Genomic DNA, 56,379 nt, shown 5'->3' on the forward strand with positions numbered 1-56,379 from the left:
GTTGAACCCGAAATTTATCAACAAGCAACTAGTCTAGAAGCTTTAATTGGCTACCTATATCTCACCGATTTCCAGCGCTTAACCGAACTATTGCAAAAACTCAATTTAGAGAAATAGTGAGCAAAGAATCTCACGAACGCAAAATTCAGTAAAGTCAGCTCGGTAAATTGTGGGATCGGTATGTCTACCAATAAATTATACCAAACACTCATATGTCTGATAAACCAAGAAAAATCAAAACCGCTGGTGAGCCAAATCGTGGGCAACCAGTGAAAGTGAAAACCAAGCGTGTTCTTGCTAATCCTATTCGCAATCCCCGGCCAGCTAGAGATGGAAAGCCTATATCTGGTGGGCCACGCCAAGACCGCAACTTCACCCCGCCATCCCCATCTATCAAACCTTCAACAGAAGATAGCGACTTGATCTACGGCCGTCATCCAGTATTAAGTGCTTTAGAAAATCGGCGTGGTCTCAACCGCATTTGGATTACTGCTCGTTTACGCTACGATCCCCGCTTTCATCATTTGATTCTACAAGCTAAGGAAAATGGCACAGTAATTGATGAAGTAGAACCAAAGCGCTTAGACCAAATTACTGATCAAGCAAATCACCAAGGTATAGCGGCGCAAATTGCTCCCTATGCCTACATTGAATTGCCAGATTTAATTGCCCAGGCAAAATCTGTCACCGATCCAGTAATTGTCGTGGCTGATGGGATCACTGATCCCCACAACTTAGGCGCTATTATTCGCACCGCAGAAGCAATAGGCGCTCAAGGATTAGTTATCCCTCAACGCCGGGCATCTGGAATCACTTCTACCGTGGTAAAAGTGGCAGCAGGAGCTTTAGAAAACTTTCCCGTTGCGCGAGTCGTCAATCTCAGCCGCTCTTTGGAAGAACTTAAAGAGGCTGGCTTTTGGATTTATGGAACCGCAGCCACCGGTAGCGAACCCTTACATACGGTGAGTTTCAGTGGCCCGATTGTTTTAGTGATTGGCTCTGAAGGCGAAGGACTAAGTATGTTAACACAACGCTCTTGCGATGTCTTGGTGTCAATACCCCTACAAGGCAAGACCCCTAGCCTCAATGCCTCGGTAGCAGCGGGTATGGCACTTTATGAAATTTATCGTCAGCGGGCATTAAACACACGTTTTCTCGATAAATTACAAAAACCTCTTTGAAAAATAAGAGCGAAAGAGTATAAAGAAATGTAAAGCAAAAAAAACAGCAAAATACCGTTTAATAACCAGTACCTCATTCATAAATCGGCAACTACCATGAAAACCATTTGGGATACTCTCAAGGAAACGTTGATTAGTACAATCAACAACTTCGGCTTGGCTTGGTGGGTAGAGATTGTGACACATAGCCCCCGTTGTACATACTACTTTGGCCCATTTCTGAATTCTTCAGATGCCAAAGTGGCCCTCAAAGGCTATGTGGAAGATTTGGAGATGGAAGGCGCACAGGGCATTGTCGTAAATATAAAGCGTTGTAAACCAGATTCTTTGACCATTGCCGAAGACTTGGGGGAAAGGATTGACCGCAAAGTAAAGCCTGCCTTTAGCGGTCAAATGTAATCAAATTCTCAAGGCAATCATGGTTCTTCAGCTTAGTCAGGGAACGATGGCAAAATTTGGAACTTCAAAATCTGACCACTTGCGGATGCTCGTCGAGCCAGCAGTCAATGTCGCTCAGTACCTGTTGGGTAATTTCCCACGGAAAAAGATGAGCGGCATTAGAGTAACATCGCCACTGAGAATTTTTGAGGTGTCGAGCAGTTTCTAAGCTGGAATCAGCTGTGATATGACGGTCTTGTTCACCAGCAAGTACCAGGCTTGGGCATTCAATTTGCCACAAATCTGTAAGTCTGTTGTAACCAGATCGAATTGCAGTATATAGGGCACGAGTAGCCGCACGGGACGTTTGCCAATAGGCTGGTACAGCGTCCTGAGCGATATAACTGTATGCCATAGGTGTATGTTGTTGAATTAGGTAGCGAAAGAGCGATCGCTTACCAAAAGCCTCAATATTCCACTGCCAACTTGGTTTGATACAGTTTAATAGCGCCGCAACACCAGTGTAAAGGTTATCCTGCCAAGAAATTGGGGGATGATTTCCACGAGGTCTTGCTGCTGTGGCCACCAAAATTAGCCCAGTGACGCGCTGTGGCAGGCGTAATGCCAATTCCATCCCTAGAATGCCACCTAGTGACCAACCTAAAACTAGGCATTTCTCAATCTGAAAGCGGTCTAACAGGGCTTCTAGGTCATTTAGATGGTCTTGCATATCAAAATTGCTGTTAACGCGACTTTTGCCATATCCCCGCAAATCAGGGGCAAAAGTTTGATACCGTCGTGATAAGTGATTTGTAAAAACAGAAAGACTCCGACCAGAACCAGGATGACCGTGTAAAGCTAAAATAGGGAATCCTTGACCTTGGACGTAGACGTTCAGAGTTGCAGCACCAGCAGTGGGATAACTATGGCTGCCCATAACTTACTGTTCTCCTGTCTACTGAAAAATTGTTCTTTCAATTGTGTCATATAGCTAGAAGCGAAGAATTATAACGACTTCTCTTGATATCCTCCAGCATAGGTAATCACACACATCTGCCTATAGGTAGCGTGAATACCAAAAGCAACACCTGTAACTTTAAAAGCAGAGTTAAAGATATTTTCTCGATGACCGCGTGACGGCACACCATCATCAATAATTAACTGCATAATGATATCTTGAGGTGTATAAAAACCATAGCTGATGTTTTCGGCTGCGGTGATTTGCCAACTTCCATATCGGTCGATGCGAGTAAAAGGATCACTATCATCGCTACCATAGTGACCTGTCGTACCTTTAGGGCCTTGGTCTTGAACATGATCCCTAGCGCCCAAAGATATTCCTTGAGATACATTTAACACTTTCACAGGATGGACTGATTTGAGGAATGCGATCGCCTCATTAACTGCTTTTACTCCTTCTTGAGTTTGTAAATAAACCTGCTCATAAATTCTGACTTGGTTACCTTGAAAGCGCTGTTTCCAGGTTTCTAAAATTTGCAGATATGCAGTTGGATTTGTCCGCACTTTGTTCATTTCCACTATCACTTGTTTTTCCAAAGGTGATAGTGATAAGGTATTTCTCTGTTCTAATCCATAAGCATTTATTTGCAGCATTTCTGGAACGTCCCCAATCGCGTCCTATCGAGCAATTACCTCACAATTTAGGAGGAACTAGCCATAAAATTTTGGATTTTAGAGTACCTAAAATCTTCAAAACAGTAAAATTTTGCATTATACATATAGCTTCAAGAAACCAGCACAATTTTTCGGAATAAATCGGAAATTTTTGATTAAATTTATTTTTCTCGATATCCTCCGGCATAATTAATTACGCATATTGTTCTGTATAATTTGTGAGTTCCATAAGCAACACCCGCAACTTTGAAAGCGCTGTTAAAGATATTTTTTCTATGACCGCGATCGCGTACTCCATCATCAATAATTAACTGCATGACGATCTCTTGGGGGGTGCTAGGGCCATAACTAATGTTTTCCCCTGCGGTGGTTAGCCATTTACCATAGCGATTGATCCGAATAGCAGGGTTGCTACCATCGCTACCTTGGTGACCTATTGCACCTTTGGGGCCCTGATCCTTGACATGATCTCTAGCACCCAAAGACATACCTTGAGATGCACCCAACACTCCTATAGGACGAGCTGACTTGAGAAAAGCGATCGCTTCATCAACTGCTTTTACCCCTTCTTGAGTCAGCAAATAAGTATTATTAGAGATTTTGACTCGGTTACCTTGGAAGCGCTTTCTATAGTTTTCCAAAATAGGCAAATATGACTTAGGATTTGACCTTACTTTGTTAGTTTCATCAATTACCTGTTGTTCTAATAGTGAGAGGTAACTTGCCTTGGTTAACAAAGTCGGACTGGCTGTTTGAACTAAAGGTGGAGTAGGTTTGGCTGCCAAAAGTTTAGATGAAAGCATTTGGTCAGAGTAATTCGTTATCAGGGCAAAGGGCAAAAATACGCAAAATCTAATCAGGCAACGCATTCATTACCTCACATTTTTTCTGTAATGTTGACTTTTATTTAGTTAAATACAATGCAGGCTAGTAAATTTTATTAATTGGAAGCACAAAATTTAATGTGTAAAAACGCAGATTAACACAACAGGTTAACAAATAAATCTTTGCTCTTCAGTGTTAAAACTCTGAATTTTACAATTTTCATTCAATAATCTGCTGTAGCTTTTTCTACAATAAAATGTAAAGAGCAATGTTTGGTTCAGCCGTACTATTCAAAAGCCAGTGTGAATGATGCTGATCTAACGTGAAAAAGTGCTTTAGCTATTTATACTCAAGGCTTACCTTGAAATGGCGAGTTGCTAGCTGTATCATCATAACGATGAAACTTACCAAATTAACAATTGTCAATAGCTCCGGTATCTCTCCACTAAAAATGCCAAGAGAAAGGACTGGTTGGCTAGTTAGCACTATTTGTCTAACAGTTTTGAGTTTACTTCACTGTAGTTTACCTGTGCTGGGACAAGTACATAACTCAAACCAGCCAACACCAGGTCAACCCAACCCAAGGGATAACAGTAAAAACCAGAATGGAGATGTGAAAGTCAATATTCCTGACCGGGGTCTACCAGGACGTCGGGAAGTTGGGGGTACACGTGGGCCAAATACTTGTATTTCTAGTTCTAGCGAGATACCAACTTTAACTTTACTACTACCGCCAACTAATTTGGGATTGACAACTGCTGCCTATCCCCGTTTTTTCTGGTATACACCCACAAATAAGGCTCACCGGGTAAAGTTTTCTCTATATCAGGTAAATGAGCAAACGCAACAGGATACTCTGGTATATGATACAACTTTCATTCCTAACAGGGCAGCTGGGATCTCAAGCCTCACCCTACCTAGTAATTCAAATGTTCCGCCTTTAGCAATCAATCAACTTTACCAATGGTCTGTATCGATCATCTGTAATCCCCAGGATACTTCGCCTCGGTCTATGATGACTGTAGATGGTTGGGTTCAACGAGTTGCAATTAATCCAAATGTGGCTAATAAATTACAGCAAATAAGTCAGCGCGATCGCATTTTGGTCTATGCCGAACAAGGTTTGTGGTTTGATTTGCTTTCAACTGTAGCTGATTTACGTACTGCTCAACCTTCTGATACTACTCTATTAAATACTTGGGTAAGCTTACTCACACAAGTAAATTTAGAGACTATTGCCCAACAGCCACTGCTGCAAAACTATCTTCAGCTAAAATCAGTTCCTATCTCACCATCGAGATAGATGAAATACACAAAAATAAATTATATTTTTGGCGCGAGGTGTGAATAGCAATCATATTTAACTGTTAAAACTTGACACATAACAGTCGAGTGTGAATCACGGTCTTTACATACTATTTATGATTGCTATAAAAATTTCTAATTGAAATAAATAAAAAGTCTCTATAGCGTAACTTTTTATCGTTAAAAGTTACTGGAAAATAATTAATTTTTAGGAAAAATGCTATAATTTATCTAATTTTTTTAATAGCAAGTTTGCAATACTTAACTACTTTTTAATGAACAAAAGTTAATATAGATTAAAAATAATAACTAATATCATAATTCATTAAGTTTATCAGGCTAAATTGAGAGTATGCTTAATCATCGAAGCCTAGTTGAAAACTTAAGTAACTAAATGCAAGTAAACATCACAACTTCAAGGGAAAGTTTATATTTCAATGTCATAAATAAATATGATGTTGATTATTAACTGTTGATTTTACTTGTGCAAATAACTTACTAGGTTGTTCAGCAAGGTGGTACAAATCCTGGCTGAACTAATCACTAAGAGCAAAAACCAAAGCAACCTTAACAACAAGACGTAAGATGATAGAGAAAATTCTGCTGGCTGTCTCTGGATTGGGACATGCGGAAGAAATGCTCAAAACGTTGAAAGAAATGCCATCAATTCAAAGTGCAAAAGTTACCGTTTTGCACGTGGTTCCTGGGCAATCTACAGCTGCTGCTATGACAGCTAAGTGGGAAGAAGGTGGCAAGATACTAGCTAATGCTATTCAGTCTTTGAATTTAGATCCGAGCCAGGTGTCTTCGATTCTGCGGCAAGGAGATCCTAAAGATGTTGTTTGTCAGGTAGCTGACGAAATTGATGCTGACTTAATTATCATGGGTTCACGCGGACTCAAGCGACTGCAATCAATTTTATCGAACTCAGTTAGTCAGTATGTTTTCCAATTGTCTTCTCGCCCCATGTTGTTGGTAAAAGATGACATTTATGTCAAAAGAATTAACCGCGTTATGGTAGCGATGGATAACTCTGATGCCGCAAAACATTGCTTGAACTTGGCTTTGTTCTTGCTGCAAGGTATTCCAGGTGGTCAGTTACTTCTGGCAAATATTACTACAGATTTGCGTGGCAAATCATCTGAAGTTAACGAAGTTATCCCTGACAAAAATTCAGTTTTAGCAAAAGCAGTTGCAGAAGCTGAAAAATTAGGGGTGCGAGCTCGTTGTTTTACCAGCAGTGGCAAACCAGGCGAAGAAATTTGTCGCTTGGCAGAGGAGTTGAACGCAGATTTATTATTGCTGGGATCTCCAGATCGACGTCCATCGGTAGCTAAGAGTTTTGTAGATATAGATCGGCTAGTCGGCGCTTCTTTATCCGACTACGTTCGAGTCAATGCTAGTTGTCCTGTGTTGTTGGCACGAACTGTTGCTTAAAGTCACAATAGATTTAGCGGTTGATAAATAAAAACCCCTGCACCACAGGTGTAGGGGTTCTTTATTTTATAGACAACGTATTAACTATCTTTTTTACCTTCGCGGCTGGCAGTTTGGATGTACAGAATTATCAAAAATACAGAGGGAACTAGTACGAACAGAATGCTCGCTACGAACCCCAGCTCATTAACTTGCATGGCAAGAAAGCCTCTCTTAAATTTCCAGTCAACAACATTAGAATAGCATCATCGATGACAGAGTTTGCCCAAATTTTTTGCTGCAAATGTTGACCACGCGAGGAATTGTCTAAAAAGCTAAGGCTTAGTGATGACGCTTACTGGCCCATTTACTAAAGCTTGACAGGCAAGACGGTAATTTTCGGGCTTTTTCTTCAATTTCTGGTTTTCTACATCTGTGCGGGGAGATAGATTCTCTATGCCTTCAACTATCTCGACTATGCAAGTACCACACTGACCATAGCCGCCGCAATTAGTCATTTTGCCGAACAATGTATAGATATCAATGCCATTTTGCATTGCTTTCAGCCGGAGATTCGCACCATCTGCTGCTACTATTTCTTTTTTTTCTTTAACGAAGTTGATATTACCCATAGCTGATACCTTTAGTAATTTTAAGCGTAGTTTTTGGCTCTTTGCTAACCGAGCTTGATATACTAACTTAGCTTATATTAATTTATTGCAAAACATTAAGAAATATCAAAAATTAGAAAGAAGATATGCAAAAAAATAGGACAGGTAAAATACCTGTCCCAGAAAAGTAAAGATTAAAAAATTAGATGAATAATACCTTCGCTAAAAGCCCACAACCTAGAAAAGGATGGGGCTACACAAAAAAAGCTTGTTTAGACAGACTATAAGCCTGTGGAGCATTTCATGAGATGGCAAAGGTCTTTATTAACTTACCTAAATCCAACTGCCGCTTGCCAAACGAAAGCAAGTAACAAGAAGAAAACGGGTATTACTGGGAGAACATCTACCAAAGGGTCAAAAATTTGGTAAGCTTCAGGCAATTTAGCTAACAACAGTGCTGCTTCCATATTCCTTTAAATCCACCTATCCAACACAGCTTTTATAATTGAGATGTATCGTGAAGTACCCACAACCAACGCTTTGCGTATGGTAGGAGCTTCCTGTCTCATTCGCCGTTGCTCTGTTAGGTACACTACAAGAGTGTTCGTCACTTAAGACGATCCCGATCTGAGTCTTACACAGCGTCTCTGGTCTTTAGACCTTGATCTAGTCAGACTAGAACCCAGGCAGCCGCCCTGCTTCCCAAGGCAGAAATATTGAGTTTGACGCTTGGTTTTGGCGTTCGGGACTGTAATTACAGCCGATAATTTATTTTACAAGAAAATGGTGACTGCTTAAACACTCCTCTATCTCATCTCCCTCAGTCTTCATCTTTCAGTTGAGCCAGTGAGCAAATTCTGTGGCAAAGCGATCGCTCAAGATTGCTTCTCGGATACGTTGGGTAAAGCGGATTAGTTCTGTAATGTTGTGAATGCTCAACAATGTGTAAGCTAAAATTTCTTGCGATCGCACTAGATGAGATATGTAGGCGCGGCTGAAGTTTTGACAAGCGTAGCAAGGGCAAGTTTCATCTAACGGCGCAAAATCTTCACGGAATTTAGCATTTTTTAAATTCCAGCGTTCGCCTTGCACCATTGCTGTACCGTGTCTAGCCCAACGGGTGGGAATCACACAATCAAATAAATCTACACCAGAGGCGATCGCAATTGCCATCTCTCGATAAGTACCTACGCCCATCAAGTAACGAGGCTTATGGTGTGGTAACAGTGGTGCGGTTGTTTGCACAATCTCAGCCATTAATTCCACTGGTTCTCCCACACTCACACCACCAATAGCATACCCAGGCAGATCGAACTCAGCTAGAGCTAAAGCGGCTTGGCAGCGCAAATCTAAATGCACGCCTCCTTGCACAATGCCAAACAGTGCCTGATCGTTGCGTTTATGCGCTACAATGCAGCGCTCTAACCAACGGTAAGTACGTGCAGTTGCAGCTTCCACTTCTTGGCGTGTAGCTGGGTAAGGCGGGCACTCATCGAAAGCCATAATCACATCTGCCCCCAGAGTATTCTGAATTTCTATGGAGCGTTCTGGCGTTAATTTAATAATTTGTCCATCATGGGGTGAGCGGAAAGTTACGCCTTCTTCTGTAATCTTTCGCATCTCGCTCAAACTGAAGACCTGAAACCCACCAGAATCGGTAAGCATTGGCCCATCCCAACCCATAAATTTATGCAGCCCACCACCTCCAGCCACAATTGCTTCTCCTGGTTGGAGGTGGAGATGGTAAGTATTAGATAGTACCATCTGCGCCCCAGTATCCCTGAGTTGGGCTGGCGTTACAGTTTTGACATTTGCCAGCGTTCCTACTGGCATAAATCTTGGGGTTTCCACAGGGCCATGAGGGGTGAAAAAGACCCCCGCCCTAGCTTTTGTCTGGCTACAGCGAGCAAGACATTGAAAAGAAAAATTGGCACTCAAGGCAAACGTAGTGTTATTTAGCTAAATTTTAGACTCACATCAAGAATGGTAACGGGTATTGGTAATTGGTGTGTCATGCCATCACCAATTACTCATTACCTATTACCAATTTCCTCAAAATTATTTGATTTAGTTGCTAATTAGAACGAATCAGAAGTGTCGTCATCAATTTCTGCATCCCATTTAGCTGAAAGTACTTGCTCCATCATCGCTTCTATTGCACTGACATTCAAATTCCGCTCTCTGCGCTCTTGCAAGGGAGTTGAGAGGGGAATTAACCGCAAACACATCCCTTCTTGCATCAAATCAAAGTAGGTTTCTTGTTGCAGAGACTGTTTCAGTTCCAGGTAATCAAAACTATGGACATTGAGATAAAGCGCATGATTAGCAACTAAAGTAGACCGTTGCGGATTGGCAAACACTTCCATCACATCCCCATCACCCTCGCTCTGTAGCTGACCTTCGTGGGTGTAGATGTAGTGGACTCGACCTAAATCAGCCAGCAATCGCCGCATATCGAGCTTATTCACAATTATCCCCGTGTTAATAATGCACGGAGCTGGTATCCTGGTGTCGGGTAGATGATGACTCATAAGGAAATAGGGAATGAGCGAGGGTGATGTGCAACAGAGCTAAACAGTTAAGTTAACCAGCCATGAACTCCCTACATTTAATAAAAAATATCAACTTTGTAGGGCGATCGTCCAATAACCTAAATTAAGTTATTAGTTCAAGAATACAAAACAAAACTGTCTTTGATAACATTTTGTCTTTTTTAAATTAATTAAACGTTTGTATAAAATAATTATAAAATTTACAAATTTTACTGAAGGTACCATAACAAATTTTTTTGGATGAATCTCGACACTGAATAAATCTTATCTAAAGCTTTAATATTTGCTTCTGCATTTTGTGTAAGAAAAGTAAACTTCATTGTACAAATGGTTTTTGAAAAAATAAATAATATGACGCATCAGCATCAGTCTCAGCGTTGGAAAAAACTGCTGCTCAACTTTGCGGCATCTGTAGTATTTTATACTAGCATTCCTTTGCCTGATGTGAAAGGGTTGGAATTTTCGGGGGTGGCTCGTCTTGCCCCGCTGGTAGGGTTAATGATTGGAGGAATCTTAGGACTATTTGATATAGGTATCCATGATCTGGGTATACCAATATTAACTCGTAGTGCATTATTAGTAAGCCTTTGGATTGGCATTACTGGAGGACTGCATTTAGACGGAACAATGGATACTGCTGATGGTTTGGCAGTAGGTGATCCAGAGCGACGTCTGGAGGTGATGGCAGATAGTGCAACAGGCGCATTTGGCGCTATGGCAGCGATCGCCTTATTGCTTCTAAAAACAACTGCCTTAACCGATATCGAAGAAAACCGTTGGCTGATATTGATGGCTGCTTGCGGATGGGGACGTTGGGGACAGCAGTTGGCGATCGCTTGCTATCCTTACCTCAAACCTACTGGCAAAGGTGCGCTTCACAAACAAGCCATAAGTTCTTACAAAGATTTATTACCGGGATTGCTGTTGTTGATTTGTTTAAGTGGATTATTTTTGGTGCTAGATAGCAAACGTCTACTTTTAGCACTAGGAATGGTAATCGCTGGAAGTGCGATCGCTACTGTAACTGGTGCGTGGTTCAATTATAAATTAGGGGGACACACAGGTGACACTTACGGCGCAGTCGTTGAGTGGACTGAAGCCCTATTTCTCTGTGTGCTGACCGTTCTTTAGAAGAGAGGAGATCAGGGAAGAAGACCAATGATTAATGATTACTTTATTTCATTGGTTGCAGCTTTGTCACCTTGAGTTTGAAATTCCCAACACCAGTTTCTCCAAAAGATCGGACGCGAATAATATAGATGCCTGTCTCTGCTATGCGGGTAAACAATAAGGAATTGCTAGTGCCATCAGGGCCATCATCATTTTCTGCTAATGTCGCGCCATTAGGCCCCAGCAGTGTGATAATGCTGTCAAAATTGTCAGATGCCAAATCAACTGCTAAATTATCGCCCTTATTCAACTTCACCGTATAATCACGGGCAAATCCGCCCTGACCTGTGGGGATGTCTTTCTCTGAGAGCGTATCGGAAAATTCAGCACTACTAGTAGTTAAAGGAATTGGACTGTACAGCTTATTTTGAGCAAAAGCTGCGCTTGTGCTGATGCCAATTGCTATTAAGGTCGCAGGAATGATCATTAATTGTTTCAAACCCGCCGCAAAAGCTTTACTGATCATTTCAAGCAATGTTCCCACAAAATCAGGGTGATCTGGTCAATTATAAAGTTCTCTGGGATAGCTGACCCATGAATTGTTTGGCTATGTGTTTTTGATAGTAGTAGCGAGTGCTACTAATCCTAAGACTGTAATTCCACACTGACGAAGTGTTTGTGCCGCTGCTGCGGCAGTAGCACCAGTAGTGTAAATATCGTCTACTAACAATACAGAGGCATCTTGATGCTGATGACGAAATCCTTGCCCAACAGTAAAAGCTGCTGCCAAGTTTTTTTCTCGCTCAGATGCTGATAAACCAAACTGTGCCTTAGTCTCTCTTACTCTTTCTATACCATTTAATTTAACTTTTAAGCCAGTAGTGTTGCAAAAGCTTCTTGCTATGAGTGCAGCTTGGTTGTAGCCACGTTGTTTTTGCTTGCTGGCATGAAGTGGAATCGGAACAACTACAAGCCGTTTTGTATCTACAGGCCTAGGCGAATTTAATAACCAAGCTTCTCCTAACCATTGACCTAAAGGGCGGGCAATTTGAGGTTTGTTTTCATATTTCATCACTGCGATCGCGCGTTTAAGAGAACCGCCATAAATCCCCCAGCTAAACACTGGTAGAGGTTCTTGCCATTGCGAACTAGGATCTGAAATGTGACATTTTCGTAACTGTCGCTCACAGTTTTGGCAAAGTTCACTCGGTGTACTTCGTTGGCACAAAGGGCAATGAGATTGGAGAAAAATATTCAGTAATTCTGTGAGATTTTTAGTCCAAATTGGCATTCCGGGCTATTTGAGGAATTTAACATAGACGCGATCGCATCGTGTTGTTTCTATCCCTGTTGCTGGTTTGTATCCTTTGCTTTCATACAGTTTGACTGCTTCCACTAAGATACTGGCGGTTTCAATCCAAATTTCCTGAAAACCACGGGAGGCGATCGCTGCTTCTAGCTGTTGTAACAAATATTTCCCCAGTCCTAAACCCCTAATACTCGGCAACAAATACATTTTGCGGATTTCTACAGCTTTTTGCCCACGATTTACAGGGTAGTATGCCCCTGTACCTACTATTTGGCTTTGGTGTTCAATTACCCAAAATTCGCCTCCAGATGCTAAGTAAAATTCTTCGACTTGCAATACATCTCGGTCAGCGCCGTTTGGTTCCCAACTCAAACCGTACTCTGATAATACATAACTTATTATTTGGGCAACGCTTGTGCGATCGCTCTTCTCCCAGTTACGAATCAAAAAATCTTGGTAATATTCTCTCATCGTAGTAAAATTTTGAATAATTTTTAATCAGAGTGAAAGTCAAGTTTGCACAGAAAATTTTTGTGCATCTTTATCCCAATTTATCCACCGAATAGCAACTCTTGCAGAGTTGATCTGTGGCGGTACTCTCAAGACGTGAATTTTGCCAGTGCTAGGGCAAGTCATTTTTAATAAATGAATCGGTTCGACATCGACCTCAGTATCAATGCATAGTAGGGTGTATTCTTGCCAGGGGTCGAGGACTTGTGCTTGTAACTCCTTACAGATGCGATCGTAGCCTATTCCTTCAATTAAAACACGCCGCAATTCGGCGTTTTCTTCTTCTAGATAAGCACGACTACACAGTTCGGTATAACTTGCAAGTACCCGCTCTGCTTCATAGCAATCAGAAGTGCCAGCTTTCTCCAACAGCACTTCAACTGTATGCCTTGCTTCAGGCGTAAGATTATCTTTGTGCAAACACCAGTCAGCAAAGCGGTTAAAGGTCAGGGTCTGGTTTGGCTGTGGTTCAGACATCGGGTATTTGCTGGCGGTAAAATTTTAATTGAGGATACCTAGATTGGTGTAGATTTCGATTAGATTACCATCGGGATCGCGGAAATGGGCTGTGCGGATTCCCCAGTTTGGACGGTCTGAAGGTGGAGCCACAAGCAAGACATTGTGGCCTTTGAGCCGCTGATATACTTCATCTACATTATCGACTGCAAAAATCAAGGGCGTTTTGTCTTGGCTAGCAGAAGATGAGAGCTGATTGGTGCTTGGGATTATATCAGCCATGAACTCCTTCTTTAACACAGCCAGTTGAATAGAGCCAGTATTAAACTCAGCATAACCAGTATTTTCATCACCCCAATCCACATCCAATCCCAGTATATCCCGGTAGAACAAAAAAGCATCTTTATAGTTGGAAACAAGCAGTCTTAGGTGTGTTAACTGAAGCTTCATATTCTATGTGTATTAATCTACTAACTATGAATTCTAGGCTCTGAGTGCAAAGTTGCTAGCAACTGACTTTCAATAATTGCCAATTCATCAAGCCGATTTATGACAGTTTCACGGTCAAAATAAGTATCAGCTAAAACCCAATAAGTACCGAAATGTCGTGCTTCTGATGCCATCAAACCATGATAAAATCTAGCTAATTCTGGCTCAGGACAGTGTGTAGCTAATAATCCTAGACGTTCGTGACTACGAGCTTCAATTAGACCTGTAACGAGTAAAGAATCTAAAAATCTTTCAGGTTCTTGGGGGCGAACTTGGGCTTTTAAACCTGCACCATAAGGAGGCGGGGGTAGAGGCGCAAGGGGGATATTGCGGCGTTCTAGCCACTGATTGACTAGTTCAAAATGCTCTAGTTCTTCGCGGGCGATCGCAGTTAACTCCCTGACCATTTTGGTATTGGAAGGGTAACGAAACATAAAATTTAACGCCACGCCAGCTGCTTTGCGTTCGCAATGTGAATGGTCGAGTAAAATAATATCTAAGTTGGCGATCGCCTGTTCCACCCAAGCAGAACTAGTTGGCTGTTTGAGGGTGTTGATGGTTGTTAACGCAGAAGTAACCACAGGGTAAAAAAACTCCAAATATTTTAACTTAGCTGAGTATCCCAGCAAATTGATTTTAATAGCGGATGGGGCGATCGAGCATTCACTATAGAAATGAAATTTCTTAATAATTAAAAATGTATAAAAAAAAGGGGCGACAGGATGAAAATGTCTTTCATCTTTACCCCTAAACACCTACGCTCATTTTCAAATCAATCACGGGTATCGCGCCCCCAAGGAGGGTATAAAAATCTTTCCTCTTCTGCTGCCCTCTGCCTTATTTTCAAGATAGGTTTAATTAACACTCAAGCAAGCAGTAACTAAATTAATTACTTGAGCGCGTACTCTAAGTTATATTCAACCAACTCAATTTCGTTGCCATCTGGATCATTGACATAAATTCTATGCTTCGTTTCAGGTGCTGCCATTGTGTAATATTCAATGCCTTTGGCATCAAGCAGTTCTTTCATAGCTTCTCCGTCTTTAATCACAAAGCCAACGTGATTAATACCGATACTTTCATAGGCTTGATGTACTCTTTCTTGTTCAGAATCATCATTCAGAGCGAGATAAAATTGGTTATCGCCAAAATGCATCCAGCGGCTACCATTGAATACACCTTCAGCGCGCACATACCAATCAGGAAAAAGAATTTGGTAAAAGTGTTTAGTTGCGTCAATATCTTTACAAGAAACGTTAATATGTTCAAAGCGTATAAAGTTCATACTTTTCTCCTTTGAGTTAAAAAACTAAATTTATTGTTATTTTTAGGGCTGCGAATACTAAGACTTATTCGGTAAGTTTTATTTTGTAATTCGTAATTATAAAGCTCAGATTTAATTTGGTTGTTTAAATTTAAATTTGTGAGCAAATTTGAGAGAATTGGTATAAGGCTATGCATCAATCGGTTCATCGGGCAAAAAAACTTATAAATCAGGGCTTATCCTAAAGCAATATCTAAAAACATCATGATGACAAAGCCAATCATCACACCGATGGTTCCTTCTTGTTCTAAGCCTTTGCGATGAGATTCAGGAATAATTTCATCACTAATCACAAACAACATTGCTCCTGCTGCAAATGCCATTGCCCAAGGCAAAATAAAATTAGCTATACTCACCACACCTAAACCAATCAAACCGCCAATTGGTTCGACTAAACCTGTAAGCAGCGAAATCCACAAAGCATAACCTGCTGAATATTTTTCAGATACTAAAGATAAGGCAACTACTAAGCCTTCTGGGATATTTTGTAAACCAATTCCTAAAGCAACGGGTATCCCGTCAGCGATGTTGTCATTGCCAAAATTAACTCCTACAGCTAATCCTTCAGGAAAGTTATGAATAGTAATTGCAGCAATAAATAACCAAATTCGCTTGAGGTTATTGTAGCGAACATTTTCTTGTCCTTTAAAGAAGTGTTCATGGGGCAAAAGCTGATGTGCTAGTTGCAGAAATAGTCCGCCTAGCAATATTCCCACAACAATAATTAAAGCTGCATTTGCTTTGGATTGACCTTGAGCTATTGCTGCCTCTGTTGCAGGCATAATTAATGAGAAGGATGTCGCTGCTAACATTACTCCTCCTCCAAACCCCAACATAATTCCTTGTACGCGCTGCGTCAGATTTATTGGGAGTAAAACTGGTAAAGCTCCGATGACTGTGGCAAGTCCTGCTCCTAAACTAGCAATCGCACCGATGACAAGGCTTTCCATAGCTGGGGTTATTGATTTGATTTGTCTTATTAAATCATAGTCGAAATGATTATGACTTGCAACTTAACGAAGTAAAAATCGCAGACGTTTTTTGCCTGCGACCTAAAAGTTATGCCTTATGAAAGATGAATAATCTACTTGCTTTGCGTGGCTATTTTTCACACACGGCGTATAATCTTAATTTGATAATCATCCTTGAGCTTCTTCAGGGGAAACTGCACAAACTTTGGCTCGTCTGTTGCCTCCCAGTCAAACGCCTGTAGCACATGAGATGCGAATACTTTTGTAACCACCATCGCCATCTGCGCTCCTAGACAAGCGTGTACGCCGCCGCCAAAGGGGATAAATTCGTACATTTTACCCTCTCCTCGTTCTGGGAGAAAACGTTCTGGAGCAAATACTTCTGGCTGCTGAAAGTGTTCTTGTATGATGTGTGCAAGCCGTGGTTCTGCGATGAGGACACAACCTTTTTTGTAAAGTACACCATCCAAAACTACAGATTTGGTCAGCTGGCGACTGGCTGTAGAACTAGGAGGTAGGATACGTAGCGTCTCCTTGATTGTCGCCTCTAAAAATACCATTTGCTTTAAATTTTCAGGTGAGAACATATTCACATTACTGTTTTCACCTAGCACAGTTGCTTGCTCCTCCCGCAGTTGCTGTATCACCTGTGGATATTGGGCAAGTTGGTACATAAGTGAAGATACCAGCCCAGAAATTTCATAATGTGAAGCCCATAACTGTAGCAAGCACTGATTTTCAATTAGCTCATCGCTAAACACCCCATCAGGATTTTCTTGCTGGCTTGCTAGCATCATCGAGAGAAAATCCGCACTAGGGTTAATTTTGCCTTCTGTGCGACGGCGATGCACTACAGCACGCATAAATTCTATAAGCTTGGCGCGTGCTAAAAGTCCCCGCCCATATTTTGTAAAACGGGACTTCCATTTAGATAAACCATAGAAGCCATCGAAGTATGTCTTGTACAAAGCTTTTAGCTCTGCCTTGGAGGTAACAGGTAGCTCCTTGAAAGTGGCAGAATCAGAGTCATCTAAGTTAATTCCCAACAGTAGAGGGGTAAGTATATCAAAGCAGATTTTCTCTACTGCTGGGTACAATGACAGTCTACTTGGAGTAGCCCAATCCTGAATACCACGCACAATCACATCATTGATGTGGGGTGTATAGCCATCAAGTACACGACCAGTAAGACCAGGAGCCAGTGCATTTTTGCGCTGACGGTGCAAATCAGGGCGCTGAAACAGGCTGTACTCACCGAACATATCCATTGTGGTTGCTGGCAGTGCAATCTCTGTATATTTTAAATCCCCGTTAAATGCCATTTGAATAGCTTTAGCGGAGCCTACAAAGATGGTGGTGCGGCCAAAGACTCTTGTATTGAAAATGGGGCCATACTCTTGGAGATTTTGGCGGCAGAACTGATCGGGATTGGCAATGTACTTAAATGTGTCATTCCACTTGGGCTGGCGTGGTGGAATGGTAGTCCCGGTAGGTGGCGTTTGTCCATCTTCCAGTACAAGTACTTCTTCCGCATTGGTAGTGTTCTGCATTGCTTTACGCAGCTCAACTTCGTTGTAATGTCCTCATTTTAACTGCGCCGATTCACCAGAGTGGCACTAGCTTGATCGACAGGCATTAGCACAACTTCATTGATATTGACATGAGGCGATCGCGTGACGCAGAAAAATATAACATCAGCTACATCTTCTGGGGTAAGAGGGGTTAGCCCTTGGTAAACTTTTTTGGCACGTTCGTTATCACCATGAAAGCGGACTTCGCTAAATTCCGTTTCTACCATCCCCGGATCAACGGAAGTTACTCTTACAGGAGTTCCAAGTAAATCTTGTTTTAAGCCTTCAGAAATAGCCCTGACTGCGGCTTTTGTACCACAATAAACATTACCATTGGGATAGGTTTGATGCCCCGCAATTGAACCAATATTTACCACATGACCACGATCGCGGCTGACCATTCCCGGAACAACATAGCGGGTAAGGTAAAGTAAACCTTTAATATTGGTATCAATCATTTCTTCCCAGTTTTCAAAGTTACCTTCATGCAACTTGTCTAAACCACGACTGAGGCCAGCATTGTTAATTAGAATATCGATGTTAGACCAAAAGGGGGGTAGGGTAGAGATAGCAGATTCGACAGCAGAGCGATCGCGCACGTCTAGCTGTAATAAATGAACCTCAGTCGCAAACTCTTTATTGAGTAAATCTGCTAGCTGCTGTAAACGTTCTAAGCGTCGCGCCGCCAGAATCAGTTTTGCACCCGCACCAGCAAAGATTTTGGCACAAGCAGTACCAATACCACTACTTGCGCCAGTGATCAGAACGATTTGATTTTGCAGGGAAATCATTGTTACTTGAAGTCAAGAGTCCAGTGTTAATTGTCCAACAATTCGGAACTAATGACTAAGGTTGGGATTGGGGATTGGGGATTGGGGATTGGGGATTGGGGATTGGGGAATTAATATTTTTATGCTCTGTAGTAAATTTGATTAGTTTCTCCCTGCTTCCTGCCCCTTGTCCCCAGTCCCCAGCCTCCAGTTATTTCACTACTTGCAAGCGCTGTGTTACCATTGTCATTCCATTTCCGCGGAGGATGACAGCAGAAATCCAATGGCTACCAGGGGTAGATGGTGCACGTCCGACTTTAAAAATTCCGCCAGACGTAAGTAATTTTAAATCTACAGGTGTGGGGTTAAGATATTTGTCTGCTTGGATAGGCTCTTCGAGGGCTGTTCCTAGTATAAAATCATCACCTAGTGGCTCTTGAACGATCGCATCAAAATTATACTGCTGGCCAACTTTCACCTGCTGTGGTAACTTGACATCAACTTGGGGTGGCTTGCTACCAGAAGTTAGTAGGGTACGTTCCGATAAAATATCTTGACGGACAATTTTTCCACCTGTAACGCGCTGGCGAGATTTAATTGTGGCATTGAGAGCAAGATTATTACTGTTAGAAGAAGGTAACCCAGTTATATTAGTGACTGTTTCGGCGATAATGCCATTGCCTTCAGATTTCCAAGATTGAAGTTGTGTGGTGTATTTTAATTGAGGATGTCGCTTCCAAAGTTCAATCAAGGCTTTTTCTAGAGTCTGGCGATTTAATCCATCTCCATGTGTAAAATTAGGACTGTAAAATTCGATTACCTTTTTGACATCGCCAATGCTTGCTGCTGCATCAATTTGCGTCAACAAATTTTTCAGCTCGGGGGGTGCATTTTGGGGGGCACTTTGTTGAGCAGTTTTCCCAGTTTGGGGACGCGCAGAAGCAGGCTGCTCGAAGGGTAGCAAGTTCTGCGGTGTAATAGCTTGAGCGTATTGCAAACCACTTGTGAAGCCAACTGTCAACAGAAATAAAATTAGCCAGATTCTGTTGGGGAACCTGCGTTGGTTTCTCAGTAATAAAGTGATAATGTTAGCCATTGGTAAGAGTTTACTGATTTCAGTAGAGAAGGTGAGGAAATTGTTTTATCTTAGTGAAGCTAGGCGCTAAACGGTAGAGGTTTGATGGTAACAGCACCGATCAGATTACTAATTGCTGCCAGTGGGACTGGTGGACACTTGTTTCCAGCGATCGCACTGGCACAGAAATTGCCAGAATATGAAATTGAATGGTTGGGTGTCCCCAATCGGTTAGAAACTCAGCTTGTCCCCAAACAATATCACTTGAATACTATTGCAGTCGAAGGGTTTCAGCAAGGTTTTAGCATATCGTCTCTACGTATCTTGGGAAAACTCATCGGTTCCATTTTTGAAGTGAGGCGACTGCTAAAACAGAGGAAATTTCAAGGAGTTTTAACCACTGGGGGTTATATTGCTGGCCCAGCAGTGATTGCGGCGCGTTCTTTAGGTATACCTGTAGTTTTTCACGAATCCAACGCTTTACCAGGTAAAGTCACTCGCTTTTTTGGGCCTTGGTGTAGTGCGGTGGCGTTAGGATTTGAAGTAGCTGCTAAGTATTTGCCTCGTGCTAAAAATGTCTATGTGGGTACTCCGGTGCGATCGCAATTTTTAGATGAAGGAATTGATGCATCGCTGGATTTACCTATTCCCAATGGAGTTCCCTTAATTATTGTATTTGGTGGTAGTCAAGGGGCGGTTGGTATTAATAAATTAGTCCGCCAGTCTGCTCAAGCTTGGTTTGATACTGGTGCTTATGTAGTGCATTTGACTGGGGATAAAGATCCAGAAGCAGATAGTGTGAAGCATCCGCAATACATAGTCTTGCCGTTTTACGACAATATGGCAGCATTGTTGCGACGAGCAAATTTAGCGATTAGTCGTTCGGGTGCTGGTAGCTTAACCGAACTTGCTGTGTGTGGCACACCAGCAATTTTAATTCCTTACCCCTTTGCCGCTGAAGACCATCAAACTTACAATGCAGAAGTTTTTACGAAAGCTGGTGCAGCGTTAGCATTTAAACAATCAGAGTTAACAGCAGAAATTTTGCAAAATCAAGTTTTAAATTTGTTGCGCTCACCCGAAGATTTAGCAAAAATGGGAGAGAAAGCAAAAGCGATCGCTATTCCTGATAGTGCTGATAAATTGGCGCAATTAGTGCGTGAGTTAATGGAGAACTAGGAACAAACTAGAAGAGCAGGAAAGACAAGAGGACAAGGGAAAAACAACTGCTCAGTTAGAATTAAGTATCAATCAAAGACATTGATCATGCACTATGATTAGCGCAGAAAAATGTCTAAATTGCCGTTTTTACGGGAACAAATATAGGGGCTGCTGTGTCTTCTTTAAAGAAGGACTAATGGCTAGAGCAGGAGATTGTAATACTAATTTTCTAACTTATAGCTATAATAATTGTTCTTTTATCCTGAAAATGCTGGACTTTACAAAAAGTAGACAAAATGCTTACGAGTAGCTTCATGAAACGATTGGTCTATAGTTCTCTAATTGCTTCATTTTTTATAGTGCTAGCAGGACATAGAACTATTGCTCAGAGTCCTACAAATCGTTTTCAGACGGGGCTAAATTCTGCAAAAATATTTACTGTATTGGGCGAAACTACTACTATAAAAGTTTCTCAGGCTACAAGCAAGCTGGATGAAGAAGCAGCTTTCAACTTAGTCTGGAAATTGCCCATAGTGCAACGTAAAGCGCGAGAAATTGCCCGACTTTCTAAAGGAACTATACGTGTTGCAGCGACTGTTGATAGTTCACCTACTCCCGAAGAACCTTACTACACAGTTCGAGTATTTGAAAATCATGTAGACCACATTGATACAATTTATTGGTTTCGTGTTTTAAGTCCTAGCGGTGAAATACAGGTTTTAGATTTGGTGCTTAACGAATACATATCCTTAAAAGAATGGAAGCCCAATTAATACCAAACAATACTAAACAAAATTTATCATTTTCCTACGGTGCTGCTTTTAAGCTTACACTTGTTAAAGGATAATTGATAAATTTGCTCGTTAAAACCAATGTCAGAACAAAAACCTATAAATCCTTGGAAGTACAAACCTTGGTGGTGTCAACCTTGGTCTATACTACTCACGGGTGTTACGGTAATTGGTGGTAGCTGGTTACTATTTAAAATTATCTGGCTAACAATTATTGTTTCTATACCTATATTGATGTGGATGGGGTTTTTCTTGTTAATGTGGCCGCAACTAATTATCCGCAGCGGAATTTTGGAGTCGTATCATCAAAACTTAGAAAATTGACGATTCTACTTTGAAGCCAATACTTTATTGTAACTTTGGTTACGATAAAATACGAAACCCTTAGTTTTCAAAGCTTTGACTCATTCTTAAGCCTATGAAATTGAGGGTTACTTTTATTTTTTCAAGCTAATATAGTACTTTTACAGGTTCTACCCATTAGTATCCATGTTTCCTGAACCTATGTGATTATTAAAATCAATCAAAAGATAGATTTTTAAAATCTAAGATTTAAGATTATTCATTACTTTAGTTAGAAGCTTATTAAATTATTAATAATTAATCTGTTTAATGTACAGTCAATTTGAAATTTAATTCTAGTAATAACAGAATTATTCTTTGATTGTGCTGTATACCAGGTACGAAGAAATTCCTGGTTTATTCAGAAAATATAAGCGTTCAGCTTAAATTATTAACTTGTTCTACAAGGTACTCTATGCAGAAAACAAACGACCAAAAAGGCTATTTTCTAAGGTATCTTTCTCTAGCGCCAGTTCTTGCCGTTGTTGCGGTATCAGTTGCTTTCTCTACCTGGGCTATATTTAACAGATTTTTCCCCGACTTACTTTTCCATCCCATGCCATAGAGGGATAGAAGTATAACTAATAAGAGGCGATCGCTCGGACAAAGCTGCTAACAAAAGGCTGAAGTCAAGGGCGATCGCTTCTGCATATCCTGTATATTTAAGTAAATAGCGATCGCCAATATTTAGCTATTACTATTTAATTTCCTGCATACTTTTCACAATCTTAGTTACCAAATTTCTAGGTGTAAATCTGACAACTTCAGCAAGTATTTTATTTTTCAATCCAGGAATAACAACAGTTTTACCTTCTATTAAGGCATGATAGCCAATTTTGGCTACTGTTTCCGCATCCATCATTTTATTATCCTTCACTTGTTTAGCACCTGCCACACCTGTTCTTTCATGAAAAGCAGATTCTGTTGGCCCTGGACAAAGTACAGTTACTGTAACGCCTGTACCTTCTAATTCACTAGCAAGTGCTTGTGAAAAGGATAAAATATAGGCTTTAGTAGCAAAATAAACTGCCATTAAAGGGCCTGGTTGAAAAGCAGCAGCTGAGGAAACATTTAATATTTTTCCCTCACCTTGCTTAACCATGTCCTTAAGGAATAACTTTGTTAAATGGGTAAGACATACTAAATTTACTTGTAACATTTCCAATTCAGCATTCAGGCTGGTTTCGTTAAATAATCCATAGATACCAAATCCTGCATTATTTACTAAGACATCAACCTTGAGATTTTCTTGTTGCAACTCTGTAAAAATTTCTTCAGGTGATGTTTTTATAGATAAATCTTTGACAATAGTTTTGACTAAAATGCCACATTCCTGCTGTATTTTATCGGCAGCATTAGTGAGTTTTTGTGCCATTTTGTCTACTAGTACCAAATTATAATTATTAAGAGCGAAAATATATGCTAACTGATAGCCGATTCCGCTAGCAGCTCCGGTAATCAGAGCAGTTTGTTTGTACTGAACTTGAAGTGTTGTGTTCATATGAGAAAATTTGTGAAATCTACTTGATGGATCTGTCCTACATTTATGGCGGTTCTCTATTGCCTAAAATCCAACTAACCCTCTAATAAAGGTGGATTTGGGAGAATCTCTAACGCTAACTGAACTGTATCGGACTAAAATCCAGTAAGTATAATCTCTGAACCAACCATAAATGTTCTGAATAGTTACCCTTTTAAACCCTAGTTAAATGATTTAGCCAAGAGTTTAATAAGTCTCTACACAAATATTTTGATACGTACATCGTACATATTGTAAAAAGTCGACTTTACTGAACAGAGGCATAAAGTTTAACTAAATCGCAATCTTGTTGTTCAATCGGGTTCAGTTAAGCCTGGATACTCTTCATCTTCTTGAAAAAGTTGGCAAATATATTCTTATTTCCTAGTAGGCTAGGGAATCTTCAACGTATCAACATCACTAACTGAACTAATTGGCTTTTAGTTAAAGTATTATATTGTTAATGACAAAAGCCAGTAGTTAAGCCAGCCTATTTCGACTATAGTTTGCTGAAGTATGAGGTTGTTGTATCTATCAAAACAAACTGGAATTTTGATAAAGTTATGGCCTGTTAACAAAAGCCTATTTTAATGCCAATATTTTTCACTAAAAACAAGTAAGGTGAAGAGAAGATTCAAATTATTTTAGATTAAATATGAATATAATATATTAAATACTATATTTTTAAAATATTTGCGGTTTTTAGTTAAACTATAACATTTACAAAATCTATCAATCTAATAATTAAAGTTTAATACTATGCATAAAATGGGTAATTTATATGTTGAATTCTTAAAGTATAAAATTTATTATTGTCAGATAAGCTTTTCCCTGCCCCCTTTAAACAAGTGACAATTTTTATTTATTTATCGCCTTGAATAAAAGGGGAGAGATTTAATTATGAATTTGCTAATTTACTACTTGGTTACCATGACTGCGGGGGTCATCTTGACTAGTTGTTGGGGTAACTGGTGCTGAAAATTTAGAAATTTGTCCGTTAGCTTGGGCATAGGGAAGAGATGAACCAGTAACCAAAGCTTCTAAGTTGCTAGCCATCACTGTACGGGGTTGATCGCCAATTGCTTGCGCTATAGTCTCCCCATCCTTACCTAAAAAAACAAAATGGGGGATTCCATCTACTCGATATTTCAGCATTTCTGGCAGCCATTTGGTGTTATCCACATTCAGCATGACAAAATTCAGCTTTTCAGCATATTGCTGTTCTAGCTGGGCGATATCTGGAGCCATTTTCTGGCAGACAGTACACCAATCAGCGTAAAATTCCACTAGCGAAGGCTTACCGTTGCTAATAGCTACTTCTAGGGGTATGGAAGCCTCATCCAATTTGGTAAGGGAAGCCGAAGTTGTTTCGCTACGCAGTCCCAAAAACAGGGCAACGCTGAGGGCAATTGCTACTATTGCAATTAAGAAATTTCTCACACGCGCCCCAAGTTTGGATTCAGGTTTAACAGGTGAATCAACAGGTGAATCCGTAGCCATAACAGAATTATTAAAACTTATTAAGCATTATCATCTTTAGTCTAACTGACGCTAACCCTAACCTACCTTTAGGGTTCTGTTTTGCAAGATAGCGAACATTTAGCGACGTTGCTATGCAGGGTATTAAAACTCCCAGTACCCTAGAAAGTAGAACCACCTCTGCGAAATCAGTGAAAAAACGAGTTACCCTCACCTTTCCCAAACGTGCTATACAAATGCCAGTTACCTACCGACTGGCAAAAGAGTTCAATGTAGCCGCCAATATTATCCGTGCCCAGGTGGCCCCGAACCAAATTGGCAAGCTGGTAGTAGAACTAGCGGGGGATATTGATCAGTTGAATGCAGCAATTGAGTGGATGCGATCGCAGAATATTAATGTTTCTCATAGCTTAGGTGAAATCGTCATTGATGAAGATGTCTGTGTTGACTGTGGTTTGTGTACTGGGGTTTGTCCCACCGAAGCCCTTACCCTTAATCCTGACACATACAAATTGACATTCACGCGATCGCGCTGCATTGTCTGTGAACAGTGTATACCCACGTGTCCTGTGCAGGCTATTTCCACTAATCTTTAAACTCACATTCCGCAGGTTAGTTAAGAAAGAAGATAATATTTTCGACAAGGAGCACCAAAAAACAGGAGAATCCATTGCCTTTCATGGGTTAAATTAGCAATTTGCTTTATTTGGGCGACAGTAACCAAATGAATGGACATAAAACATTGGAACACCCAACGTAAGGTTGGAGTAGAAGTTGGTTTACCCAACTGATTATCAATAGTTTTTTTGGCTCGTTCTAAGGCTTGACGTAAAGCTTTTTGACCCATACTATACACAAGCAGACACAAACCCATAACCATTGCTAGTGCAGCAACTCGCTCAGTAGAATTGAGGAATACACTGGAAGTAAAAAATAAAGGATCTCAGCATCCTTTCTTGCTTGGCTTTCAACGACGAACCAGCGCTGTTGTACACCTGCGTACTCACTACAACTTAGCGCAATCCGATACCCAGACCTTACACTTTGATTAAATGCTTCTTGAGGCATGTTATCTAACAGCATTTTTGCCGCAGTCAGGGTAACTGGTACTCTCGATACCCAGCGCAAATGTTTCATTTGTTGCAAATTTTCTTCAGTCTAAAGTGCGGCATCTGCAACAAATAAAGCATCTATTTGCCATTATCATAAAGGGCAATTAACACTTATTTATTAAGATGTTGATTCCTCCTTAAAAATTTCTGGCACTTCTTCAACAGCAATAGCATTTTTGGAATAACCGGATATTGAAACAAACCCATCTGCTATATCTTTGATAAAAGCAGCTAAAGGTACAGCAATTAACAACCCTAATACGCCGCCAATATAGGTTCCTACTAACAAAGAAATTATAACCCATATAGGCCTAATTCCTGTAAAACGACCCAACAGACGAGGTGCGATCGCCTGGTCAATTAACTGATCAATAACAAAAGCTACAGCAAAAATCTTCACTGCTAACCAAAAGTCATGTGACGCTATTATTAAAGTAATTAAAACTAGGCTAACAACATCTCCAAAGGGAATTAAGCTTAAAGTTCCAACTCCCAACCCAAAGAGTAAAGCAAACTGAATTTGGAAACCTAAAAACATTAACGTTTCAGAAACGCCCATCAAAAAAGCTAGGCTCACTTGACCAATTAGGTAATTTTGAAAATTCTGTTGAAGAGACTGTCTGATTTTCTGACTAAAGCTCCAAGGTAATTTTTGAAATATTGAATCCCAAATTCTTGGCCCATCCAATAGCAAATAAAAAGTCAATACCACTGTTACTATTGCCTCGGAGACGCTATCAATTGTGTCTCTAATAATACTTAAAATTCTGTCTGCAAGGTATTCTAATTCGTTAGGCAAATGCTCAGTTATTTGAGCTAACATTTGACTAAAATTAATTTTTACATTTTGGCTTAACACAAAATCATTGATATTTTTAATTTTCTCTTCACTAGAGTCAATCCATTGGGGAAGAAGTTTAACTATCTCATGAAATTGCTCTAAAACAATAGGTAGCAATGTAATACCCACAGCAATTAAAATTACCAAAGTTAATGTAAAAACTATTCCTACTGCGTAGCTACGTTTAAGCCCTCTTTCTTGGAGAACCGAAACAGGGTAGTTTAAAATGAAAGCTAGCAAAGTCGATAAAACAAAAATTGTCACTATTGGTTGAAAGTATTCAAAAAATCTAAATGCCAGCCAGCCATTGAGAAAAACTAAAGGAAATAACAGCGCCAATATTAACCATTTAATTAGTTGATTGAGTGTAAAATCCATAATCAATATAAAATTTTTTCCTAAGCAACCTTTTAAATTTTTGCATAGTTACGTCTATCCACGCTTACCTCTTATAGCGACAACTGTGCCCTAGAAATAAAATTGTTCTGATTAGTCAACACAGCTGACACAAAAACTAAATACTTATAGCAGTTAATACTAAGATAGGGTATAGAAATTTTCACATAAGCAAAAAGAATTTATCCTTGACTTGATGCTTTCCCTTTCCTCCAACTCCTAAGTTGTATTGCACTCCCCAATTTACACACAAACTTTGTCTGCCACAACTGGGTGTAAGGGCTTAAGGATTTTGCTCCCCTACAACCCAAACCCTTGATTTTTAGTTTTCATCCGTAAGTTTTATAGACAAGCGATCGCTCTAACTTTTCAGCAGTAAAATATATAGCCAAAATCGCATGATCAGGCAAAGTAGGGCAATTAAGTTACTCAGTTACACCCAAAAACTAGGAAAAGAACACTAAATTGTATGAATGGATACTATTTGCAGGCAAAAGTCAAGGTAAGTTTATACGGTGCAATGGAGTGTCAAGGGTGCATTTACTAAACATTTGGCTTGTTATAACCGTTATAGAGCCACTGTGCCAATTTGGGAAAGTTTTCAGCTGTTGCCTTCATTCTTCAACGTTAATTCAATGTGCGAACGCTCAAGTTGTTTGAGTTAAAACGCAACTTCGTCGTTCTATCCCCACAGACAAACTTTGTGATGGAGTAGTAGTGAGGAGTAAGTCGGGGTCGATTAAACCTGATATCCTCCAGTAAGTATGTAAACGCACTGCTGATTGATCTACGCTAGCAAAGCTTTCAAAGAGCTTGCTCTACCCTCTAGCACTGCTGACTTATCTATGGATTCCAATATGGCCAAATCTAGGCATGGTAGCTCTGCTCATGGGCGGGTTAGAGGAGTCATCCTATCGCCTCAAGGGTGACAGCGATTTCAAGCAGCAAAACAGCGAGCAGAATCTGAGGAAACCTGGGGTAAAAACTTTAGGGATCACTCAATACCCTTGCCCGCATTAGTAAGCGCGAACTGGGGGTTAATCGCCAACCGTTAGAATATCTCTTCCGGGCGTTTGGGCTGGAATTAATTAAGGCAGATTTTGTATCCCCCGTTTTGTCAGGTGAAGAGCAAGCAAGCTGACGAGCAAATCCTCAACAGGATTAGGACAATGCTGTAGATACATCAGCGTTCTACGGTCGCAAGACAGCACTGGCGCAACTGTGACAGTAGATCGTTTCTGAGCGATGTCGCGTTGTCGAGTTACTGGGAACCGCGGACATTGGCTAAAGATTTAGTTTTATTTAGCTTACAAAACTTTATCCATTTGATTGGGAACCATTAATGGGTCAATCAAAACATTTTTGCAATTTCAGCAGTTCCATTTACCTTAATTATCGTTCTACACAATAAAAATGATGCTAGCGCTTCCTGGCTATGTTCCTACTGAAACCTTGTATGAAGGCATTTATAGCGTTATATATCGCGCTATTAAACAGATAGATGCAACTTCAGTCATCGTTAAAGTTCTTAAAGCCGAATATCCTACCTTAGAAGAGTTAACTCAACTCAGACATGAATATAAGGTACTTAAAAGCTTGATAGAGGTTGAAGGAGTTATCAAAGCTTTAGGGTTAGAAAATCATCAAAATGGGTTAGCCCTTATTTTAGAAGATTTAAATGCTACATCTTTGAAAAATTTTATTGATAAAAATAAATTATCATTAAAAAGTTTTCTTGAAATTGCTATACAACTAGCCTTTTCTTTAGCAAATATTCACGGCAAACAAGTTATTCATAAAGATATTAAGCCAGACAATATTGTTATTAACACAAACAATTTAACTGTTAAAATTATAGATTTTAGCATTTCATCACATTTATTTAGGGAAAACCAAACTATTAGCAGTCCCGAATTACTAGAAGGCACTCTCGCCTATATGTCTCCTGAGCAAACTGGCAGAATGAATCGGTCACTTGATTATCGCACCGACTTTTACTCTCTAGGAGTTACATTTTATCAAATGTTGACTGGTTTGCTACCTTTTGATGCTAGTGATCCTCTAGAAATAATTCACTCCCACATTGCCAAAATTCCATCTTTGCCTCACAAAGTTAATTCAGAAGTTCCGTTGGTAGTTTCTAAAATTGTTATGAAACTATTAGCTAAATCCGCTGAAGATAGATATCAAAATGCGCTGGGTCTAAAAGCAGATTTAGAACAGTGCCTCCAGCAACTAAAAAACAATGGTGAAATTGCTAATTTTCCAATTGGTCAATTAGATTTATCCGGCCAATTTATCATTCCCCAAAAACTTTATGGTCGAGAGCAAGAAGTAACTACATTACTAAATGCATTTGAGCAAATCAGTAATGGTAAAACTGAAATTATGCTGGTTTCAGGTTACTCTGGAATTGGCAAATCTTCTTTGATAAATGAAATTCATAAACCAATTTTGCGCCAGAGGGGGTATTTTATCTCTGGTAAATTCGATCAATTTAAACGCAATATTCCTTATGCTTCTTTAATTCAAGCTTTTCAAGAATTAATGCGGCAACTGTTAACAGAAAATGCAGAATCTTTATCAGAGTGGAAATTTGAGCTTTTAGCAGCCCTTGGTACTAATGGTCAAGTAATTATAGATGTAATTCCCGAAATTGAACAAATTATCGGTTCTCAACCTATGGTTCCGCAATTAGGCGCATCGGAATCTCAAAATCGGTTTAATCGGGTATTTCATCAGTTTATTCACGTATTTACTAAACCTGAACATCCTCTAGTTATATTTCTGGATGACTTACAGTGGGCAGACTCAGCTTCTTTGAAACTGATCGAGTTAATTATGACCGAGCCAGACAGCAAATATTTATTGTTAATTGGAGCTTATCGAGATAATGAAGTCAGTGCTACTCATCCTTTACTCAATACTTTAGAGAAGATTCAACGGGCTGGAACTATTATCAATAATATTGTTCTGCAACCTCTGGATATTAACTGTGTTGATCAATTAGTTGCTGATACTCTACGCAGCATTCCTTCAAAAATTAAACCATTAGCTGAATTAGTTTTCGGTAGAACTCAAGGAAATCCATTTTTCCTAACTCAATTGCTCAAATTTATATATCAAGAGAATTTATTAGTATTTAATTTTGTTGAAGGTATTTGGCAATGGAATATTGAGTGCTTACAAGGTATTAATATAACTGCCAATGTTGTTGAATTAATGGTCAGTCAGGTTCAAAGGCTATCACCAATAACAATCAATATTTTAAAATTAGCTGCCTGTATTGGAGACAAATTTACTTTAGAATTTTTAGCAATTGTTAACGAGAAATCTCAAACAGAAACTGCCAACGAATTATGGGAAGCTCTGCAAGCAGGATTAGTTTTACCCTTAAGCAATTCCTATAAAATTCCTCTTGCATTTGATGCTGAAGTCGCCTCCCAGCAGCCAACCGAACAATTAAAAGTTGCCTATAGGTTTTTGCACGATCGCGTGCAGCAGGCATCTTATTCTCTAATCCCAGATGGTCAAAAACAACAAACTCACTTAAAAATCGGTGAACTACTGCTGAAAAATACTTCAGAAACTAAGTTAGAGGAAAATATTTTTGAGATTGTTAACCAATTAAATATTGGATCTGAATTGATTACTCAGCAAACCCAAAAATATGAGCTAGCAAAACTTAATCTAATCGCGGCTAAAAAAGCCAAGGCAGCAACAGCTTATGAAACTGCCGTTAAGTATTTAACAGCAGGAATAGCACTTCTTGTAGAAGAGAGTTGGAAAAGTCACTATGACCTAGCACTAGCTCTTTATGTTGAAGCAGTATCAGCAGAATATTTAAACACTAACTTTGAGCGAGCAGCTATCTTGGCTGAAATCGTTCTCCAACGAGCTGCAACACTGCTGGACAGAGTGCAAGTATACGAACTACAAATCCAGTTTTGTCTTGCTCAAAATCAATTGCTGAAAGCCATCGATATAGCGCTACAAGTTTTGCAAATGCTAGGCGTCTCACTTGCAAGTTTACCAAACGATCAGAAATTGACACCGCAATTGCCTGAGTTGGAAGACCTAGAAGATATGCCTGCTATGACTGATGTTTCGCAATTGGCAGCTCTACGTATTTTGATGGTTATTGTTCCACCAGCGTTTATTGCTGCTCCTAACATTTATGTGCAGGTTATCCTGACGATGGTCAACCTCTGTATTGAACATGGTCATTCAGAAATTGCTGCTTTTGTATATTGTCAGTATGGTTTAGTTTTATCGGGAGTTTTAGGAGAAATAGATGCTGGATATCAATCTGGAAAACTAGCTTTAAAATTGTTAAATAAATTTAGAGCTACCGAACTAAAATGCAAAATTAATTTAGTATTTAACACTTTTATCAGACCTTGGAAAGAACATATTAATAGTACTCTATCTCCGATGTTAGAAGGATTTGAAAGTGGTATGGAAACTGGGGATTTAGGATGGGCTGGCTACAATTCTGCATATTATTGCGACCACCTATTTTTTACTGGTGAATCATTGGAATTAGTTACTAATCAACAAAATAAATACTTAAATTATATGGTTCAGCTAAAGCAAATTTTACCTATTTCTTGTATTAACCCATTTAGAAGATTAGCCTTAAAACTTATTAATATTGCTGAAGAAGAATATATTTTCAATGGTCAAACAGTTACTGATAAAAAGTTATTGCAAGACTTAATTGAATCTAAAAATTATATGTGTGCTTTTTCAGTATATGTTTCTCAAGTATTTTATAATTATTTATTTAAAAATTATGTTGATGCGATCGCTAATGCATCTCTAGCTTTAGAATATGCCGAAAGTGCCCTTAATCAGGTCGTTACAGCTATCCATAATTTCTATTATTCTCTTTCTTTGCTTGCTATAGCACCTAGCTTTTCAGAACAAGAACGAGAAGAAGCCCTAAATAAAGTTGGAATCAATCAAGAAATTATGCAAAAATGGGCGTTTTATGCCCCCTGTAATTTCCAACATAAACATGATTTAGTAGAAGCAGAGAAAGCACGTATATTAGGAAATATTGTAGAAGCAATAGAATATTATGACAAAGCTATTCAAGGAGCTAAAGAACAGGGATATATCCAAGAAGAAGCTCTAGCAAATGAACTAGCAGCAGAGTTTTATTTGTCGTGTGGCAAAAATAAAATTGCTCAAGTCTATCTCACTGATGCTCATTATGGATATGTTCGCTGGGGAGCAAAAGCTAAAGTCCAAGACTTAGAATCGAGATATCCACAAATTTTTTCTCGATTGCATAAGCTACCTATCAATAAAGAACATACCCTGACAAAAACTAGTCTTACAGAAGATAGTTCCCAAGCTTTAGATTTATCTACAGTAATGAAAGCATCTCAAGCTCTTTCTGGTGAAATTGTTTTGAGTAAGTTACTGGCTAAATTAATGCAAATTGTTCTAGAGAACGCAGGCGCTCAAAAAGGATATTTAATTTTAGAAGTAGACGGTGCTTTGCTAATAGAAGCACAAACTCAAATCGAGCAAGAAGATTTAATTTTGCTGCAATCAAAGCCAGTAAATACTAGTAATGAGTTACCCATATCTGTGATTAATTATGTAGCCAGAACGCAGCAAAATGTTTTACTTAGCGATACAGATCATGAAATGATTTTTGCGACAGATCCCTATATTGTTATCCACAAGCCTAAATCAGTATTATGTACGCCACTTCTGCATCAAGGAAAACTGAGCGGCATTCTCTACTTAGAAAACAATCTTACTACTGAAGCATTTACTCCAGGTAGATTAGAAATATTAAAACTTTTGTCTTCGCAAGCAGCAATTTCTATTGAAAATGCTCGGCTCTATAGTGATTTGGCAGCGGCTAACGCCACTTTAGAAGCAAAAGTCCAAGAGCGAACGCAGGAATTGCAAGAAAAAAATATGCATTTACAAAAAGCAGAAGCAGTGGCTCAATCTGCTAATCGTGCTAAGAGTGAATTTTTAGCAAATATGAGCCACGAGCTCCGCACACCATTGAATGGCATTTTAGGTTATGCCCAAATTCTGCAACGAGATAAAGATGTAACCAATTCCCAAAAAGAAAGTCTAAATATCATTTATCAGTGTGGCGATCACCTTTTAAATTTGATCAACGAAGTTTTGGATATTGCCAAGATTGAATCACGAAAAATGGAACTATATGCTACCGAGTTTCATTTACCGCAATTTTTAGAAAGTATTGCGGATATTTGCCAAATACGCGCTCAACAAAAAGGTGTTTCTTTAATTTATCAGCCATTCACTAACTTGCCTCAAGGCGTGAAAGCAGATGAGAAACGTCTACGACAAATTTTAATTAACTTATCGGGCAATGCGGTGAAGTTTACAGAAGTAGGTGAAGTCCGATTAAAAGTGGGCTATCACAACAGTAACAAAATTAGGTTTCAGGTGGAAGATACAGGAGTAGGGATGGCTCCAGAACAATTAGAAGAAATATTTTTGCCCTTCCAGCAAGTAGGTGAAAACAACCATAAAATTGAAGGCACAGGGTTAGGGCTAGCTATTAGTCGAAAATTAGTGCAGATGATGGGAGGAGAAATTCAGGTTAAAAGTACTTTAGGCGAAGGCAGTATTTTCTTTTTTGATTTAGAATTGCCAGAAGTTGATAAATCTCCAGACTTAGTAAAAGAAGAAAAACAAAATATCATAGGTTTTAGAGGTAATAAACGCATAATTATTATTGCTGATGATAGATTAGAGAACCGATCAATTTTAGTGAAAATGTTAGCTCCACTGGGATTTGAGGTTATAGAAGCAGTGGATGGGCAAGATTGTTTAAATAAAGCAGAACAATTACAGCCAGATTGCATATTGATGGATTTGATGATGCCGACAATGAGCGGTTTTGAAGCAACCCGCAGGCTCAGGCGATCGCCAAATATCAACAATATTTTAGTTATTGGTACATCCGCTAGTGTTTTTGATTTTGATCAACAAAAAAGTAAAGAAGTAGGTTGCAATGATTTTATACCTAAGCCAATTCGTTTACCAGAATTATTAGCCAATTTACAAAAATATTTAGGATTAGAATGGATCTATCAAGATAGAGTAGAAAAAGTTTTCAATTCTCAGTCTTACTCTGAGGAACAAAATATGGTATTTCCTCCATTTGAGGAAATAACGGCTCTGCTAAATTTAGCGATGAAAGGTGACCTCAAAGGAATTATTGAGCAAGCATCTCACTTGCAAGCGTCAAATGTTCAATACCTTCCCTTCACCCAAGAACTACATCAGTTAGCGAAAGGCTTTCAAGTAAAAAAAATTCGTGAATTTCTTAAAAGTGTAGGGAATTAATCATGAACCAGGAAAACTCTGAAAACAACGTTATCTTAATTGTTGATGATACTCCTACTAATTTAGGAGTCCTATTCGATTTTCTAGCAGATCTAGGGTTCCAAGTTTTAGTTGCTCAAGATGGTGAAGATGCGATTGAACAGGTGGAGTATGCTTTACCTGATTTAATCTTGTTAGATGTGATTATGCCTGGAATGGATGGCTTTGAAACTTGCCGTCATTTAAAAGCTAAGGAAAGTACAAAAGATATTCCCGTAATTTTCATGACTGCACTGTCGGAAACAGTAGATAAGGTAAAAGGATTGAATCTTGGGGCGGTAGACTACATTACTAAACCATTGCAGCATGAAGAAGTTTTAGCTCGTGTCAATATTCATCTACACCTGCGAAACTTGACAAAAACACTACAACAGCATTCTCTGCGTTTAGAACAAGAGATTCAAGAGCGCCGGAACGCAGAGCAAGCACTTTTACAATTAACTGCTGAATTAGAAAAACGAGTGGATGCAAGAACTGCTGAACTTCAACAAGCAAATCAACAGCTGAAACAGGAAGTCCAAGAGCGGATTGTAACAGAACAAGCCTTACAGCTATCAGAAACTCGTTATCGAGAACAAGCCAATCATCTAGAAATTGCTTTTCGCCAACTGCAAGACACTCAAAGCCAGTTAGTACAAAGTGAGAAAATGTCTAGTCTTGGACAACTAGTGGCAGGGGTTGCCCATGAAATTAATAATCCAGTTAACTTTATCTATGGAAATTTAAATCACGCAAGTCAATATACTCAAGATTTGCTTTACCTCTTGCATTTGTATGGCAAAAATACTCCTTCTCCATCGCTAGAAATTGAGGAGCAGGCAGAGGCAATGGATTTAAAATTTGTGATTAAAGACTTGCCGAAGCTGTTATCTTCAATGAAGATTGGCGCTGATCGCATCCGCGAAATTATTCGGTCATTGCGGAACTTTTCTCGTATAGATGAAGCGGAAATGAAGCCAGTTGATATACACGAAGGCTTAGATAGTACACTTTTAATTTTGCATAATCGACTGAGAGCTACTACAAATCATACAAGTATTGAACTAGTAAAAGAATATGGAAATTTGCCGTTAGTAGAGTGTTATGCCGGACAACTCAATCAAGTATTTATGAATTTGATTGCTAATGCAATTGATGCTTTAGAAGAGTATGAAAAAGAGCCGCTGATTAAAAATGCTCAGTCTTGTCGTAGCCAGATTCGGATTCGCACTACAATCGTTGACAATGATTTTGTTTCTATTCAAATTGCAGATAATGGGCCGGGAATGACTAAAGATGTTTTGCAACATCTTTTTGATCCCTTTTTTACTACAAAGCCTGTTGGCAAAGGTACAGGTTTGGGATTAAGCATTAGTTATCAAATTGTCTCTAAACATAGAGGGCAGATGCAATGTATTTCAGCACCTGGACAGGGAGCAGAGTTTACTATTACCATTCCTGTGCAACAACGATCGCCAGAACTTGCCGCTTCAAAATTAACTAATCTAGATAGGACTCATTGTGGATAACCGTTAGATGATGGCGCACTTTAACACTGTCAGACTGGCTTGTTAACGTACCAAAGGCGATCGCATCAGTTATGTGTAGAGTTATCTGCAAGACGCGATCGCCAGTAACCATCAGTACTTTATTGGGTCGTTGTTTGTGGACTGAGATCAAGGTTGCTTCAGCGATCGTAATCGGCGTTAGCGAAGAATTTCCGCAATCATAATCATTGTAACGATACCTAGTAAGTAGTTATTGAAGCTGCATCAGTCTCTAGGTGTGAATCCTATCTCTATCAAATGCAGGGTTAACTTACCGAATGTATTTATTAACTTATTTGAAGGAGAGGAGATTCCTCCCTTCATCCAACGCAATTTAGAGTTAGGAAAATTTTATGACCTACGCAACCGATAACACCACCACAGAAGCTGTAAATGAGTTTCGTCGCTTCGATGCCGACACCCAGCTTGGTCTGCTTTGGTACGGCTATCTGGATCTCAAAGAGCAACTCAATCCCGACCCTGGTTTCTCTGTAACTCAGCCTGCAACTACCCTATATGACCAGATTGCTGCCTTGCCTCAAGAGCAACAACTGCAAGCACAACGAGATATTGTCAGTGGTAACGAATCCTCCTTTACCCAAACCTACAACGCTCTTGCATCCAGCGCCAGGCTGGAAGTGTGGCTACTGCTAGCACAGGGTATGGAACAGGGCAATGTCATCCAAGTTTCCTCCGACTACAAACTGCCTGAATCCACCAATGACTTTGTAAACCGCATCAAGCAGCTGGAATTTGAGCAACGGATTAACTTTATGCGTAGTGCTGTGGTTGATATGGGTACAGCCAAGCAAGAAGGCAAGAGAGTTTAAGCCTTTGCTGTAACGCACCGTTTGCTCTAGCTGTTAGCGCTAGATTTGTGTAAGAAAATTATTTGGCACTACTAAAAAGCTTCACAGAACTTTTTAGTAGTGCCACTATTTTGCTTTATAAGAGTCTAACTAACCTTATCGATGCGCGATTGCGCGTTCGCGTAGCGTGTCCCTTCGGGACTCAGCGCAGCGCCTGCCGTAGGATGCCCGAAGGGCTGTAGGGCGATCACCTCTGTATTATTCATTAACCACTACGACATGATTGCGATCGCACCTAGCCAACGTAGTAATAACCCCGCAATCAGTATACGGTATAGTATATAGCTGTACAAAGTCGCCAATTAACTAAATAGTTACTGGCATTCTCTGCAATTACAGCTTTGAATTGCACCACCAATGAATCTAGGCACTCTGCTCTTGTTTTTTATCCTCGCTGCCATTAGTGGAATTCTTATCCTTTACCTGATTCTTCTAGGTATGGCACCTGGGGTAAAACCGTTGGATTGGACTGGATTTTTTCTTTATGGCCCTGGCCCTGGTTTCTTTCTTCTCTTCGGATGGTTGCTTCTAGCTTCAATCTTGCAAATTTGGGCTTGGGTTGTTAGGAAAAGTCAGCATGGTAGAGCTAGAAAACTTTGCAATCTGATTTCTTGGATTGTGCTAGGGTTACTCCTAATACTTGAAGTAGTCATGATTGCCGATTTCCATTCCTAATTATATCATGTCCGTTTAAATAACCGTCATTGCGACCGAAGGGAAGCAATCCCAAAAACTTTGCGATTGCGTCGTTTGACTTCGTTCCACTCGCAATGACATATTCAGGGTGATTTGCCGGACATCATATTACATCTATAAACTATAAATCTGCACTGGGTCTACCCAGCGCAGATTTAAGGATTTAAGCAAGCACTCAGAAATTCATGTGCGATTGCAGATTGCAACTATCGCTAGTACTAGTACTCAATGCCAGTGTCGTACTTCTTATCTGGAGATATTGTCGGCTGCTTTTGCTGCACCTTCTTTTACGTCACCAGCAGTTTTATTAGCACCCTCTGCGTAGCCTGAGCCAAATTCTTTGAAAGCTTCTGCTGATTCTTTGCCAATCTTCTGAAGCCGTTCACCAGGAGAGTCTTCAGTTTCACGAGCTTCTCTATTCCATTGCCCTGTTGTTTTTGGTCTTTGAGCATCATTCTGTTCTACTCGTTCGCGGACAGTTTCACGCAAGGCTTTGTCATCGCGTCCAGAATTAATATTTGTCGTCAGCACGAGAAAACCAACTAGGACAACAGCCAAGAAGCGCTTTGCTTGCAGTCCATTAAACAGGGAACTGATATGAGCGATCGCTTGAGAAAACAAATTTTTCATTCCAATACTCCAATGGTTCATTCTTGATTTTTTTCACAGTTACAGGATTCATTAGCTGTCGCCAAATTCGGCTACTTTCATTAGAAACCGAAATTAGGTTCTAGCTGTAAATAACCTGACAAATGGAGTAATAGGTTAGTGGTGAAAACTGGTAAAATCTAACCTATTTTCCAGCCAATTGACTATTTTGAGTACAAATCAAGATTAACTGGAAAAAAGTAATTATCCCTCTAGCAGAAGTCATAGCTTGCTTATGAAAAAGCTAGGTTTCTTTAATTCCTTGTGCATAGCAAGTAACAATGAATACTTTAATGGCGATCAGGTGCGTAGAGGCAAAACAGCTTGTGGATAGGCATAGCTTTCTTTAACTCATCGCACAGCTACGAAAACATGACTATGCTCGTTTTTGTAGCCGTAGGATGTCAATTGCCAAATTATTTATCCACTTGACAAATGAATGCCCTTAAAACCGTTATTACGTATTGACAATAAAAGCAATACGTGCATAAAAATGCGAAAAACAAGCGATTGCGCGGAGCGCAGTGTTGTAGGCGATCGCTAGTTACTAGAGGCGTGAAAAACAGATAACTTACCTGTCTGTATTTAGGGTTCGGGCGATTAGAGCGATTACTAAGACATCAACAGTGCGGAGGTGACTTGGATACTTATACGTTGTTTCTACTGGCAAAATCAAAATATCCAGGCTGCACACGTTTGGCAGAAATTATGGAAGATTTATCTCATGATAGCGTCAATAGATTTTTTGCTGCATGAACGATACGAACCCAAAGATTTATTTGAATAAATCAAGCCGTACATCAATTTAGTAGGCGGTTAGGCGAAACGATAGGGTAATTGATAAACCTCACAGTCACCTAAAATTAATTGCTAAATAATTCTATTGAAGGATATATTTTTTATCTACATATTGTTATGAATATTAGAAGCTTCTTTCATAAACATTGAGGCTAAGTCCTAGAAATTTATAAAAGCTAACTATTTATTGAGTACGATTACTCTAGACAAGTTCAATTCAGAAGATTTGTAATTAAAACTACAATTTAATTGTTTCAAAACGTAATTAAATTAATAAAAAGCTGTACGGTTACATTTAAGTTTTTTGAAGCTGCTAAGTTTGATACATTTCAAAAAACCCTTTTTTGATAAAAAAACTACTCCTATTTTTTTTGATTTCGGCTCTTTTGACAACTACTAAAAAAATCCTTAAGCTAAAAGATAGGTCAAACCAATCAAAGGAAAAACGGCGATTTTCTTTGGTAAACATTAAGAGTCGCTATCTCAGAACATCAGCATGAAGCAATGAATTAAAACTAAAATCCTTCGCTAAAGATTGAACCCAATTCACGCAGCTTTTCTACCATAGCCCTGATATTTAAACAACCGGATATCGCCCCAAGTATATGTATTTATATGTTCCGGTAATTGGTAGATAGTTTGTAGTGAGAGTTTTTGGTTATCAATTATCGAAGTTTTTTTGAGGTACAGCAGATATGCTTAGGAGAATACCGTGTTTGAGTATCTTACAAATCTAAACGACCACAATTTACCGTATCCCGATACGATTCATCCCATCGTTGTCCACTTCGTAATTGCGATGGTGTTGTTCGCCTTCTGCTGTGATGTAATTGGCTATTTTACCCGCAACTCCCGGTTATTTGAGGTGAGTTGGTGGAATATGTTCATTGCTACAATTTCTATATTTGTAGCCATCATTTTTGGGCAGTTTGAAGCAGGTTTAGCACAACCTTACGAAATAGCTAAATCAGTGCTAAACGTGCATACGTTCATAGGTTGGTCGTTGTCAGGAATCATCGCAGCAATTACAGCTTGGCGTTATGTAATTCGTGCCCGCGACCCACAGAGAATATCGATTTATTATCTGGGAGCAGGGCTAATTTTAACAGCAATAGTTGGCTTGCAAGTATACCTTGGTGATGAACTGGTTTGGGTATATGGACTCCACACAGTACCAGTGGTTGAAGCGCTCAAAGAAGGTATTTTGCCATGAATTCAGAACTAATTAACCAATTGAGCGGACAACTAGGCCCAAACGGTTTGCCTTACAGCATTCCGATTCATCCTAACTTAGTCCATCTCACTCTAGGCCTGTTCATTATTGGCATTACTTTTGATATCGTTGGGGCACTATTCCCTTTCCAAAAATGGGTGTTCAAGTTTTTGGCGATTTCTGTTGAACGTACCAACTTCTTTGATGTTGGCTGGTACAACATGGTAGCTTCATCCGTTATTACCTTTTTCACAGTAGGGGCTGGCTTTTACGAAATGATGCTGGCACAGCCACCAACTGACGTGAAAAGCGCTTGGGGATTGCAAGCAATGGATACCATGCTTTGGCATGGTGTCGGTGGTGTTTTGTTATTAGCGATAATTATCGGCATGACTGCCTGGAGAGGATTTCAGCGCTTCGTTGTGTGCAGAGATGCAGATAGGCAAGTGCAATGGGGTTACCTACTTACAGGTCTAGCAGTCATGTTTATTATGTACGTCCACGGAACCTTGGGGGCGCAATTGGCTACCGAGTTTGGTGTACACAATACAGCAGATAGTTTGCTGCGAATGGGCAAAGACCTCAACACAATGCTTAAGTAACAAGAGGGCATGGGGCATTGGGCATTGGGGGAGACAACTATACTTAGCACTTCATTACTGGCTAATAACCATGAAACTCCAGAAGATTTTAAATATTTTGACACTGATAACAGGCGCGATCGCCGTGACTGTTACTAGTATATGGATAGGTAAGCAGGCTTATTTCTGGCTTCCTCCACAAGCGGCGGCTGAATCCCAGCTAATTGATGATTTGATCAGCTTCTTAGTGACGCTGGGCGCGTTCATTTTCCTGGGAGTAACTAGCACTCTCATGTATTCTGTAATCTTCCATCGGGCAATCAAAGATGATTTCAGCGATGGCCCGGCAATTGAAGGTAATGTAGCAGTAGAAGTTATCTGGACAGCAATCCCCATCCTGCTAGTATTTTGGATTGCAGGTTATAGCTACCAAGTCTACGAAAAAATGGGCATTCAAGGCCCGATGGAACTTGTTCACCTGCATAATCCAATGGGTATGGAATCGGCCTATGCAGCACCTATCCAAGACGCGGGGATATCTCCGGCTGAAAACATCGACGTAGTTGCTAAACAGTGGGCATGGGTATTCCATTATCCAGAAAGAGATGTTACCAGTACCGAACTGCACCTACCAAGCGATCGCCGCGTGCGCTTGGCACTGCAATCTGAGGACGTTCTCCACGGCTTTTACATTCCTGCTTTCCGGCTCAAACAAGATATTATTCCCAACCACAAGATTGACTTTGAGTTCACTCCGATTCGCACTGGCAAATACCAACTGACCGATTCTCAATTTAGCGGCACATACTTTGCAACGATGCACGCAGATGTGGTGGTCGAATCTCCCGAAGATTACCACCAGTGGCTTGCCCAAGCAGCGACCCAAAAGCCATCTCCAGCTAATAATCAAGCAGCTTATGAGTATGCCCAAGCATCCAATCAGTCAGTCAAAACTGGTTGGACTACAGTAGCGCCTGGGTCAGCACCTCTAGTCAATTCTCCTGGTTGAAAGGAAACTAACCGATGACAAATATCCCTATTGAAGGCATCAGCCTCCCTAGTGGGAAGCCCCACCACGAATCCCCAGGTGACTGGAAGCGATACTTTAGCTTTAGCACTGACCACAAGGTTATTGGTATTCAATACCTTGTAACCTCATTCCTCTTCTTTCTGGTCGGCGGTATCTTTGCAATGGTACTGCGAGGAGAACTGATTACGCCCGAATCAGACCTCATAGACCGCACCGTCTACAACGGTATGTTCACCATGCACGGCACAGTGATGCTGTTTTTGTGGACATTTCCCTCACTCGTTGGTTTTGCCAACTATCTAGTGCCATTGATGATTGGCGCACGAGATATGGCATTTCCCCGCCTCAACGCCGTCGCCTTCTGGATGGTTCCAGTAGTCGGGATTCTTTTAATGGCCAGCTTTTTTGTTCCAGGTGGCCCAGCCCAAGCAGGTTGGTGGGCTTACCCACCTGTCAGTCTGCAAAACCCCACAGGTAATTTGATTAATGGTCAAGTTCTCTGGTTACTAGCAGTCGCAGTATCTGGCGTCTCCTCGATTATGGGGGCAGTCAACTTTGTCACCACAATCGTTAAAATGCGGGCACCAGGCATGACCTTCTTCCGTATGCCCCTGTTTGTTTGGGCAGTATTTAGTGCCCAAATTATCCAACTCTTCGGACTACCTGCCTTGACCGCTGGCGCAGTAATGCTGCTACTTGACCTCACTGCTGGCACTGCCTTTTTTGACCCCAGCAAAGGCGGGAATCCAGTCATGTTTCAGCACTACTTCTGGTTCTACTCCCACCCTGCCGTTTATGTGATTATTCTGCCTATCTTTGGCATATTCTCAGAAATCTTCCCAGTTTATAGCCGCAAACCTTTATTTGGTTACAAAGTAGTTGCTATTTCATCAATCTTAATTGCGGTAGTTAGCGGTATCGTTTGGGTACACCATATGTATGTCAGCGGTACACCTGGCTGGATGCGGATGATTTTCATGCTGACCACAATGTGTGTGTCTGTACCCACTGGCATTAAGGTATTTGCTTGGGTGGCGACAATTTGGGGCGGTAAACTGCGGCTGACTACACCAATGCTATTTGCTCTGGGTGGACTAATCATGTTTGTCTTCGCAGGCATCACAGGCATCATGCTTTCTTCTGTGCCTGTTGATGTTCACGTTAACAATACATATTTTGTGGTTGGTCACTTCCACTATGTACTCTACGGTACCGTGACGATGGGCTTGTATGCAGCCTTCTACCACTGGTTCCCCAAAATGACCGGGCGGATGTACTACGAAGGTTGGGGCAAGTTGCACTTCTGGTTGGCCTTTATTGGTACTAACATCAACTTTTTACCAATGCACCCATTAGGATTGCAGGGAATGTTACGTCGCGTCTCTTCCTACGCCCCAGAGTACGAATTCTGGAATATCATCGCTAGTCTCGGCTCGTTCTTCTTAGGAATGTCTACCTTGCCTTTCATTTTCAACATGATAGTTTCCTGGATGCATGGTGAGAAAGCACCTGATAATCCTTGGCGGGCAATTGGGTTGGAATGGTTGGTTTCTTCACCACCTCCAGTAGAGAACTTTGAAGAAATTCCTATCGTTATCAGCGAACCCTACGGCTACGGCAAGTCTGAACCGTTAATTGCTGATGCTATTCCTGAGAGGAAATGAGGAAAGTAAATTTTTAAACGCAGAGGTACGCAGAGTTTAGCTGAGGGAACCTCAACCGGCACTTGCTTCAAGTCGGCGAAGCCGCCCAACGCAGTGTCCTCCGCAACGCACTGGCTCCTCTGCGGTTCGTTGATTCTTTTCCCTCCTCCTTCATCTCAATTACCTATCACTCAAGCTTCTTCTGCAAGATCAAGGAGAATTTAAGCAATGGATAGTTATCTCACTTCTGGGGAGTTACATCACACAGGTGGTGAGCATACTCATGACGAAGAAGGCAATAAAATGTTTGGCTTTATTGTCTTCCTACTGTCAGAAAGCGTCATTTTCCTGAGTTTTTTTGCTGGATATATTGTCTATAAAACAACGACTCCTAACTGGCTACCCGCTGGAGTTTCTGGGCTAGAAGTTAAGGAACCTGCAATTAATACAGTGATTCTTGTTGCTAGTAGCTTTGTTATTTATCTGGCAGAACGCGCTCTTCAGCGTCACGATTTAATGAAATTTCGTTTGTTTCTCTTAGCAACAATGGCTATGGGAAGCTACTTTTTAGTAGGGCAAGCGATTGAATGGAAAGGTCTCGCCTTTGGTTTCACGTCAGGAACATTCGGTGGGATGTTCTACCTGCTAACAGGCTTTCACGGCTTGCACGTATTAAGTGGCATCCTGTTGCAGTTGATTATTTTTGTCCGCTCTTTCATCCCCGGTAACTACGACTCAGGCCACTTCGGTGTGAATGCAACTTCGTTGTTCTGGCACTTCGTTGATGTCATCTGGATTGTTCTGTTTATTCTTATCTATATCTGGCAGTGAATACTCAGGTAATTGAGAGGAAAATCCAGATGACTCATATGATGTCCGGCAAATCACCCTGAATATGTCATTGCGAGTGGAACGAAGTGAAACGACGCAATCGCAAAGTTTTTGGGATTGCTTTCCTTCGGTCGCAATGACGGTTATTTAAACGGACATGATATCAGTTAGGCATAGAAAAAAACTGACCTCTTCTGTTTTAAAGGATAATCGCCCCTTCGCACAAAGGAAGGGGCGATACTTTCATAACAATGCAAGAAAATAAAAATACTTTGAAATTACTCCACATAAGCTCCCCAAAATGCACCAAAGTGAAGACTTAATATAATTTTTTATACTATTACAGCATCTATTTTCTGCTAGAAAATACTGTGGCCGAATGTGCTTGGAATGTAACTGTTGGCAAAAGTTAACTTGTATTTCAACATCTGCATAATTACAGGCATTATCTTTAAATACATACAGGTAAGTGCTTTATCTTGTCCAGCCTGTCTGGAATACAAATCGTTATTAAGCTTAGATAATCATGGAAAAATCTGCTAATTCTCAGTATCCAATTGATCCTTTGCTGCAACAACGCTGGAGTCCTCTGGCATTTTCAGAAAAACGCATTGAGCCAGAAACCCTTAGCAGTTTGTTTGAAGCAGCTCGTTGGGCGGCTTCTTCCTATAATGAGCAGCCTTGGCATTTTATTTTTGCCACTCAGGACAATGCAGAAGAATTCAATCGTCTGCTTAGTTGTCTAGCAGAAGGAAATCAAGTATGGGCAAAAAACGCTCCCGTTCTGATGATTTCGGTAGCAAAATTACATTTTGAGAAAAATGGCAAAGAAAATCGTCATGCTTTTCACGATGTAGGGGCCGCAGTTTGCAGTCTAACAATTCAAGCAACTGCCTTAGGTTTGTTCGTTCACCAGATGGCAGGATTTGATGTGTCTAAGGCAAGGGAGTTGTATAGTATTCCAGAGGGGTATGAACCAGTAGCTGCGATCGCAGTTGGATATCCAGGCGATCTTCAAACTTTACCTGAACAATACCAACAACGTGAGTTGGCTCCCCGTCAACGAAAACCCCAACAAACGTTTGTGTTCACCGGAACTTGGGGAAAAAATTAAAATCTAGACGTTCCTGTCTTTACATGAGTGACATTACACTTTCTGTAAGTCCAATTTTTTCTATGTTTGCATAAAATTCCTAACCCTTCCTTCAAAGGAAGAAGGTTGGGGGTTTAGAGGTATTAAATTTACAATGCTTTCACGGGTTCTATTTGCGATCGCACGCTTGTTGAAGTTACTTAATAAATAAGCTTCTAAACCGGGTTGGTTAGCCTGAAGATATCGCTATTGCCCAATATTTAAAGATAGGGTAAAAATGCCCTACAACAGGATTGTAGGTATTTCAGCTATTTTTAAAGATATTTGGCGTTCTAAAATTTTGCGACTATAACTGAATAGTAAATTCCACGGCTGTCCACAAAGCTGCATTTACGCATTAGGACGGATCATCTACCGAGATCTACGGGTTGCTTAAACTCTTCACCCGTAAGGATGCTAAATTCAACACAGTTTTGTCACAGGGTATTCCAGCATGTGATTATTTGTATGCATATCTACCGGGTAATCACTATTGGTAGTAGTACAGGGTAATTTGGACAGCAAAGAATATTAAATAACCTCATTTTTCTCAGCATGAAGGTTCGTGATCGTTATGTCTAATCTTGATATTGCCGCATTAGAAGCTGTTTAGGCTTTTATATCTCTAGGAAATAAATTAAAAATTTTATTTTTCCTGTATTTATCAATACTTTAATTTGGGATGCATATTCCAAATATGATGTTATATTTTTTTCAACGTGTGAGGAAAATGCCGTGATGAGAGAAAAAAGTTTAAGTATATTAGTACCCAATTGGGTGCGGTATATTTTCTTGGGTTTAGGAAGAACTGCCGTAGCAAGCCTTCTGCTGACTATGGCTATGTCAGCGAATCCCGCTGCTGCTGAGGATAAGTTGGTAGCTGGCAATCCCAGCAGTGAATTCAGTTCTTCGCAAACCCCATTTGAGGATTATGCTAGTTCTGAAATTTTGGCAGGACAAGATTTGGGCTGGGGACAAGTGACTGTGGAAAATCACAATCCCAGCGTTGAATTTAGTTCTTTCCCAGCGCCACAAAAATCTTCTGCTACTTTTGCGAGGGTGGCAAAACCAGCAGCAGCTTTAGAGCAAAAATTGTTTAAACGGACAGATGTAAACTTCCTATCCCGACAGACAGCAAAACCAGATGCAGACTTAGCCCAAAAATTGGTTACAACCAAAAAGGCTGAAACCATAATCGAGCAAAAGCAACCCCAGCTAATTGCTCAAACAGATTCTTCTGGTGTTGTAGGTGACACCTTAGGAGAAACCAATAGATTACGCCAAGAACTTTTGATTGAACCCATTGTTACGCTACAGGAACCTCTAACAATAGCGCCTGGTTCTAGTGCTGGTACTCCTACTGGATATGGTGCAAGTTGGCGTCAAGCCTTTATTGGTGGAGGAGTATATTTCCCGCTAGATAAAGGTAAAGTTGACGGTTCCCTAATTTTTGGCTTTGGTGTAGGAGATGCAGTTAAATCTGTAGGGCTAGAATTCGATTTCAACGTTATTAGTGTAGGCGGACAAAGCTTCGGTGGAGACTTTGGCGAGAGTGGCGCTATTGGGCTAAAACTACATAAATACTTTACTGATGGTACAGCCGTAGCACTTGGTTGGTACAACCCAATTAAATGGGGAGATGCTGGCAACGATAAAGAAACTTTTTACGGAGTAGTTACTAAAGCATTTGACTTACAACCAAATAATGAAGGTAACAAATTACCTCTAACTTTATCGGTGGGTATTGGCACTGGCGATTTTAGCTCTTTAGGTGCGCTCAGAAGGGGTGATAATTCTGTAAATGTTTTCGGTAGCGCAGGTTTACGGGTTGCATCTCAAGTATCTCTAGTAAGTAGCTGGACTGGGAATGCTCTGAACATGGGTGCATCCTTTACTCCTTTTAGAAAGACACCTCTAGTTGTCAACACTATTTTTACAGATGTGACTAGCAATTTTGAGAACGGTCTTGGCTTTGCTGTAAATGTGGGATATATTTTCGAGTTTTAAGTTCTGCATTTTCTCACTGATTAAATTGGAGATAAAAGCCATGAAAAAGTCAAAATCTTCCTTAAGTCTTGGCCTCGTATTTATGTTATTAACTTCTCTGATAGTTGTACCTACCAGAGCGAACGCTGGCCGATTGGTTAATCAAGGAAGTAGTGTAGATTCATCAAGTTCATCTGGTGGTAGTTTCCGCCCTCGATTTAATAGATCACCCAATGATCCAATTAACCAACTTATTGCCCCGCAAGAAGTTCAGGAACATCTTAATAACATAGCTAGAAAGCTGACTAGCAACGGCCCATCCCCCGATAACCCAGATGGTCTTCTTGCCGTCCTCTTACTTAGGGGGACAAATTCCTGTGCAGCAGCATCTCAGTTACAGACTGCTTTTGAAAATTTAGGTACTTCCCAAGCATCTGTGAAAGCGCTCATCAATGCACTATCTATTCTATATGTCTCTCCCTTATCAACAACACCATGTCTGTCTGTTGGTAGTTCAAACCTAATGCAGTTACTAGCAAGTACTAAAAATTTAGCAGGAGGTACTGCTATTGCCCAAAACAGTGAAATCCCAAAAGGGCAAAATAGCGAAACACCATATGTGAGTATCGTTCAGCTAAATGCTGCTATCAATGCTTACAACAAAATTGTGCTAGAAAGCAGTCCCGAAACTCTCCAGAAACTTACAAAAGATCCACAATTTATGGAGATGAGTAAGTTTCTTAAGGAACTAAGGGCTGCAATCAAAGCTTGGGATGAATCTAAACGCTAATAGCTAAAGTTAGTTTCAACAGACTCAATGCTGATGCTGCTATCAATGCTTACAACAAAATTGTGCTAGAAAGCAGGCCAAAAGCTCCATAATTTTTTGAATTGGCCAAGTTACTCAAGCGATTAAGAGATGCGCTTAAATAAGACTAAATCTTATTAAACATCTACTAAAATAAGTAAATACTCTTAAAGTTTGCCATGTCTCTATATAGAAGACATGGTTCTTTTTTATCTACAAAATTCGACTTTAATATGAGTTCGACAGATTCTAAAGAAACCCTCTCCAAAGCAGAGAGAGGCTTATACCAATTCAAATAATGTTTGCGACATATAAATTATTCGTAAGGGCACAACATTTTGTCGCATTCTTTTTTCAAAATTTTCTTTTTGACATACACGTTGTAGGGTAGGCATTGCCCACCCTACACTAATTAAAATTTTTTCTAAATGATTTAGGATTTTTATATTAAGAATCAAAGTGGCGTCTGAAACGAGAGTCAATGTGGTCTTTTTTTTGCTGATTGCAAGTATAGCAAAGAGTCTGTAGGTTACTGATATCATTTTGACCGCCACGGGCAAGAGGAATAATATGGTCGATGGTAAGGTCAGTTTCTAAAGTTGTCTTACCACAGCTTTGGCATTGATATTTGTCGCGTTGAAAGACATATGTTTTTACTTGCGGTGGGATGCGAATGCGGGGGGTTTATTCATGAATATTTAAAGAACTATTGATAATTTAGTCATGTAAATATTTGCCTAATTTAAAGCTTGATTGCACAAACAAATAAATTAGCAAACTTAATTAAGTTATCTGCGATCGCAGTACTTTGTCTATCACCTGAATTAAGTTTATTGGTTAATCATGCGTTTCAGGTCATCAAGTGGTGATTCAAACTCAGAAATTCCTGAATCATTATTATTTACTATTTCTAGGTTTTCGTCTTCTTCAACGAAAAATTCAACGTTGATGTTAATTTTAATTTTTCCTTTCTTCCAGCTTTGAGAACCCAAAGTAAGAAGTTCATAATTTATCCCTTCATTAAACCAACCCTCAAAAGTTCCAGCAGCGCCATTTGGATGCAATTTACTAGCATCTATATTTACCTTTTGAGCAATTAATTCATTAGTAAATTGAGATCCGGCTGTTTTACCGAATGCTTTACGAACTTTTTCTTTAAAACTACCTACTTTTGATGTCACATCACCAGGAAATGAAAAAACATCATTATCATTGCACTCTAATAGTTTGAATCTATCTTCCATATCATCCTATATGTATGTAAAAATTATTTAGTTTGTAAGGTGGGCTGTACCACCCTACAATTATGGACAATTAAGCTAGTTAAGTTAAATACAATTTAAATCCTCTATCAGAGCATTTGATAAACCATTTGAAGGTATATACTTATTATCTACCATATTATTAACAAAATATTCCGAGTCATATTCAGCAATCACAGGTAATAAATAATCTGATGAATGCATTATATGTAGACAATCATTGATACTATTGACCGATGCATTGTATTTTGTTATTTTTTGCTCAACTGCATTTAGCAAACGTTGATTATTAATGATTTTTTCTTCAGCTTCTTGTTCTAAAGTTTTCTCTAAATAAGTCCGCGCATTGGGATACTGTTGTACTATTTCATCTGCTTGATGTTCAGCCATTGCTAATAACTGATTTTTGAGGATTTGATTGATAGTTTGGCGGAAAGATTTGCGAATGGTTTGGGAAACTTTCGGCTCAAAATCTAGCTTTAATAACTGTCTAATTGCTGGTTCTGCTTCTACCATGCTTTCGCAGTCGTAACCTTGAGAAGTTTGCTGTAAAGTCTGGCGAAACTGATATATAGAAAAAGTACCTTCTTCATAAAATCTGGGGCTTTCTCTGACAAAGCGATCGCACTCTACACTTGCTGCACTCACCAGCGCTTGAGAAACTAGCTTTTCTACTTCTTTGATCTGTTGTTCAATACCGCTATCATTACCTAACAAGCGATACAAGTGACGATAATATTCTGACTTGCGGATTTTGTCTATTAAATGTTGAAATAGATTAGCAATTATTTGCTGGCAAGACTCGATTAAAACATCTTCTAACTGATTAGCTAAATAATAAAATGCTTCCACTAAAATAGCAAGTAGAGGTGCAGTCGCATTGCGAGGATGGCTAAGGGTTGCACGCCGATAAGCATCAGCGACAGAAAATGTATCTAGCAACTCATCTAAACGACGAATCATCCGTGATTGCAAATGGCGAAAATCTGCCTCAAAAATATCGCAAGCATTATTAATTATTTGGTTAACTTCTTCAGTAATGTGCTGGCTAAAGTCTTTGCCTATTTGCTGTAATTGCTGATTGAGGCGTTGTAATTCCTGGGACTTCATAGTTTCAATTTCTCGCGGTTGACTATATAAATCCCGTTGTACTGACTGATAATGTTTTTTCAAGTTAATACAAACATTTTCCAAATCATCAGCTAGAATTTGAAAAAGCTGTGGGCGTTTTTCTTCGGTAAGGTAGCGAGTAATAGCAGTTCTAAATTCTTCAATACCACTATCTTGAATTAGTTGGTTAATCAAAGGTGTTCCATGTTCAGATAAAATCCGCACATAGTTTTGATTGGGAGTTTCAAAATTATTAACAGATATTCGGAAACTACTGGCTAATAATTTACTAGAGTTGACACAGTAGCGATTAAATTCACTAACGAATTGAGGCGTTTCCTCTCTACCATCTAAACCTTTAACACTTGCAGCAAAAATTGAATCTAAACCAAAGCGATCGCTTGTTGTTGTTTGTTTAATTTGACTGCCATAAAAACCTAGTAATCCACTGGTTTTATAAACTCTGTTACTATCTCGAAACTGTCCATTAATTAATTCATCTAGCCTTTGCCTTAACTGGGCATTGTACCAAGTTTCATCAATGCGGTTGAAAATATAGAAAACGCGATCGCGTATTCCGCTATTCCCTCGCATAGTTTGCAAAAGTTCTGTTTCTTCCTTCGTCATATCACCCGCAGCAGCAGGTTTTAAGACACACACCACTGCTGAAGTATCAGGATGTTGAATTTTGTCATAAGTTAGTTGTGCATCCTTCTCTACTGGCGCATCAATTCCTGGGGTGTCGATAATTACGTTACCGTCTTGCAATAGAGGATGGTTGCAATAATATTCAATCCGCTTCAAAACAGCGCTATTGCTACCACGGCGCGCATATCCAGCAGCTTCTTTGAGATTAGAAAAGTTAAATTGCTCCATTGAATATGTGGCATTATTAACTGTATGGATATGTTGACGATTTACCACATATCCTTCAAGCAACAACTGTAACGCCTTGGCTTGTTTTGCACGTTCCGATTTACTCTCTCCACCCTCTTGCTGGAGGATAGCTTGGCAACCTTGGCTAAGTAAATCAATTACATCAGTTTGATTAATATTTGCTACTGTTTTAAATCCTAATTCTTGACATAAAGCAACAGCTTGTTCTCGAATTTCTGCCTCACTCAGAAATGTTAAAACAACACGTTCTTGAGCAGCTGGTGCATACTCAATCTTGCATTCTGTACCAGTAGCGTGTCCTTCTGCACTGTATAACAATTCCCGTTCTAGTAGCGCGTTAATCAGCATAGATTTACCTGCACTAAACGCACCTGCAAACACAATTTCAAATCTTGGAGAAATTGCTTTATCAAGCGAAGTTTGCACAGGTGTAATGTCATAAGAACGCAGTGTGGGTTCTTGCTGTAAAAGCTGTAATATATATTCAACTTGTTGTTTTAAATCTTGACACTGTGGTGGCAACTCTGACATATTTATACCCTGATAATATATTTGTATATATTATTCAAAGCAGTATGAAAAAACCACAGTAGAAATACGGCTCAAGTATCCTTGTATTAATGTAGAATAACTAACTAATGAAACTCTTTGCTATTAGACTCAAACCAAATGAAGATTTAAGGCAAAGCCTAAAGCAATTTGCCATCCAGCAAGATATTAAAGCAGGGTTTATCTTGAGTGCAATTGGCAGTTTAAAACAGGCAAAAATTCGCTTTGCCAATCAAGACAATAGTACAGTTTTCAACGATAAATTTGAAATACTCACTCTTAATGGAACAATAGCAACCACAGGCGTACATTTACACATTGCGATCGCTGACAAACAAGGTAAAACTATTGGTGGACATCTTGATAATGGATGCCTAATCTATACAACTGCTGAAATAGTGATTGGCGCTAGTGAAGAGTTTACCTTTAAAAGGAGTTTTGATGAGCAGACAGGCTATCTAGAATTAGAAATTGAAATGCAGAGTTTCAATTAGCCGCAGCCAAGAGTACTGGACATTACTCGCCCTACATAAAGCTAGAACTTACACATTCGCGCAGATTACACAAGCCTTTTCGGAATTTTTAATGATTTGTTGACGGCTGCTGCGATCGCCTAGACTGAAATTTATATTGAATTAACTAACGATGCTTGATTGCTTACTCAAAATGCCATTTGACTTACTCAAAAGCAGCTTTTACTTTCTCATTTTGGTGTTTTCCGCAAGCAAAAGAAGCTTTTACTTACTCAAAAGCAGCTTTTACTTTCTCAAAAGCAGCTTTTACTTTCTCATTTTAGTGTTTTCCGCAAGCAAAAGAAGCTTTTACTTTCTCAAAAGCAGCTTTTGCTTTCTCATTTTAGTGTTTTCCGCAAGCAAAAGCAGCTTTTACTTTCTCAAAAGCAGCTTTTGCTTTCTCATTTTGGTGTTTTCCGCAAGCAAAAGAAGCTTTTACTTTCTCAAACTCCAGTTTGCTTTTTCATTTGAGTAATTCACGCATTCATTTTGGTATATCATTGAGCCGAAAGCTTGCGATCGCCTAACATAAGTTGAGTATAAAAAAGAAAGGGTGCCAACACTGGAAAAGTGGACACCCCTAAATTTAATATAAGAGAAGCATTAAGTACCTCTCTCGCTTCAGAATTGTCCCGTTCAAGTTTCCTCCTAGCGCCTTAATCTAAATAAAATTGCCAGTGCGTAATTCGCACTCTAAAGAGCCGCACCCGTTAACAAGAGTGAGGCAGTAAGCATACTGATTGGAGAGTAAGGCAGTATGCACAACGCTTGGTAGGTGAATGGCTCACACAGACTATGAGCAGCCACCGCAGGCTAAACTCGTTAGATGCAATGCTCCCAAAGGGCGATCGCGCCAAAGCTGAACTAGAATTCGCCTGCTTTTCTGCACGAATAGTTGCAAAGTCCACCCTACGTGTATTTCAAAAATCAGATATGAATCCTATATGAACTATAGCTATAATCACTGCGATCGCATATCATAAACATGATAACTTTTGTGAGACACCCCAAAAATGATGGCAAAAGTGCCTTGTGGGGTACTCTCCACTGCCTCTAGATGGCTGTTGCGGGTATTCCCGACTCTATTGTCGAATACAATAAATCAAACCACTCCCCCCTGAGTTCTTCAGTGTAGGCAGCAGAGGCCTGCATCTGAAGTGTTCTACACAGTTTCAAGAATTAATCATCTTCAAGTAGAGACTTATCTCTATTTTCTTGATGCAGGCTTGGTGTTGGCAATTCATTCAAACAAAACTTAGCTGCTCAAATGCAGATGCATATTCAGCATATTAATAAATCGACTGCATTAGCAGATTTTTCAAGGCTACCATCGGTTGGTTGTCAGTACTACGGGTTGCTGCTTCACGTTGGTATTTGCTCAGTTAATCAACTGGCTCAGGTATCTCTGCATGACCTCCAAAAGCGGATTTTACGCTTCCAGGTAATAACAACACAAACAATACAGCAACAACCTAATCAGCTGTATCGTAACTCTGGGCTGATGGCGCAATGAATTCAAGAAGCACGACAGCTGATGTAGGTGAGTCAATTGGCTTGATCTACAACTACTTAACCTTTTGTGCCACAATTTAACCTAACCCTAACTCTAAGATGGCTAAAATACCTTTGTTTTTAAGAAATACTTGGTACTATGCGTTACCTAGTAAACAGCTAAAACCTGGACAATTACTTGCAAAAACCCTCTTGAACGAGCTAATCGTTTTTAGTCGCGATCGCTCAGGCGCAATCTTTGCCAAAGGAAGTGAAACGAAAAGCTATCCAATACAAGAGGCGCAAGGAAATATTTGGATTTATATGTCAAATGATGAGAATTCTTTAGAGCTAGGAGAAATCCCTCTCATCCCTGAATTTGCCAACCAAGCTCCCCAAGCCGTTGAGTCCATCCGCCTTCCCTGTGATGTCGATCACGCCGTGGTGGGATTGATCGATCCCGCTCATATTGCTTTCGTTCACCAGGCGTGGTGGTGGCGTTCCCCTCAAACACTAAAGGAGGTAGACAAAACCTTTGAACCATCTTTGTACGGCTTTACCATGCGAAAGCATCCAATAGAACAACAAACCTTTTTCTATCGCTTGATTGGGCGCAATCCACAGATCGAAATCTCATTCCGTTTACCGGGAATTCGTATTGAGCGGGTGTCCACCGATAAACATATAGTCTGTAACTTGACAGCAATTACTCCCATTTCCGAAACTGAAACAGAGGAAACAACTCTGTTCTACACAACCTTACCGTGGTTTCCCATTTTCAAACCATTGTTGCTATGGTTTACACGCAGTTTTCTCAATCAAGATCGAGAAATTTTGCTTAAACAACAAATCGGCTTGAAATATAATCCACCCTTAACTTTAGTTGGAGATGCCGATGCACAAGCCCGTTGGTATTATAGATTGAAAGCAGAATTTGCTCGGTCTCAAACCCAGGGACGTTCTTTCGTTAACCCAATTAAAGAAAAAACACTTCGATGGCGTAGTTAGATCTGGTGAGGATCGGCAGCGCATGGGTTTGATGCAACTAGCATTTCTGTGGAGTGGAATTAATTATGACTGCTTTAACTTTACAATTACCTCCTAATCTCAAATTTACGGATGAGGAATTTGAACTTCTTGTTGCCGTAAATCAAGAACTGCGGCTGGAATTAACTGCTGAAGGAGAATTAGTAATTATGTCACCCACTGGGGGAGAAACAGGAAACCGGAATTTTGATTTGTTAGGTCAACTATGGCTTTGGAACAGTCAAAATAATTTCGGAAAAGCTTTTGATTCTTCCACTGGTTTTAAACTTCCCAATGGTGCAACTCGTTCTCCTGATGCTTCTTGGGTAAAGATGGAACGGTGGGATGCTCTTACACCACAACAAAGAAAAAAATATCTCCCCTTGTGTCCTGACTTTGCAGTGGAATTGGTTTCAGAAACTGATGATGTGGAAGACACTCAAGCCAAGATGCAGGAATACTTAGCTAATGGCTTACAACTTGGTTGGTTAATTAATCCCAAAGATAAACAAGTAATAATTTATCGTCCTAATCAAGCACCATTAGTTTTACAATCTCCTACAAGTTTATCCGGTGAAGATGTTCTCCCCGGTTTTATTTTAAATTTACAGCAGATTTTCCCATAGATTTTGAATATGCAAAAACTTAAATATCAGTCTAATTGCACACCTGGGCAACTCACAGTTGTAACAATACGCAGGTCATTCTGCCAGCGTTCATATTGATATAAGGTAACTACAATTACAAATAAACTTTATATCAAATTAAACTTTTGGGATAACTACTCATCAAGCTAAGGTAATTCCCAAGCATGATGTAGTTATTAATGAATCTTTGGAAACTTACAGCAGAAAAACTACAAGGATTCAGAAAATCTTATGAAAGCCAAAGAACAGCAACAAACAAAAACTGAAAATATTATTTCGTTGACAGAGAACACGGGTGGTTACAAGAATCACAAAAAAACAAGGAAAGTTGAGCCTATAAGTCAGGTGCAACGAGATAATGTAATCACGGATAAAGACGAACTACCCTCTATATTCCGCAACGCTTTTATCTTAGTTATTTTGGCAATTTTATTGGTTGCCGCAATTTACTACCGAATCATCAATCCTTAAGTGCTGAACCGGAGCCATAAAGACGGCTTAATGGCTCTATTTTAGCATATTTACACCTTTTTCCTCATTTACCGCATCCAGGGCAAACGCATCTAAATTTAGTACAGGTATACTAAGGAACAAAGAAAGGTA

General features: G+C 39.9%; 55 protein-coding genes and 3 pseudogenes (1 of these 58 cut by a window edge). 30 read left to right on the plus strand and 28 right to left on the minus strand.

Annotated features, from left to right (window positions below):
• The 3 genes from AC5JL8_RS16825 to AC5JL8_RS16835 all read left to right on the plus strand — a co-directional run.
• A protein-coding gene (locus AC5JL8_RS16825) for a Mini-ribonuclease 3 (RefSeq protein WP_495880838.1) crosses the window boundary here: on the plus strand, positions 1 to 117 show its 3' end. It extends 363 nt beyond the left edge of the window; the window shows 117 of its 480 coding nt (coding positions 364-480); its start codon lies beyond the left edge, outside the window; its stop codon occupies positions 115 to 117.
• Between the two features lie 95 nt (positions 118 to 212).
• Positions 213 to 1,181 carry a 23S rRNA (guanosine(2251)-2'-O)-methyltransferase RlmB gene (rlmB, locus tag AC5JL8_RS16830; RefSeq protein ID WP_495880839.1) on the plus strand — a complete coding sequence of 323 codons (969 nt, stop codon included), beginning with the start codon at positions 213 to 215 and terminating at the stop codon, positions 1,179 to 1,181.
• A 96-nt stretch (positions 1,182 to 1,277) separates the two neighbouring features.
• Positions 1,278 to 1,580, plus strand: a complete 303-nt coding sequence (locus tag AC5JL8_RS16835; RefSeq protein WP_495880840.1) for a DUF1816 domain-containing protein — start codon at positions 1,278 to 1,280, stop codon at positions 1,578 to 1,580.
• A gap of 64 nt (positions 1,581 to 1,644) precedes the next feature.
• Here AC5JL8_RS16835 and AC5JL8_RS16840 read toward each other — a convergent pair whose 3' ends face one another.
• The 3 genes from AC5JL8_RS16840 to AC5JL8_RS16850 form a co-directional block, all read right to left on the minus strand.
• Positions 1,645 to 2,496 (minus strand): alpha/beta fold hydrolase, encoded by an 852-nt coding sequence (locus AC5JL8_RS16840; protein WP_495880841.1) that lies wholly within the window; start codon positions 2,494 to 2,496, stop codon positions 1,645 to 1,647.
• Positions 2,497 to 2,564: 68 nt separating this feature from the next.
• On the minus strand, positions 2,565 to 3,173 hold the full coding sequence (locus AC5JL8_RS16845; protein WP_495880842.1) for a CAP domain-containing protein: 609 nt from the start codon (positions 3,171 to 3,173) through the stop codon (positions 2,565 to 2,567).
• A gap of 182 nt (positions 3,174 to 3,355) precedes the next feature.
• Entirely contained in the window at positions 3,356 to 3,997 is a 642-nt protein-coding gene (locus AC5JL8_RS16850; protein WP_495880843.1) for a CAP domain-containing protein, read from the minus strand.
• Positions 3,998 to 4,416: 419 nt separating this feature from the next.
• Between AC5JL8_RS16850 and AC5JL8_RS16855 the strand changes: the two genes are divergently transcribed.
• The gene (locus AC5JL8_RS16855) at positions 4,417 to 5,322 is read left to right on the plus strand and encodes a DUF928 domain-containing protein (RefSeq protein WP_495880844.1); all 906 of its coding nucleotides are present in this window, start codon (positions 4,417 to 4,419) and stop codon (positions 5,320 to 5,322) included.
• Between the two features lie 587 nt (positions 5,323 to 5,909).
• Complete coding sequence (locus AC5JL8_RS16860; protein ID WP_495880845.1) at positions 5,910 to 6,761, plus strand: universal stress protein; 852 nt, start codon at positions 5,910 to 5,912, stop codon at positions 6,759 to 6,761.
• A gap of 80 nt (positions 6,762 to 6,841) precedes the next feature.
• Here the strand turns inward: AC5JL8_RS16860 and psbM are convergent, their stop codons facing one another.
• From psbM to AC5JL8_RS16885, 5 genes are all read right to left on the minus strand, one after another.
• The gene (gene psbM, locus AC5JL8_RS16865; protein ID WP_237993927.1) at positions 6,842 to 6,958 is read right to left on the minus strand and encodes a photosystem II reaction center protein PsbM; all 117 of its coding nucleotides are present in this window, start codon (positions 6,956 to 6,958) and stop codon (positions 6,842 to 6,844) included.
• Positions 6,959 to 7,075: 117 nt separating this feature from the next.
• Entirely contained in the window at positions 7,076 to 7,372 is a 297-nt protein-coding gene (locus tag AC5JL8_RS16870; protein ID WP_495880846.1) for a 2Fe-2S iron-sulfur cluster-binding protein, read from the minus strand.
• A 308-nt stretch (positions 7,373 to 7,680) separates the two neighbouring features.
• Entirely contained in the window at positions 7,681 to 7,818 is a 138-nt protein-coding gene (locus AC5JL8_RS16875; protein WP_006195022.1) for a photosystem II reaction center protein K, read from the minus strand.
• Positions 7,819 to 8,185: 367 nt separating this feature from the next.
• Complete coding sequence (gene tgt / locus AC5JL8_RS16880) at positions 8,186 to 9,289, minus strand: tRNA guanosine(34) transglycosylase Tgt (RefSeq protein WP_495880847.1); 1,104 nt, start codon at positions 9,287 to 9,289, stop codon at positions 8,186 to 8,188.
• A gap of 140 nt (positions 9,290 to 9,429) precedes the next feature.
• A complete protein-coding gene (locus tag AC5JL8_RS16885) occupies positions 9,430 to 9,882 on the minus strand; it encodes a hypothetical protein (protein WP_495880848.1) in 453 nt (150 codons plus the stop codon).
• Positions 9,883 to 10,254: 372 nt separating this feature from the next.
• Between AC5JL8_RS16885 and cobS the strand changes: the two genes are divergently transcribed.
• Positions 10,255 to 11,034, plus strand: coding sequence for an adenosylcobinamide-GDP ribazoletransferase (cobS, locus tag AC5JL8_RS16890; protein ID WP_495880849.1), 780 nt, complete (start codon positions 10,255 to 10,257; stop codon positions 11,032 to 11,034).
• A 43-nt stretch (positions 11,035 to 11,077) separates the two neighbouring features.
• Here the strand turns inward: cobS and AC5JL8_RS16895 are convergent, their stop codons facing one another.
• The 11 genes from AC5JL8_RS16895 to AC5JL8_RS16945 form a co-directional block, all read right to left on the minus strand.
• Complete coding sequence (locus AC5JL8_RS16895) at positions 11,078 to 11,539, minus strand: PPC domain-containing protein (RefSeq protein WP_495880850.1); 462 nt, start codon at positions 11,537 to 11,539, stop codon at positions 11,078 to 11,080.
• An 81-nt stretch (positions 11,540 to 11,620) separates the two neighbouring features.
• Positions 11,621 to 12,304 (minus strand): ComF family protein, encoded by a 684-nt coding sequence (locus tag AC5JL8_RS16900; RefSeq protein ID WP_495880851.1) that lies wholly within the window; start codon positions 12,302 to 12,304, stop codon positions 11,621 to 11,623.
• A gap of 6 nt (positions 12,305 to 12,310) precedes the next feature.
• Positions 12,311 to 12,793 (minus strand): GNAT family N-acetyltransferase, encoded by a 483-nt coding sequence (locus tag AC5JL8_RS16905; protein ID WP_495880852.1) that lies wholly within the window; start codon positions 12,791 to 12,793, stop codon positions 12,311 to 12,313.
• A 39-nt stretch (positions 12,794 to 12,832) separates the two neighbouring features.
• Positions 12,833 to 13,309 carry a DUF6745 domain-containing protein gene (locus tag AC5JL8_RS16910; protein ID WP_495880853.1) on the minus strand — a complete coding sequence of 159 codons (477 nt, stop codon included), beginning with the start codon at positions 13,307 to 13,309 and terminating at the stop codon, positions 12,833 to 12,835.
• 24 nt (positions 13,310 to 13,333) lie between these two features.
• Positions 13,334 to 13,738: a VOC family protein gene (locus AC5JL8_RS16915; protein WP_495880854.1), complete on the minus strand. Its 405-nt coding sequence runs from the start codon at positions 13,736 to 13,738 to the stop codon at positions 13,334 to 13,336.
• A gap of 20 nt (positions 13,739 to 13,758) precedes the next feature.
• A complete protein-coding gene (locus AC5JL8_RS16920; protein WP_495880855.1) occupies positions 13,759 to 14,358 on the minus strand; it encodes a MiaE family protein in 600 nt (199 codons plus the stop codon).
• A gap of 308 nt (positions 14,359 to 14,666) precedes the next feature.
• The gene (locus AC5JL8_RS16925) at positions 14,667 to 15,062 is read right to left on the minus strand and encodes a VOC family protein (RefSeq protein WP_495880856.1); all 396 of its coding nucleotides are present in this window, start codon (positions 15,060 to 15,062) and stop codon (positions 14,667 to 14,669) included.
• Positions 15,063 to 15,277: 215 nt separating this feature from the next.
• On the minus strand, positions 15,278 to 16,051 hold the full coding sequence (locus AC5JL8_RS16930) for a ZIP family metal transporter (protein ID WP_495880857.1): 774 nt from the start codon (positions 16,049 to 16,051) through the stop codon (positions 15,278 to 15,280).
• A gap of 158 nt (positions 16,052 to 16,209) precedes the next feature.
• Complete coding sequence (locus AC5JL8_RS16935; protein ID WP_495880858.1) at positions 16,210 to 17,622, minus strand: cytochrome P450; 1,413 nt, start codon at positions 17,620 to 17,622, stop codon at positions 16,210 to 16,212.
• 38 nt (positions 17,623 to 17,660) lie between these two features.
• Positions 17,661 to 18,434, minus strand: a complete 774-nt coding sequence (locus AC5JL8_RS16940) for an SDR family oxidoreductase (RefSeq protein ID WP_495880859.1) — start codon at positions 18,432 to 18,434, stop codon at positions 17,661 to 17,663.
• A 190-nt stretch (positions 18,435 to 18,624) separates the two neighbouring features.
• The gene (locus AC5JL8_RS16945; RefSeq protein ID WP_495880860.1) at positions 18,625 to 19,509 is read right to left on the minus strand and encodes a DUF8623 domain-containing protein; all 885 of its coding nucleotides are present in this window, start codon (positions 19,507 to 19,509) and stop codon (positions 18,625 to 18,627) included.
• 84 nt (positions 19,510 to 19,593) lie between these two features.
• Between AC5JL8_RS16945 and murG the strand changes: the two genes are divergently transcribed.
• From murG to AC5JL8_RS16965, 4 genes are all read left to right on the plus strand, one after another.
• Positions 19,594 to 20,667: an undecaprenyldiphospho-muramoylpentapeptide beta-N-acetylglucosaminyltransferase gene (gene murG / locus AC5JL8_RS16950; protein WP_495880861.1), complete on the plus strand. Its 1,074-nt coding sequence runs from the start codon at positions 19,594 to 19,596 to the stop codon at positions 20,665 to 20,667.
• Between the two features lie 296 nt (positions 20,668 to 20,963).
• Positions 20,964 to 21,422, plus strand: coding sequence for a hypothetical protein (locus tag AC5JL8_RS16955; protein ID WP_495880862.1), 459 nt, complete (start codon positions 20,964 to 20,966; stop codon positions 21,420 to 21,422).
• Positions 21,423 to 21,521: 99 nt separating this feature from the next.
• On the plus strand, positions 21,522 to 21,764 hold the full coding sequence (locus AC5JL8_RS16960) for a DUF6737 family protein (RefSeq protein ID WP_495880863.1): 243 nt from the start codon (positions 21,522 to 21,524) through the stop codon (positions 21,762 to 21,764).
• Between the two features lie 433 nt (positions 21,765 to 22,197).
• Positions 22,198 to 22,347 (plus strand): PsaJ protein, encoded by a 150-nt coding sequence (locus tag AC5JL8_RS16965; RefSeq protein ID WP_495880864.1) that lies wholly within the window; start codon positions 22,198 to 22,200, stop codon positions 22,345 to 22,347.
• 132 nt (positions 22,348 to 22,479) lie between these two features.
• Here AC5JL8_RS16965 and AC5JL8_RS16970 read toward each other — a convergent pair whose 3' ends face one another.
• Both AC5JL8_RS16970 and AC5JL8_RS16975 read right to left on the minus strand, forming a co-directional pair.
• Positions 22,480 to 23,283 (minus strand): SDR family NAD(P)-dependent oxidoreductase, encoded by an 804-nt coding sequence (locus tag AC5JL8_RS16970; protein ID WP_495880865.1) that lies wholly within the window; start codon positions 23,281 to 23,283, stop codon positions 22,480 to 22,482.
• Between the two features lie 927 nt (positions 23,284 to 24,210).
• Entirely contained in the window at positions 24,211 to 24,801 is a 591-nt protein-coding gene (locus AC5JL8_RS16975; RefSeq protein ID WP_495880866.1) for a thioredoxin family protein, read from the minus strand.
• Positions 24,802 to 24,971: 170 nt separating this feature from the next.
• Between AC5JL8_RS16975 and AC5JL8_RS16980 the strand changes: the two genes are divergently transcribed.
• Positions 24,972 to 25,376, plus strand: a complete 405-nt coding sequence (locus tag AC5JL8_RS16980) for an NIL domain-containing protein (protein WP_495880891.1) — start codon at positions 24,972 to 24,974, stop codon at positions 25,374 to 25,376.
• A gap of 20 nt (positions 25,377 to 25,396) precedes the next feature.
• Here AC5JL8_RS16980 and AC5JL8_RS16985 read toward each other — a convergent pair.
• Together AC5JL8_RS16985 and AC5JL8_RS16990 are read right to left on the minus strand one after the other, a co-directional pair.
• Positions 25,397 to 25,980 (minus strand): annotated as a pseudogene (locus tag AC5JL8_RS16985) (transposase); the annotation flags it as partial.
• Between the two features lie 30 nt (positions 25,981 to 26,010).
• On the minus strand, positions 26,011 to 27,111 hold the full coding sequence (locus AC5JL8_RS16990) for an AI-2E family transporter (RefSeq protein ID WP_495880867.1): 1,101 nt from the start codon (positions 27,109 to 27,111) through the stop codon (positions 26,011 to 26,013).
• A gap of 1,431 nt (positions 27,112 to 28,542) precedes the next feature.
• Between AC5JL8_RS16990 and AC5JL8_RS16995 the strand changes: the two genes are divergently transcribed.
• Both AC5JL8_RS16995 and AC5JL8_RS17000 read left to right on the plus strand, forming a co-directional pair.
• Positions 28,543 to 34,482 carry a hybrid sensor histidine kinase/response regulator gene (locus AC5JL8_RS16995; protein ID WP_495880868.1) on the plus strand — a complete coding sequence of 1,980 codons (5,940 nt, stop codon included), beginning with the start codon at positions 28,543 to 28,545 and terminating at the stop codon, positions 34,480 to 34,482.
• Between the two features lie 2 nt (positions 34,483 to 34,484).
• The gene (locus AC5JL8_RS17000; protein ID WP_495880869.1) at positions 34,485 to 36,029 is read left to right on the plus strand and encodes a hybrid sensor histidine kinase/response regulator; all 1,545 of its coding nucleotides are present in this window, start codon (positions 34,485 to 34,487) and stop codon (positions 36,027 to 36,029) included.
• Here the strand turns inward: AC5JL8_RS17000 and AC5JL8_RS17005 are convergent.
• Positions 36,001 to 36,180 (minus strand): hypothetical protein, encoded by a 180-nt coding sequence (locus tag AC5JL8_RS17005; RefSeq protein WP_495880870.1) that lies wholly within the window; start codon positions 36,178 to 36,180, stop codon positions 36,001 to 36,003. The two genes, AC5JL8_RS17000 and AC5JL8_RS17005, sit on opposite strands and share 29 nt — an antisense overlap.
• A 220-nt stretch (positions 36,181 to 36,400) precedes the next feature.
• Here AC5JL8_RS17005 and AC5JL8_RS17010 point away from each other — a divergent pair, with 220 nt between their 5' ends.
• Together AC5JL8_RS17010 and AC5JL8_RS17015 are read left to right on the plus strand one after the other, a co-directional pair.
• Positions 36,401 to 36,877 carry an orange carotenoid protein N-terminal domain-containing protein gene (locus AC5JL8_RS17010; protein WP_495880871.1) on the plus strand — a complete coding sequence of 159 codons (477 nt, stop codon included), beginning with the start codon at positions 36,401 to 36,403 and terminating at the stop codon, positions 36,875 to 36,877.
• A 396-nt stretch (positions 36,878 to 37,273) separates the two neighbouring features.
• Entirely contained in the window at positions 37,274 to 37,591 is a 318-nt protein-coding gene (locus tag AC5JL8_RS17015) for a hypothetical protein (RefSeq protein ID WP_495880872.1), read from the plus strand.
• Between the two features lie 267 nt (positions 37,592 to 37,858).
• On the opposite strand, the gene AC5JL8_RS17020 is transcribed toward AC5JL8_RS17015, so the two are convergent.
• Entirely contained in the window at positions 37,859 to 38,242 is a 384-nt protein-coding gene (locus AC5JL8_RS17020; RefSeq protein WP_495880873.1) for a hypothetical protein, read from the minus strand.
• Between the two features lie 617 nt (positions 38,243 to 38,859).
• Between AC5JL8_RS17020 and AC5JL8_RS17025 the strand changes: the two are divergent.
• The 9 genes and pseudogenes from AC5JL8_RS17025 to AC5JL8_RS17065 all read left to right on the plus strand — a co-directional run.
• Positions 38,860 to 39,044: pseudogene (locus AC5JL8_RS17025) on the plus strand (IS701 family transposase); the annotation flags it as partial.
• A 726-nt stretch (positions 39,045 to 39,770) separates the two neighbouring features.
• Entirely contained in the window at positions 39,771 to 40,271 is a 501-nt protein-coding gene (locus AC5JL8_RS17030; RefSeq protein WP_495880874.1) for a DUF2231 domain-containing protein, read from the plus strand.
• On the plus strand, positions 40,268 to 40,873 hold the full coding sequence (locus tag AC5JL8_RS17035) for a DUF2231 domain-containing protein (RefSeq protein WP_495880875.1): 606 nt from the start codon (positions 40,268 to 40,270) through the stop codon (positions 40,871 to 40,873). The genes AC5JL8_RS17030 and AC5JL8_RS17035 overlap by 4 nt, the downstream gene beginning before the upstream one ends.
• Positions 40,874 to 40,943: 70 nt before the next feature.
• Positions 40,944 to 41,861, plus strand: coding sequence for a cytochrome c oxidase subunit II (locus AC5JL8_RS17040; protein ID WP_495880876.1), 918 nt, complete (start codon positions 40,944 to 40,946; stop codon positions 41,859 to 41,861).
• 14 nt (positions 41,862 to 41,875) lie between these two features.
• Positions 41,876 to 43,546 carry a cytochrome c oxidase subunit I gene (ctaD, locus tag AC5JL8_RS17045; protein WP_495880877.1) on the plus strand — a complete coding sequence of 557 codons (1,671 nt, stop codon included), beginning with the start codon at positions 41,876 to 41,878 and terminating at the stop codon, positions 43,544 to 43,546.
• A gap of 207 nt (positions 43,547 to 43,753) precedes the next feature.
• On the plus strand, positions 43,754 to 44,356 hold the full coding sequence (locus AC5JL8_RS17050) for a cytochrome c oxidase subunit 3 (RefSeq protein WP_495880878.1): 603 nt from the start codon (positions 43,754 to 43,756) through the stop codon (positions 44,354 to 44,356).
• A gap of 526 nt (positions 44,357 to 44,882) precedes the next feature.
• Entirely contained in the window at positions 44,883 to 45,470 is a 588-nt protein-coding gene (locus AC5JL8_RS17055) for a nitroreductase family protein (RefSeq protein WP_495880879.1), read from the plus strand.
• A 756-nt stretch (positions 45,471 to 46,226) separates the two neighbouring features.
• A complete protein-coding gene (locus tag AC5JL8_RS17060) occupies positions 46,227 to 47,495 on the plus strand; it encodes a hypothetical protein (protein ID WP_495880892.1) in 1,269 nt (422 codons plus the stop codon).
• Between the two features lie 40 nt (positions 47,496 to 47,535).
• Positions 47,536 to 48,264 (plus strand): hypothetical protein, encoded by a 729-nt coding sequence (locus tag AC5JL8_RS17065; RefSeq protein ID WP_495880880.1) that lies wholly within the window; start codon positions 47,536 to 47,538, stop codon positions 48,262 to 48,264.
• A gap of 465 nt (positions 48,265 to 48,729) precedes the next feature.
• On the opposite strand, the gene AC5JL8_RS17070 is transcribed toward AC5JL8_RS17065, so the two are convergent.
• The 3 genes from AC5JL8_RS17070 to AC5JL8_RS17080 all read right to left on the minus strand — a co-directional run bounded on the left by AC5JL8_RS17070 (position 48,730) and on the right by AC5JL8_RS17080 (position 52,082).
• On the minus strand, positions 48,730 to 48,957 hold the full coding sequence (locus AC5JL8_RS17070; protein WP_495880893.1) for an HNH endonuclease: 228 nt from the start codon (positions 48,955 to 48,957) through the stop codon (positions 48,730 to 48,732).
• 155 nt (positions 48,958 to 49,112) lie between these two features.
• Positions 49,113 to 49,526 carry a KGK domain-containing protein gene (locus tag AC5JL8_RS17075; protein ID WP_495880881.1) on the minus strand — a complete coding sequence of 138 codons (414 nt, stop codon included), beginning with the start codon at positions 49,524 to 49,526 and terminating at the stop codon, positions 49,113 to 49,115.
• An 84-nt stretch (positions 49,527 to 49,610) separates the two neighbouring features.
• Complete coding sequence (locus tag AC5JL8_RS17080) at positions 49,611 to 52,082, minus strand: dynamin family protein (RefSeq protein WP_495880882.1); 2,472 nt, start codon at positions 52,080 to 52,082, stop codon at positions 49,611 to 49,613.
• 107 nt (positions 52,083 to 52,189) lie between these two features.
• Between AC5JL8_RS17080 and AC5JL8_RS17085 the strand changes: the two genes are divergently transcribed.
• The 6 genes and pseudogenes from AC5JL8_RS17085 to AC5JL8_RS17110 all read left to right on the plus strand — a co-directional run bounded on the left by AC5JL8_RS17085 (position 52,190) and on the right by AC5JL8_RS17110 (position 56,247).
• Positions 52,190 to 52,594 (plus strand): PPC domain-containing DNA-binding protein, encoded by a 405-nt coding sequence (locus AC5JL8_RS17085; RefSeq protein WP_495880883.1) that lies wholly within the window; start codon positions 52,190 to 52,192, stop codon positions 52,592 to 52,594.
• 813 nt (positions 52,595 to 53,407) lie between these two features.
• On the plus strand, positions 53,408 to 53,560 hold the full coding sequence (locus AC5JL8_RS17090) for a hypothetical protein (RefSeq protein WP_495880884.1): 153 nt from the start codon (positions 53,408 to 53,410) through the stop codon (positions 53,558 to 53,560).
• A gap of 310 nt (positions 53,561 to 53,870) precedes the next feature.
• A pseudogene (locus tag AC5JL8_RS17095) lies at positions 53,871 to 54,125 on the plus strand (DUF4332 domain-containing protein); the annotation flags it as partial.
• Positions 54,126 to 54,223: 98 nt separating this feature from the next.
• On the plus strand, positions 54,224 to 55,111 hold the full coding sequence (locus AC5JL8_RS17100; RefSeq protein ID WP_495880885.1) for a Rieske 2Fe-2S domain-containing protein: 888 nt from the start codon (positions 54,224 to 54,226) through the stop codon (positions 55,109 to 55,111).
• 65 nt (positions 55,112 to 55,176) lie between these two features.
• The gene (locus AC5JL8_RS17105) at positions 55,177 to 55,755 is read left to right on the plus strand and encodes a Uma2 family endonuclease (protein ID WP_495880886.1); all 579 of its coding nucleotides are present in this window, start codon (positions 55,177 to 55,179) and stop codon (positions 55,753 to 55,755) included.
• A gap of 252 nt (positions 55,756 to 56,007) precedes the next feature.
• Entirely contained in the window at positions 56,008 to 56,247 is a 240-nt protein-coding gene (locus AC5JL8_RS17110; protein WP_495880887.1) for a hypothetical protein, read from the plus strand.
• Positions 56,248 to 56,379 lie beyond the last annotated feature (132 nt).

Source organism: Mojavia sp., assembly GCF_059505145.1.

What these genes read in the sequence shown, in the direction of transcription:
- AC5JL8_RS16850 (WP_495880843.1), bottom strand. Translation starts at nt 3,997, where the DNA reads ATGCTTTCATCTAAACTTTTGGCAGCCAAACCTACTCCACCTTTAGTT.
- AC5JL8_RS16845 (WP_495880842.1), bottom strand. Translation starts at nt 3,173, where the DNA reads ATGCTGCAAATAAATGCTTATGGATTAGAACAGAGAAATACCTTATCA.
- AC5JL8_RS17085 (WP_495880883.1), top strand. Translation starts at nt 52,190, where the DNA reads ATGAAACTCTTTGCTATTAGACTCAAACCAAATGAAGATTTAAGGCAA.
- AC5JL8_RS17010 (WP_495880871.1), top strand. Translation starts at nt 36,401, where the DNA reads ATGACCTACGCAACCGATAACACCACCACAGAAGCTGTAAATGAGTTT.
- AC5JL8_RS16930 (WP_495880857.1), bottom strand. Translation starts at nt 16,051, where the DNA reads ATGGAAAGCCTTGTCATCGGTGCGATTGCTAGTTTAGGAGCAGGACTT.
- AC5JL8_RS17075 (WP_495880881.1), bottom strand. Translation starts at nt 49,526, where the DNA reads ATGGAAGATAGATTCAAACTATTAGAGTGCAATGATAATGATGTTTTT.
- AC5JL8_RS16970 (WP_495880865.1), bottom strand. Translation starts at nt 23,283, where the DNA reads ATGAACACAACACTTCAAGTTCAGTACAAACAAACTGCTCTGATTACC.
- AC5JL8_RS17080 (WP_495880882.1), bottom strand. Translation starts at nt 52,082, where the DNA reads ATGTCAGAGTTGCCACCACAGTGTCAAGATTTAAAACAACAAGTTGAA.
- ctaD (WP_495880877.1), top strand. Translation starts at nt 41,876, where the DNA reads ATGACAAATATCCCTATTGAAGGCATCAGCCTCCCTAGTGGGAAGCCC.
- AC5JL8_RS16905 (WP_495880852.1), bottom strand. Translation starts at nt 12,793, where the DNA reads ATGAGAGAATATTACCAAGATTTTTTGATTCGTAACTGGGAGAAGAGC.
- AC5JL8_RS16995 (WP_495880868.1), top strand. Translation starts at nt 28,543, where the DNA reads ATGATGCTAGCGCTTCCTGGCTATGTTCCTACTGAAACCTTGTATGAA.
- AC5JL8_RS16935 (WP_495880858.1), bottom strand. Translation starts at nt 17,622, where the DNA reads ATGCAGAACACTACCAATGCGGAAGAAGTACTTGTACTGGAAGATGGA.
- rlmB (WP_495880839.1), top strand. Translation starts at nt 213, where the DNA reads ATGTCTGATAAACCAAGAAAAATCAAAACCGCTGGTGAGCCAAATCGT.
- AC5JL8_RS17020 (WP_495880873.1), bottom strand. Translation starts at nt 38,242, where the DNA reads ATGAAAAATTTGTTTTCTCAAGCGATCGCTCATATCAGTTCCCTGTTT.
- AC5JL8_RS17110 (WP_495880887.1), top strand. Translation starts at nt 56,008, where the DNA reads ATGAAAGCCAAAGAACAGCAACAAACAAAAACTGAAAATATTATTTCG.
- AC5JL8_RS16990 (WP_495880867.1), bottom strand. Translation starts at nt 27,111, where the DNA reads ATGGATTTTACACTCAATCAACTAATTAAATGGTTAATATTGGCGCTG.
- AC5JL8_RS17105 (WP_495880886.1), top strand. Translation starts at nt 55,177, where the DNA reads ATGACTGCTTTAACTTTACAATTACCTCCTAATCTCAAATTTACGGAT.
- AC5JL8_RS16870 (WP_495880846.1), bottom strand. Translation starts at nt 7,372, where the DNA reads ATGGGTAATATCAACTTCGTTAAAGAAAAAAAAGAAATAGTAGCAGCA.
- AC5JL8_RS16840 (WP_495880841.1), bottom strand. Translation starts at nt 2,496, where the DNA reads ATGGGCAGCCATAGTTATCCCACTGCTGGTGCTGCAACTCTGAACGTC.
- AC5JL8_RS16910 (WP_495880853.1), bottom strand. Translation starts at nt 13,309, where the DNA reads ATGTCTGAACCACAGCCAAACCAGACCCTGACCTTTAACCGCTTTGCT.
- murG (WP_495880861.1), top strand. Translation starts at nt 19,594, where the DNA reads ATGGTAACAGCACCGATCAGATTACTAATTGCTGCCAGTGGGACTGGT.
- AC5JL8_RS17035 (WP_495880875.1), top strand. Translation starts at nt 40,268, where the DNA reads ATGAATTCAGAACTAATTAACCAATTGAGCGGACAACTAGGCCCAAAC.
- AC5JL8_RS16955 (WP_495880862.1), top strand. Translation starts at nt 20,964, where the DNA reads ATGAAACGATTGGTCTATAGTTCTCTAATTGCTTCATTTTTTATAGTG.
- AC5JL8_RS17090 (WP_495880884.1), top strand. Translation starts at nt 53,408, where the DNA reads ATGAGCAGCCACCGCAGGCTAAACTCGTTAGATGCAATGCTCCCAAAG.
- AC5JL8_RS16940 (WP_495880859.1), bottom strand. Translation starts at nt 18,434, where the DNA reads ATGATTTCCCTGCAAAATCAAATCGTTCTGATCACTGGCGCAAGTAGT.
- AC5JL8_RS16855 (WP_495880844.1), top strand. Translation starts at nt 4,417, where the DNA reads ATGAAACTTACCAAATTAACAATTGTCAATAGCTCCGGTATCTCTCCA.
- AC5JL8_RS16895 (WP_495880850.1), bottom strand. Translation starts at nt 11,539, where the DNA reads ATGATCAGTAAAGCTTTTGCGGCGGGTTTGAAACAATTAATGATCATT.
- AC5JL8_RS17055 (WP_495880879.1), top strand. Translation starts at nt 44,883, where the DNA reads ATGGAAAAATCTGCTAATTCTCAGTATCCAATTGATCCTTTGCTGCAA.
- AC5JL8_RS16965 (WP_495880864.1), top strand. Translation starts at nt 22,198, where the DNA reads ATGCAGAAAACAAACGACCAAAAAGGCTATTTTCTAAGGTATCTTTCT.
- AC5JL8_RS16960 (WP_495880863.1), top strand. Translation starts at nt 21,522, where the DNA reads ATGTCAGAACAAAAACCTATAAATCCTTGGAAGTACAAACCTTGGTGG.
- cobS (WP_495880849.1), top strand. Translation starts at nt 10,255, where the DNA reads ATGACGCATCAGCATCAGTCTCAGCGTTGGAAAAAACTGCTGCTCAAC.
- psbM (WP_237993927.1), bottom strand. Translation starts at nt 6,958, where the DNA reads ATGCAAGTTAATGAGCTGGGGTTCGTAGCGAGCATTCTGTTCGTACTA.
- AC5JL8_RS17050 (WP_495880878.1), top strand. Translation starts at nt 43,754, where the DNA reads ATGGATAGTTATCTCACTTCTGGGGAGTTACATCACACAGGTGGTGAG.
- AC5JL8_RS17015 (WP_495880872.1), top strand. Translation starts at nt 37,274, where the DNA reads ATGAATCTAGGCACTCTGCTCTTGTTTTTTATCCTCGCTGCCATTAGT.
- AC5JL8_RS16885 (WP_495880848.1), bottom strand. Translation starts at nt 9,882, where the DNA reads ATGAGTCATCATCTACCCGACACCAGGATACCAGCTCCGTGCATTATT.
- AC5JL8_RS16945 (WP_495880860.1), bottom strand. Translation starts at nt 19,509, where the DNA reads ATGGCTAACATTATCACTTTATTACTGAGAAACCAACGCAGGTTCCCC.
- AC5JL8_RS16900 (WP_495880851.1), bottom strand. Translation starts at nt 12,304, where the DNA reads ATGCCAATTTGGACTAAAAATCTCACAGAATTACTGAATATTTTTCTC.
- AC5JL8_RS16975 (WP_495880866.1), bottom strand. Translation starts at nt 24,801, where the DNA reads ATGGCTACGGATTCACCTGTTGATTCACCTGTTAAACCTGAATCCAAA.
- AC5JL8_RS16875 (WP_006195022.1), bottom strand. Translation starts at nt 7,818, where the DNA reads ATGGAAGCAGCACTGTTGTTAGCTAAATTGCCTGAAGCTTACCAAATT.
- AC5JL8_RS16925 (WP_495880856.1), bottom strand. Translation starts at nt 15,062, where the DNA reads ATGAACTTTATACGCTTTGAACATATTAACGTTTCTTGTAAAGATATT.
- AC5JL8_RS17065 (WP_495880880.1), top strand. Translation starts at nt 47,536, where the DNA reads ATGAAAAAGTCAAAATCTTCCTTAAGTCTTGGCCTCGTATTTATGTTA.
- AC5JL8_RS16915 (WP_495880854.1), bottom strand. Translation starts at nt 13,738, where the DNA reads ATGAAGCTTCAGTTAACACACCTAAGACTGCTTGTTTCCAACTATAAA.
- AC5JL8_RS17040 (WP_495880876.1), top strand. Translation starts at nt 40,944, where the DNA reads ATGAAACTCCAGAAGATTTTAAATATTTTGACACTGATAACAGGCGCG.
- AC5JL8_RS17100 (WP_495880885.1), top strand. Translation starts at nt 54,224, where the DNA reads ATGGCTAAAATACCTTTGTTTTTAAGAAATACTTGGTACTATGCGTTA.
- AC5JL8_RS17000 (WP_495880869.1), top strand. Translation starts at nt 34,485, where the DNA reads ATGAACCAGGAAAACTCTGAAAACAACGTTATCTTAATTGTTGATGAT.
- AC5JL8_RS16835 (WP_495880840.1), top strand. Translation starts at nt 1,278, where the DNA reads ATGAAAACCATTTGGGATACTCTCAAGGAAACGTTGATTAGTACAATC.
- AC5JL8_RS16860 (WP_495880845.1), top strand. Translation starts at nt 5,910, where the DNA reads ATGATAGAGAAAATTCTGCTGGCTGTCTCTGGATTGGGACATGCGGAA.
- AC5JL8_RS17060 (WP_495880892.1), top strand. Translation starts at nt 46,227, where the DNA reads ATGAGAGAAAAAAGTTTAAGTATATTAGTACCCAATTGGGTGCGGTAT.